This window comes from Agreia sp. PsM10 (genome assembly GCF_030433855.1).
Lineage (GTDB): Bacteria > Actinomycetota > Actinomycetes > Actinomycetales > Microbacteriaceae > Agreia.
Genome location: NZ_JARUXC010000007.1, coordinates 54,471 through 109,095, shown reverse-complemented (window position 1 = coordinate 109,095; position 54,625 = coordinate 54,471). Strand labels below are relative to the sequence as shown.

Annotated in this window: 57 protein-coding genes (2 of these 57 only partly in view); 33 read left to right on the top strand and 24 right to left on the bottom strand. The window is 68.9% G+C overall.

What is annotated here, in order from left to right; all coding sequences use genetic code 11:
• A protein-coding gene (locus QCD70_RS10930) for a dihydrolipoamide acetyltransferase family protein (RefSeq protein WP_301216086.1) crosses the window boundary here: on the top strand, positions 1-1,327 show its 3' portion. Its footprint begins 155 nt before the window's first position; 1,327 of the gene's 1,482 nt are visible here — the last part of the coding sequence; its start codon lies off the left edge, out of view; its stop codon occupies positions 1,325-1,327.
• 130 nt (positions 1,328-1,457) lie between these two features.
• Here the strand turns inward: QCD70_RS10930 and QCD70_RS10925 are convergent, their stop codons facing one another.
• Positions 1,458-1,748: a 2Fe-2S iron-sulfur cluster-binding protein gene (locus QCD70_RS10925; RefSeq protein WP_301216084.1), complete on the bottom strand. Its 291-nt coding sequence runs from the start codon at positions 1,746-1,748 to the stop codon at positions 1,458-1,460.
• Between the two features lie 207 nt (positions 1,749-1,955).
• Here QCD70_RS10925 and QCD70_RS10920 point away from each other — a divergent pair, with 207 nt between their 5' ends.
• On the top strand, positions 1,956-3,170 hold the full coding sequence (locus QCD70_RS10920; protein WP_301216082.1) for an MFS transporter: 1,215 nt from the start codon (positions 1,956-1,958) through the stop codon (positions 3,168-3,170).
• A gap of 186 nt (positions 3,171-3,356) precedes the next feature.
• On the opposite strand, the gene QCD70_RS10915 is transcribed toward QCD70_RS10920, so the two are convergent.
• A complete protein-coding gene (locus tag QCD70_RS10915; protein ID WP_301216080.1) occupies positions 3,357-4,046 on the bottom strand; it encodes a small multidrug efflux protein in 690 nt (229 codons plus the stop codon).
• 81 nt (positions 4,047-4,127) lie between these two features.
• On the opposite strand from QCD70_RS10915, the gene QCD70_RS10910 reads away from it, so the two are divergent.
• On the top strand, positions 4,128-4,802 hold the full coding sequence (locus tag QCD70_RS10910; protein ID WP_301216078.1) for a stage II sporulation protein M: 675 nt from the start codon (positions 4,128-4,130) through the stop codon (positions 4,800-4,802).
• 111 nt (positions 4,803-4,913) lie between these two features.
• Positions 4,914-5,648 (top strand): helix-turn-helix domain-containing protein, encoded by a 735-nt coding sequence (locus QCD70_RS10905; protein ID WP_301216076.1) that lies wholly within the window; start codon positions 4,914-4,916, stop codon positions 5,646-5,648.
• A gap of 159 nt (positions 5,649-5,807) precedes the next feature.
• Here QCD70_RS10905 and QCD70_RS10900 read toward each other — a convergent pair whose 3' ends face one another.
• The 5 genes from QCD70_RS10900 to QCD70_RS10880 form a co-directional block, all read right to left on the bottom strand.
• Entirely contained in the window at positions 5,808-7,241 is a 1,434-nt protein-coding gene (locus QCD70_RS10900; RefSeq protein WP_301216074.1) for a hypothetical protein, read from the bottom strand.
• Positions 7,242-7,298: 57 nt separating this feature from the next.
• Positions 7,299-7,622 (bottom strand): biopolymer transporter Tol, encoded by a 324-nt coding sequence (locus QCD70_RS10895; protein ID WP_301216072.1) that lies wholly within the window; start codon positions 7,620-7,622, stop codon positions 7,299-7,301.
• A gap of 19 nt (positions 7,623-7,641) precedes the next feature.
• Complete coding sequence (locus tag QCD70_RS10890) at positions 7,642-7,776, bottom strand: hypothetical protein (RefSeq protein ID WP_255354454.1); 135 nt, start codon at positions 7,774-7,776, stop codon at positions 7,642-7,644.
• Positions 7,769-7,891 (bottom strand): hypothetical protein, encoded by a 123-nt coding sequence (locus QCD70_RS10885; RefSeq protein ID WP_301216068.1) that lies wholly within the window; start codon positions 7,889-7,891, stop codon positions 7,769-7,771. Before QCD70_RS10885 ends, QCD70_RS10890 begins: the two co-directional genes overlap by 8 nt.
• A 126-nt stretch (positions 7,892-8,017) precedes the next feature.
• Entirely contained in the window at positions 8,018-9,217 is a 1,200-nt protein-coding gene (locus QCD70_RS10880) for an EAL domain-containing protein (protein WP_301216066.1), read from the bottom strand.
• 136 nt (positions 9,218-9,353) lie between these two features.
• Between QCD70_RS10880 and QCD70_RS10875 the strand changes: the two genes are divergently transcribed.
• On the top strand, positions 9,354-10,064 hold the full coding sequence (locus QCD70_RS10875; protein ID WP_301216064.1) for an alpha/beta hydrolase: 711 nt from the start codon (positions 9,354-9,356) through the stop codon (positions 10,062-10,064).
• A gap of 84 nt (positions 10,065-10,148) precedes the next feature.
• Here QCD70_RS10875 and QCD70_RS10870 read toward each other — a convergent pair whose 3' ends face one another.
• Entirely contained in the window at positions 10,149-10,565 is a 417-nt protein-coding gene (locus QCD70_RS10870) for a DUF4259 domain-containing protein (protein WP_301216062.1), read from the bottom strand.
• 17 nt (positions 10,566-10,582) lie between these two features.
• Here QCD70_RS10870 and QCD70_RS10865 point away from each other — a divergent pair, with 17 nt between their 5' ends.
• Positions 10,583-10,966 carry a cupin domain-containing protein gene (locus tag QCD70_RS10865; protein WP_301216060.1) on the top strand — a complete coding sequence of 128 codons (384 nt, stop codon included), beginning with the start codon at positions 10,583-10,585 and terminating at the stop codon, positions 10,964-10,966.
• 85 nt (positions 10,967-11,051) lie between these two features.
• Positions 11,052-11,945: a helix-turn-helix transcriptional regulator gene (locus QCD70_RS10860; protein WP_301216058.1), complete on the top strand. Its 894-nt coding sequence runs from the start codon at positions 11,052-11,054 to the stop codon at positions 11,943-11,945.
• A 28-nt stretch (positions 11,946-11,973) separates the two neighbouring features.
• On the opposite strand, the gene QCD70_RS10855 is transcribed toward QCD70_RS10860, so the two are convergent.
• Both QCD70_RS10855 and QCD70_RS10850 read right to left on the bottom strand, forming a co-directional pair.
• Entirely contained in the window at positions 11,974-12,963 is a 990-nt protein-coding gene (locus tag QCD70_RS10855) for an amidohydrolase family protein (protein WP_301216055.1), read from the bottom strand.
• Positions 12,964-13,151: 188 nt separating this feature from the next.
• Positions 13,152-14,201: an alcohol dehydrogenase catalytic domain-containing protein gene (locus QCD70_RS10850; RefSeq protein ID WP_301216053.1), complete on the bottom strand. Its 1,050-nt coding sequence runs from the start codon at positions 14,199-14,201 to the stop codon at positions 13,152-13,154.
• Positions 14,202-14,348: 147 nt separating this feature from the next.
• Between QCD70_RS10850 and QCD70_RS10845 the strand changes: the two genes are divergently transcribed.
• Positions 14,349-14,759: a (R)-mandelonitrile lyase gene (locus tag QCD70_RS10845; RefSeq protein WP_301216051.1), complete on the top strand. Its 411-nt coding sequence runs from the start codon at positions 14,349-14,351 to the stop codon at positions 14,757-14,759.
• A 47-nt stretch (positions 14,760-14,806) separates the two neighbouring features.
• Here QCD70_RS10845 and QCD70_RS10840 read toward each other — a convergent pair whose 3' ends face one another.
• Entirely contained in the window at positions 14,807-15,835 is a 1,029-nt protein-coding gene (locus QCD70_RS10840; RefSeq protein WP_301216049.1) for a methionine synthase, read from the bottom strand.
• A gap of 20 nt (positions 15,836-15,855) precedes the next feature.
• Positions 15,856-16,848, bottom strand: coding sequence for a DUF1852 domain-containing protein (locus QCD70_RS10835; RefSeq protein WP_301216280.1), 993 nt, complete (start codon positions 16,846-16,848; stop codon positions 15,856-15,858).
• A 123-nt stretch (positions 16,849-16,971) separates the two neighbouring features.
• Between QCD70_RS10835 and QCD70_RS10830 the strand changes: the two genes are divergently transcribed.
• Positions 16,972-17,913: a LysR family transcriptional regulator gene (locus tag QCD70_RS10830; RefSeq protein WP_301216047.1), complete on the top strand. Its 942-nt coding sequence runs from the start codon at positions 16,972-16,974 to the stop codon at positions 17,911-17,913.
• An 81-nt stretch (positions 17,914-17,994) separates the two neighbouring features.
• On the opposite strand, the gene QCD70_RS10825 is transcribed toward QCD70_RS10830, so the two are convergent.
• Positions 17,995-18,618, bottom strand: a complete 624-nt coding sequence (locus QCD70_RS10825; RefSeq protein ID WP_301216045.1) for a GyrI-like domain-containing protein — start codon at positions 18,616-18,618, stop codon at positions 17,995-17,997.
• A 211-nt stretch (positions 18,619-18,829) separates the two neighbouring features.
• Here QCD70_RS10825 and QCD70_RS19230 point away from each other — a divergent pair, with 211 nt between their 5' ends.
• The 4 genes from QCD70_RS19230 to QCD70_RS10810 are packed head-to-tail and all read left to right on the top strand — an operon-like array spanning position 18,830 to position 22,828.
• Positions 18,830-19,138 (top strand): ATP-binding cassette domain-containing protein, encoded by a 309-nt coding sequence (locus tag QCD70_RS19230; RefSeq protein ID WP_367316715.1) that lies wholly within the window; start codon positions 18,830-18,832, stop codon positions 19,136-19,138.
• Positions 19,135-19,689 (top strand): ABC transporter ATP-binding protein, encoded by a 555-nt coding sequence (locus QCD70_RS19225; RefSeq protein ID WP_367316713.1) that lies wholly within the window; start codon positions 19,135-19,137, stop codon positions 19,687-19,689. Before QCD70_RS19230 ends, QCD70_RS19225 begins: the two co-directional genes overlap by 4 nt.
• Positions 19,686-20,747 (top strand): iron-siderophore ABC transporter substrate-binding protein, encoded by a 1,062-nt coding sequence (locus QCD70_RS10815; RefSeq protein WP_301216043.1) that lies wholly within the window; start codon positions 19,686-19,688, stop codon positions 20,745-20,747. Before QCD70_RS19225 ends, QCD70_RS10815 begins: the two co-directional genes overlap by 4 nt.
• A complete protein-coding gene (locus tag QCD70_RS10810; protein WP_301216041.1) occupies positions 20,744-22,828 on the top strand; it encodes an iron ABC transporter permease in 2,085 nt (694 codons plus the stop codon). Before QCD70_RS10815 ends, QCD70_RS10810 begins: the two co-directional genes overlap by 4 nt.
• A 31-nt stretch (positions 22,829-22,859) precedes the next feature.
• Here QCD70_RS10810 and QCD70_RS10805 read toward each other — a convergent pair whose 3' ends face one another.
• Both QCD70_RS10805 and QCD70_RS10800 read right to left on the bottom strand, forming a co-directional pair.
• Positions 22,860-24,059, bottom strand: coding sequence for an MFS transporter (locus QCD70_RS10805; RefSeq protein WP_301216040.1), 1,200 nt, complete (start codon positions 24,057-24,059; stop codon positions 22,860-22,862).
• Positions 24,056-24,604, bottom strand: coding sequence for a cyclophilin-like fold protein (locus QCD70_RS10800; protein ID WP_301216038.1), 549 nt, complete (start codon positions 24,602-24,604; stop codon positions 24,056-24,058). Before QCD70_RS10800 ends, QCD70_RS10805 begins: the two co-directional genes overlap by 4 nt.
• Before the next feature lie 139 nt (positions 24,605-24,743).
• On the opposite strand from QCD70_RS10800, the gene QCD70_RS10795 reads away from it, so the two are divergent.
• On the top strand, positions 24,744-25,646 hold the full coding sequence (locus QCD70_RS10795) for a helix-turn-helix transcriptional regulator (RefSeq protein WP_301216036.1): 903 nt from the start codon (positions 24,744-24,746) through the stop codon (positions 25,644-25,646).
• Positions 25,647-25,649: 3 nt separating this feature from the next.
• Here QCD70_RS10795 and QCD70_RS10790 read toward each other — a convergent pair whose 3' ends face one another.
• On the bottom strand, positions 25,650-26,429 hold the full coding sequence (locus QCD70_RS10790) for an alpha/beta fold hydrolase (protein WP_301216034.1): 780 nt from the start codon (positions 26,427-26,429) through the stop codon (positions 25,650-25,652).
• 31 nt (positions 26,430-26,460) lie between these two features.
• Here QCD70_RS10790 and QCD70_RS10785 point away from each other — a divergent pair, with 31 nt between their 5' ends.
• Positions 26,461-26,961, top strand: coding sequence for a GNAT family N-acetyltransferase (locus QCD70_RS10785; RefSeq protein ID WP_301216032.1), 501 nt, complete (start codon positions 26,461-26,463; stop codon positions 26,959-26,961).
• 80 nt (positions 26,962-27,041) lie between these two features.
• Positions 27,042-27,887 carry a CPBP family intramembrane glutamic endopeptidase gene (locus QCD70_RS10780; protein ID WP_301216030.1) on the top strand — a complete coding sequence of 282 codons (846 nt, stop codon included), beginning with the start codon at positions 27,042-27,044 and terminating at the stop codon, positions 27,885-27,887.
• A 12-nt stretch (positions 27,888-27,899) separates the two neighbouring features.
• On the opposite strand, the gene QCD70_RS10775 is transcribed toward QCD70_RS10780, so the two are convergent.
• The 5 genes from QCD70_RS10775 to solA are packed head-to-tail and all read right to left on the bottom strand — an operon-like array spanning position 27,900 to position 31,522.
• Positions 27,900-28,571 (bottom strand): cation diffusion facilitator family transporter, encoded by a 672-nt coding sequence (locus tag QCD70_RS10775; protein WP_301216028.1) that lies wholly within the window; start codon positions 28,569-28,571, stop codon positions 27,900-27,902.
• Positions 28,568-28,906: an ArsR/SmtB family transcription factor gene (locus tag QCD70_RS10770; protein WP_301216026.1), complete on the bottom strand. Its 339-nt coding sequence runs from the start codon at positions 28,904-28,906 to the stop codon at positions 28,568-28,570. The genes QCD70_RS10775 and QCD70_RS10770 overlap by 4 nt, the downstream gene beginning before the upstream one ends.
• Positions 28,907-28,951: 45 nt before the next feature.
• Positions 28,952-29,977, bottom strand: coding sequence for an ornithine cyclodeaminase (locus QCD70_RS10765; RefSeq protein WP_301216024.1), 1,026 nt, complete (start codon positions 29,975-29,977; stop codon positions 28,952-28,954).
• Positions 29,978-29,979: 2 nt separating this feature from the next.
• Complete coding sequence (locus QCD70_RS10760) at positions 29,980-30,378, bottom strand: cupin domain-containing protein (protein WP_301216022.1); 399 nt, start codon at positions 30,376-30,378, stop codon at positions 29,980-29,982.
• A gap of 10 nt (positions 30,379-30,388) precedes the next feature.
• A complete protein-coding gene (gene solA, locus QCD70_RS10755) occupies positions 30,389-31,522 on the bottom strand; it encodes an N-methyl-L-tryptophan oxidase (RefSeq protein WP_301216020.1) in 1,134 nt (377 codons plus the stop codon).
• A 143-nt stretch (positions 31,523-31,665) separates the two neighbouring features.
• Between solA and QCD70_RS10750 the strand changes: the two genes are divergently transcribed.
• A complete protein-coding gene (locus QCD70_RS10750; protein ID WP_301216018.1) occupies positions 31,666-33,120 on the top strand; it encodes an IclR family transcriptional regulator domain-containing protein in 1,455 nt (484 codons plus the stop codon).
• A gap of 95 nt (positions 33,121-33,215) precedes the next feature.
• Here QCD70_RS10750 and QCD70_RS10745 read toward each other — a convergent pair whose 3' ends face one another.
• Positions 33,216-34,703 carry a PucR family transcriptional regulator gene (locus QCD70_RS10745; RefSeq protein ID WP_301216016.1) on the bottom strand — a complete coding sequence of 496 codons (1,488 nt, stop codon included), beginning with the start codon at positions 34,701-34,703 and terminating at the stop codon, positions 33,216-33,218.
• Between the two features lie 73 nt (positions 34,704-34,776).
• Here QCD70_RS10745 and QCD70_RS10740 point away from each other — a divergent pair, with 73 nt between their 5' ends.
• The 12 genes from QCD70_RS10740 to QCD70_RS10685 are packed head-to-tail and all read left to right on the top strand — an operon-like array spanning position 34,777 to position 48,504.
• Positions 34,777-35,913: a DUF917 domain-containing protein gene (locus tag QCD70_RS10740; protein WP_301216014.1), complete on the top strand. Its 1,137-nt coding sequence runs from the start codon at positions 34,777-34,779 to the stop codon at positions 35,911-35,913.
• A complete protein-coding gene (locus QCD70_RS10735; protein ID WP_301216012.1) occupies positions 35,910-37,535 on the top strand; it encodes a hydantoinase/oxoprolinase family protein in 1,626 nt (541 codons plus the stop codon). The genes QCD70_RS10740 and QCD70_RS10735 overlap by 4 nt, the downstream gene beginning before the upstream one ends.
• Complete coding sequence (locus tag QCD70_RS10730; protein ID WP_301216010.1) at positions 37,532-39,124, top strand: ABC transporter substrate-binding protein; 1,593 nt, start codon at positions 37,532-37,534, stop codon at positions 39,122-39,124. The genes QCD70_RS10735 and QCD70_RS10730 overlap by 4 nt, the downstream gene beginning before the upstream one ends.
• 4 nt (positions 39,125-39,128) lie before the next feature.
• Positions 39,129-40,172, top strand: coding sequence for an ABC transporter permease (locus QCD70_RS10725; RefSeq protein ID WP_301216008.1), 1,044 nt, complete (start codon positions 39,129-39,131; stop codon positions 40,170-40,172).
• Between the two features lie 4 nt (positions 40,173-40,176).
• A complete protein-coding gene (locus tag QCD70_RS10720) occupies positions 40,177-41,919 on the top strand; it encodes a dipeptide/oligopeptide/nickel ABC transporter permease/ATP-binding protein (RefSeq protein WP_301216006.1) in 1,743 nt (580 codons plus the stop codon).
• Complete coding sequence (locus QCD70_RS10715) at positions 41,916-42,704, top strand: ABC transporter ATP-binding protein (RefSeq protein WP_301216004.1); 789 nt, start codon at positions 41,916-41,918, stop codon at positions 42,702-42,704. Before QCD70_RS10720 ends, QCD70_RS10715 begins: the two co-directional genes overlap by 4 nt.
• Entirely contained in the window at positions 42,701-44,185 is a 1,485-nt protein-coding gene (locus tag QCD70_RS10710; protein WP_301216002.1) for an amidohydrolase, read from the top strand. Before QCD70_RS10715 ends, QCD70_RS10710 begins: the two co-directional genes overlap by 4 nt.
• A 34-nt stretch (positions 44,186-44,219) precedes the next feature.
• On the top strand, positions 44,220-45,101 hold the full coding sequence (locus QCD70_RS10705; RefSeq protein ID WP_301216000.1) for an alpha/beta fold hydrolase: 882 nt from the start codon (positions 44,220-44,222) through the stop codon (positions 45,099-45,101).
• Positions 45,094-45,717, top strand: coding sequence for an FMN-binding negative transcriptional regulator (locus tag QCD70_RS10700; RefSeq protein ID WP_301215998.1), 624 nt, complete (start codon positions 45,094-45,096; stop codon positions 45,715-45,717). The genes QCD70_RS10705 and QCD70_RS10700 overlap by 8 nt, the downstream gene beginning before the upstream one ends.
• Positions 45,714-46,940, top strand: coding sequence for a M20 metallopeptidase family protein (locus tag QCD70_RS10695; protein ID WP_301215996.1), 1,227 nt, complete (start codon positions 45,714-45,716; stop codon positions 46,938-46,940). Before QCD70_RS10700 ends, QCD70_RS10695 begins: the two co-directional genes overlap by 4 nt.
• Positions 46,940-47,563, top strand: coding sequence for an MSMEG_1061 family FMN-dependent PPOX-type flavoprotein (locus QCD70_RS10690; protein ID WP_301215994.1), 624 nt, complete (start codon positions 46,940-46,942; stop codon positions 47,561-47,563). The genes QCD70_RS10695 and QCD70_RS10690 overlap by 1 nt, the downstream gene beginning before the upstream one ends.
• On the top strand, positions 47,563-48,504 hold the full coding sequence (locus QCD70_RS10685) for a PDR/VanB family oxidoreductase (protein ID WP_301215992.1): 942 nt from the start codon (positions 47,563-47,565) through the stop codon (positions 48,502-48,504). Before QCD70_RS10690 ends, QCD70_RS10685 begins: the two co-directional genes overlap by 1 nt.
• A 31-nt stretch (positions 48,505-48,535) precedes the next feature.
• Here QCD70_RS10685 and QCD70_RS10680 read toward each other — a convergent pair whose 3' ends face one another.
• A complete protein-coding gene (locus tag QCD70_RS10680; RefSeq protein ID WP_301215990.1) occupies positions 48,536-49,261 on the bottom strand; it encodes an SDR family oxidoreductase in 726 nt (241 codons plus the stop codon).
• Between the two features lie 133 nt (positions 49,262-49,394).
• On the opposite strand from QCD70_RS10680, the gene QCD70_RS10675 reads away from it, so the two are divergent.
• A complete protein-coding gene (locus tag QCD70_RS10675) occupies positions 49,395-49,763 on the top strand; it encodes a MerR family transcriptional regulator (RefSeq protein ID WP_301215988.1) in 369 nt (122 codons plus the stop codon).
• Positions 49,764-50,154: 391 nt separating this feature from the next.
• Here QCD70_RS10675 and QCD70_RS10670 read toward each other — a convergent pair whose 3' ends face one another.
• The gene (locus QCD70_RS10670; protein ID WP_301215986.1) at positions 50,155-51,495 is read right to left on the bottom strand and encodes an HNH endonuclease signature motif containing protein; all 1,341 of its coding nucleotides are present in this window, start codon (positions 51,493-51,495) and stop codon (positions 50,155-50,157) included.
• A gap of 417 nt (positions 51,496-51,912) precedes the next feature.
• Here QCD70_RS10670 and QCD70_RS10665 point away from each other — a divergent pair, with 417 nt between their 5' ends.
• The 3 genes from QCD70_RS10665 to QCD70_RS10655 all read left to right on the top strand — a co-directional run.
• Complete coding sequence (locus QCD70_RS10665; RefSeq protein ID WP_301215984.1) at positions 51,913-52,806, top strand: DUF808 domain-containing protein; 894 nt, start codon at positions 51,913-51,915, stop codon at positions 52,804-52,806.
• Positions 52,807-52,854: 48 nt separating this feature from the next.
• On the top strand, positions 52,855-53,259 hold the full coding sequence (locus QCD70_RS10660) for a DUF6855 family protein (protein WP_301215982.1): 405 nt from the start codon (positions 52,855-52,857) through the stop codon (positions 53,257-53,259).
• Positions 53,260-53,336: 77 nt separating this feature from the next.
• A protein-coding gene (locus QCD70_RS10655) for a low temperature requirement protein A (protein WP_301215980.1) crosses the window boundary here: on the top strand, positions 53,337-54,625 show its 5' portion. Its footprint extends 37 nt past the window's final position; the window shows 1,289 of its 1,326 coding nt (coding positions 1-1,289); the start codon lies at positions 53,337-53,339; its stop codon lies beyond the right edge, outside the window.

Sequence of the window (54,625 nt, the reverse complement as noted above, 5' to 3'; positions counted from 1 at the left end):
GTTCGAGGGCGTCGTCGAAGGACTGCTCGTCGCCGAGGGCGACACCGTCGACGTGGGAACGCCGATCATCACCGTCACCTCCTCCGGCGGCACGTCCGCGTCCGCTCCCGTTCCCGGGTTCGAGACGCCCATCACCGCGGCTGCCGCGGCTCCCGTGCGCGAGCCCGCCCCGGCCCCCACGGCCGCACACCACGTCGCCCCCGCGGTCGCGTCGTCGCCCGCGGTCGTCGAGGCCGAGCAGGTGCGAGCGGATGCCGCCGCCTCGGTCTCGCAGGAATCCGACAGCTCGTCGGGCGCGGTTCTGGTCGGGTACGGCATCAAGGGTCACGTCGCCAGCCGCCGGCCCGCTCGCTCCGGCGCGGGCGCCGCGGCACCCAAGCCAAACGCAGCGTCGACCGGGCCCGCATCGAGCGGCCAGCCGCAGGCATCCGGTGCCCGCGCGGCACGCGTGCCCGTTCTCACGGGCCTGCCGATCATCGCCAAGCCGCCCATTCGCAAGCTCGCCAAAGACCTGGGCGTGAACCTCGCCGAGGTGCAGCCCACCGGGCCCATCGGCGACATCACCCGCGACGACGTCGTGCGCCACGCGGAGCAGGCGAAGGTGTTCCACAACATCGAGACGCCGCAGTGGGCCGACACGCGTGAAGAGATCATTCCCGTGAAGGGCGTGCGCAAGCAGATCGCGAAGGCCATGACGCACTCCGCGTTCTCGGCGCCGCACGTGAGCCTGTTCGTCGACGTCGACGCGACTCGCACCATGGAGTTCGTGAAGCGACTGAAGACGTCGACCGACTTCACCGGCGTGAAGGTATCGCCGCTGCTGATCATGGCGCGGGCCATGATCTGGGCCGTGCGCCGCAACCCGATGGTGAACTCGGCGTGGACCGACAAGGAGATCATCGTTCGCAACTACGTGAACCTCGGCATCGCGGCGGCGACCCCGCGCGGGCTGATCGTTCCGAACGTGAAGGATGCGCAGGACATGTCGCTGCTCGAGCTCGCCACGGCGCTGGAGCAGCTCACGCTGACCGCGCGCGAGGGGCGCACCTCGCCGGCGGACCAAGCCAACGGGACGATCACGATCACGAACATCGGGGTGTTCGGCATGGACACGGGCACGCCGATTCTGAACCCGGGCGAGGTCGCGATCGTCGCCCTGGGAACGATCAAGCAGAAGCCGTGGGTCGTGGATGGGGAAGTACGTCCGCGGTTTGTGACGACCGTCGGGGCGAGCTTCGATCACCGTGTTGTCGACGGCGATGTGGCGAGCCGGTTCCTGGCCGACGTCGCGAGCATCATGGAAGAGCCGGCGCTGCTGCTCGACTAGCTTCCTTGCGCCGGTCGAGTAGCCAGAGGCCGCCTGCGGCCGAAGCGTATCGAGACCACCGGTGGTGATCTCGATACTCGGGTTCGTTCCTCACCCGCTACTCGATCAGCGCAGAGCAGTGCGGCGGCGCTCAGTCGTAGATGACCGTGATGGGTTCGTCACCGTCGGGCACGGCCTGGCAGCCGAGAATCAAGTCGTTCGAGAGGTCGTCCTCGTCGAGGATCTCGTTGATGGCCATGGTCACGCTGCCGCTGGTCAGACGCGCGATGCACGCGCCGCAGAAGCCCTCTCCGCACGCATATGGCACCTTGATGCCACGTGATTTCAAGAAGTCGGCGAGCGGCACAGCCGGCGGCCACAGCAGCTCGTGCCGTTCGCCGTCGAACTCCACGACGAGTGGATGGTCGGTGTCGCTCTCCATGCCTACTCCCGGAAGTAATCGATCGGTACGGCGATGACGCCCGAGCGAACGGCGTCGCCGATTGCCGCGTTGAGAACTGAACTGGGCAGCCCGACGCGAGTGCACGCTCGCGCTGCGTCGAAGCCTCGAGAAGCGTAACTCAGTGCAGACCTTGGAGTCACTGCACGGCCGTCTTCGACCGAAGCGCATCGAGACCAGACTGGACCTATGACACGCACGCCCTTCCCCGTCGTCTCCGTTCTGCGGAGCCGGCACACCGCGTACCTGCTCCTCACCTCGCTGCTGGGCCGTCTGCCCGGAGCGATGGCGGCACTCGCGATCGTTCAGCTCGTGCGGTCGACCAGCGGAGACTTCGGCTTCGCCGGGCTCATCACCGCGGTCTACGTGGTCGCCGGAGCCGTCGGACAGCCGCTTCTCGGCAGACTCATCGACCGCTTCGGGCAGGTCGCCATTCTCGCCCTGAGCGGCATCCTGAGCTTTCTCGCCTTCACCGGCATGGCGCTGACCCTCGAACCGTTGCCGGGCCTCGCCGTGGCCCTCGCGGCGGCCGCCGGCGTGTTCACGCCGCCGCTCGAGCCCGCCCTTCGCGCCCTCTGGCCGCGTCTGGTGAACCCCGGCCCGCAGCTCAAGGCCGCCTTCAGTCTGGATGCCGGTGCCCAGGAGATCATCTTCATCGTCGGTCCGCTGCTCACCGTCGTCGGAATCGCCGTCTTCGGCCCGGTCGGCAACCTCCTGTTCGCGGCCGGGCTCGGACTCGTCGGCGCGCTCGCCTTCATCGTCAACCCGGCACCCCGCGCCGCCTCGGCCCACCGACGGGCCGGGGGCGCCGCCCACCCGGGCATCCGGTCGCCTATTCTTATGCCGGCCGTCGCCCGGGTCGCCGTGTTCACCTTCGGCATCGGCGTTCCGGTCGGGGCGCTGACCATCGTGGCGACCGCCTCCGAAGCTGCCCGGGCCAGCGACGGACTCGCCGGATGGATCCTCGCGGTGAACGCCGCGGGTGCCCTCGTCGGCGCGACCGTCGTCGGCATCCGGCCCCTCGGTTCGACCCCGGCACGACTGCTCACGGTGTGCGGGCTTCTGCTGGCGGTCGGGTACCTGCCCCTCGTGGCGACAGGGCTGCCGACCTGGGTGTACGTGGTCGTCGCAGGTGTCTCGGGGCTGATGCTTCCTCCGACACTGGGCCAGGTGTTCGAGCGCATCGCGCAGCTCAGCCCTGCCGCCGCGCTCACCGAGGCGAACGGGTGGGTGGTCAGCGCGATGACGCTCGGGATCGGCGCGGGAACTCTCGTGGCGGGAGCGGTCGTGGGTGCGGCGGGGACATCTGTTGTGGCGTGGGTGGTGCTCGGGGCGTCGGCGATCACGGCGCTGCTGTCGCTGATCGCGCTGCCGAGCTGGAGGTCGAGCACGCCGGTCGAATAGTGCTGCTTCTGCGTCGGTCGAGTGGCCCGAGGCCGCCGGGGGTGATCTCGATCCGCGGGCTCCTTTGTCGCGCCGCTGCTCGATCGGCGCAGTGGGGTCCGCCAGTAGTGCCCCTCGCGGACAGTAGTGCCCGGTGCGCCGGCAACTACTGTCCGCAGCGGGGAGTTCTAGGGGCAGCGCGCAGCGTCAGGCGCCGGTCGCGACGCGCAGGGCGAGCCAGACCGAGGTCGTGCCCACGGTCGTCCAGAAGACGATCGCGACGGCCTGCCAGAGAAGAACCCATGCCCGCGGGGTGCCTCCGGCGACCAGGATGGCCGACGTGATCTGAGTGGGGATCGCCAGTGGCCCGAGGATGCTCGCCCCCGGAACGCCGAAGCGCACGAGCCACTTATTGAAGCGCAGGCGGCCCTTCGATAGGGGCTTTGTGGGCTTCGCCTCGGCGGCGTGCGAGTCCGCGTCGACCTCGGCGACGTCGACCGTGGCGATGCTCGTGGTCGGAACACCCGCCGTCGACGAGCCGACCCCGTCGTGGCCCGCGCGCATCCGCTTCGCCGAAGCCGAAGCCGAAGCCGAAGCCGAAGCCGAAGCCGAAGCCGAAGCCCAAGACGAAGCCCGAGCGGCCCGACGGTCGACGACCGCGGTGCGTGCCCGCGAGCTCAGCAGCACCACGAGCAGCACGCACAGAAAGTTGCCCGTGGCGCCGGCGATGGCGGCGGCGATCGGATTGACTCCGCCGATCACGCCGATGATGGCTGAGAGCTCGCCCTCGACGAAGGGAACGGCTCCGGCGAGCACGAGGATGAGTGGTTGGAGGAACTCGGGCACCTGGGCGACGAGGTCTTGAAAATTGCTGACGAGCTGTTCGATGGGGTTCATACGTGTCAGTAGAGACCGTGTTCCCGCCACAGGGTCAAGCGCTCTTGACCCTGTGGTGGGAACAGGGTGTCTGCTGTCGTCATGACACAGAAGACGTACGAACCCGAGGCAGCCGCCTCGGACACCCGGCGGCCCCGCATGTTGCGCCGCCCCTTCGAGATCCTCGGCGCGAACAAACGGGCCTACCTCGCCATCAACCTGATGGCCTACGGCCTGGTGGTCGCGGGCTTCGTCGTGGGAATGGTGTTCCCCGACCTCAGCCGCGCCCGGCTGCAGACGCAGCAGACCGACGGCACGTCGGAGCTGGTCGGTTCGCTGCTCAGCAGCCCGTGGCTCTTCGCGGTGGTCATCTTCGCCATCAACGTCGGAAAGCTCAGCGCACTTACCATCGTGCTGCCCTCGCTGGTCGTGCCCTTCGTGGGCCTGCCCCTGTTCGCCTGGTGGTCGTTCACGACCGGCATCACCATCGCCCCGACGACCGACATCGGCTGGGTGGCCCTCAGCCCGCATTCCCTGACGGTCGTGATCGAGCTGCAGGCATACATCCTGCTTCTGCTCGGCGCCTATCTGCTCGGCCGGTCGTGGCTGTGGCCCCGCACCGCCGCCGTGACCACCCACCGCCAGGGCTATCTGCGCGGCCTGCAGCAGCTGGGCTGGCTTGCCCTGCCCGCACTGGTCCTGCTCGTGATCGGCGCGCTCTACGAATCGTTCTCGCTGCTCTACCTCGTGCACCCGCTGTCGCTGTGGCTGCTGTGAACCCGAGAGATGCCGTGACGGCGGCGCCGATGTTTGACAGTGTGGGGTGCACAGGCATCTCGATCGCTGCGCACCCCACCGCGACACCGAGAACCGAAGGGAGCATGCGACATGCCGTGGAGCACCCGTGAAGTGGCCGACCTCGCCGGAACGACCGTGAACACCGTGCGGCACTACCACCGCGCCGGCCTGCTCGGCGAGCCGGTGCGCATGTCGAACGGCTACAAGCAATATCAGGTCGCCCACCTCGTGCGGCTGCTGCAGATCAGGCGGCTGCGCGACCTCGGCGTTCCACTCGACCAGATCGAGCAGGTGGGCTTCGGTAAAGACTCGCCGGCGGATGCCCTCCGCGCGATAGACGCGGACCTCGCGTCGAGCATCGAGCGGCTCCAACGCGCCCGCGCGGAGGTGCGCGCCATCCTCGACGGCTCCTCCGTCACGGGCGTGCCGGCCGGGTTCGAGAACGTCGCCGCGAACCTCACGAAGCCCGAGCAGTCCCTGATGCTGATCTACAACCAGCTCTACGACGACACGGCCATGGCCGATCTGCGGCAGATGGCCGAGGTCGGTTCGGATGCCGTCGATGAGGAATTCGAGAACCTCGCGCCGGATGCGGACGAGCCCACGCGCATCCGATTGGCGGAGCATTTCGGCCCGGTGTTCGCCAAGCTCTTCGACGAGTACCCCTGGCTGGTGACGCCCGGAGCGCACCTGACCAAAGGTTCCCACGTCGTTCGCGAAACGATCGATGAGTCGGTGCGGGTGACCTACAACGCCGCCCAGCTCGAGGTGATGGCCCGTGCGGGCGTCATCGCCCTCGAACTCGCCAGGGAACACAACGACTGACCGCGCACTTCGCTGTCACCCGTTCAACAGGACGTTTCGATGGAGGCTCGGCGTTTCTGCGTAGCCGGAGCGGCGTGTCCGATTGTTTGTCCTGTAATACGGATCGCGCCCTCTGCAGAGGGAAGACCTAGCCGGCGCAGAGTACGGCCCGCTCCTCGGTCAGCGCAGGTCGTCCGTCAGCAGGCGGGCGCCTCCGAGGTAGACCATCTCCTCGGCCTCGGCGCGGCGCCTGCGGGTCACCGACATGAACATGGCGACCCCGATGCCCACGAGCGCCAGCCCGCTCACCAGGATTCCGATGTTCGTGAGCAGCGGCAGCTCGCTGTCGACGAGCGCGACGATGCCGATGATGATCATGACCGCTCCGACCACGCTCCAGATACCCGCCCCCGCGGAGCGCAGCCTCCACGCCTGCTCTGTCCACGCCAGCAGAAACGGTGTCGGCATGCCGCGCTCGCGGTCGTCGCCGTCGCGCAGCGCCATCCACCGGCGGGCGAGAGCTCGTCGGCTCCGCACGTCGGCATCGGCCGCCGCGCACCAGCCCAGAATGAGCGGGATCGACAGCAGGATGGCGCTCACGACCACCAGCAGCACCACGTCTTCGCCGGTCGCGTCGAGGATTCTCGAGCTGATCGCGTCGAGCACGATCGACACCGCGACCACCCCGACGCCGACAACGATGCAGCCGATGAGCAGCCGCAGCAGCAATCGGCGCAGACGACCGGTGCGGGCCAGGTGCGATGCGAGAAGGTCGGTGGCCTCCGCGTCGTCATCTTCCCGCGCGCGCTCGAGGCGGTCGGCCTTGACCAGGGCGATCAGGGCCCGGATGCCGCCGCGCGGCCGCCGGGTCGCCGGTGCGGCGGGCTCCCGCGACCCCGTGGTTCCGTCGGCACCTGGCGGGTACGGGGAGTCCGCTGCCTCGGCTGTGTCGATCAGGCCCTGCAGTTCGATCAGCAGGGTCTCGCGGCCCACGCGAGACTTGCCGCCGCCCTCGGTGAGTGACACCGCCGCGGCGCGCTGCCGCTCGGTGAGCGCGGGAGTGCCGGCCGTCTCGCGGCCGTCACCGATGCGCGCCGGCCGGGCCGCGGCATCCGGAACCTCGAGCGGAAGGCCGCCGACGAACGCGGCCAGACTGCGCAGGCCCTGCGCATCCAGGCCCGTCATCGGGCGGCCCCGAACGAGCACGCGGGAGGTCGCGCCGTCGGTCGAGGTGAAGCGGTAGACGATGTAGTCGGTGCCGTTGGGGGCGGAAGAGACCGAGCGCCAGGCCTCGGTGATCGTGTCGAGCGGCACGGTGCGGCGGCGGAACGAGAACGTGCCGCGGCGCATCGAGGCGGTGCGTTCGTGCGGGCTGAATTCGATCACGTCGTAGGCGAGGGTGACTCCGATGGCGATGCCGCCTCCGAAGACGAGCCAGACGGCGAGGATCCCGAGGGGCCAGCTCCAATCGCCGGCGCCGAGGGAGGAGAAGAGGAGTGACGCGGGCGCCCCGAGGGCGGCGGCCAGGCCGAGAGAGGCCTCCGCGATGAGGCGCAGGTTCTGGATGCCCGGGTGCCGTCCGAGGCGCGCGGTGTCGTCGGAGGGCGCGGGCATGGGTCAACGCTCGCAGAAACTTCTGCGCTACTCAATCAGCGCCGGGTGAGACGGGGTCTACTCGTCGAGGGCGTCGAGTTGTCTCAGGGCCTCGTTCGCCCGGGCGATCCTGTCTTTCTCGGGGGAGTCCCACCAGAGGGGACCGCGCTCGCCGAGGCCGTGCTTCGCCAGGCCGACCCGCGTTCGCGCTGCGGCGACGGCCGCAGCAACGGCGGCTTCGTCGCCCGCCGACTTCGCCGCGCGCACCCCGGAGCGGCCGCGCCCGAGGTGCGACTTAAGTCGAGACACCAGCGTCTCACTGAGAACGGGGTCTGTGCGACGCCACTTGCGGCCATTGATGACCAACCAGCGGTCGTCGTCGACAGACCCCGTCTCAGACATGCGCGTGAGAAGTGTGGCGCTAGGCCGCGATCAGCTCGGGCCGACCGGCCCACGATCCCGACGGGTTCTCCACGGGAGTCCCGTCCGGCTCGGTTCCGGTCTCGGGGTCGATCTCGTCGGGCTTCGGGGTGTGCTCGGGGCGAGGGTCACTCATCGTTTGCTCCTCCGCCCGATGCCGTGTCGGCACCATCCTGGGGCTCGCTGCCGTCTGATCCCGAGCCATCGGGAATCTCGTCGGCATCCGATTTCTTGGATTCGTTCGTCGTCATTCGTGCTCCTTTCCACACGCGACGTTACGCCTGCGCGCCGACTCGGCGTCAGGGGTTGACGCTGTGGGCGCGAATCCGGCGTACGGCCGCGCGCGTGAACCGACGTCGTCAGCGCGACAGCAGAGTTCAGCGCGACAGCAGCGCCCTCGCGCAGCGCCTCACGAGCGCGCGATCGGTCGTCAGCGAGAACTCGTAGAACCCCTCGCGATGGCGGGTGCGGTCGATCTCGCGAGCGGTGAGGGCCGCGGCGTAGTCGGCGGTCAGCAGAACGACATCCCATTCGGCGGCGAGCGGGTCGTCGTCGGCGACGACCACACTGCGGGCCGGATGCGGAAGACCCGCAGACGCGCCCGTCGAGTACGCCGTCAACAGACATCCGGAACCGACCAGGGCCTCGTAACGGGTTCGCGTAGCGGGCGTGATGTTGTCTTCGGCCTGGAAGGTCGCGAGCAGCACGGCGGAATCGCCGCCGGCGCCGGCCCTCTCCTCGAGGAACGCGCTGACCTGCAGGAGCAGGGCGCGGTCGCCCAGCTTGACCGGCGCCGCCCGCGACACCACGTCGAACGGGGTGGTGCCTCTCGGCTCGTCACTGACGTCGAGGGCATGGCGGCCGCGCTTCGGGCGGAGGCGGGCGATTCCGGGAGTCTCATCGGTCGTCGCGGTCGCCTTGCCGTAGTGCCAGCCCTGGGCGAGGGATGCGCCGAAAGCACGCGCGCGGGTGATGTGGGCGGGCGTCTCGATGCCCTCGGCCAGAATGATCGCGCCGCTCCTCTCGGCGTAGCCCGCGATCGCGGTCATCGTCATCGCGGCCGTGCGATCGGGCTGCCGACGGATGAGGTTCATGTCGAGCTTCACGATTTCAGGCGCGAGCAGCGGAAGAAGCGCGAGAGACGCGGGCTCGGCGCCCAGGTCGTCGATCGCGATGAGGTGGCCTGCGGCCCGCAGCGCCGCGGCGGCGGTGAGCAGGGACCCCGGGTCATGAGTGAGCGCGCGCTCGGTGATCTCGACGACGAGCGGCGGAGCACCGATGAGCTCCGGTGGTACGCGTCCGTGGGCCAGGCTGGCCGGCTCCACGTTCACGAAGACGGAGTGCGGGGTGTCGAGGCTCTGGGTGTCGATGGCGCGCAGCGCGGAATCGAGGAAGGCGGAGTCGAGCTGTGCCGCCAGGTCGTCTCGATACGCGTCACGCAGCAATCGATCGGGGGGCACCGGAGAGCCGTCGGAGAACGCGCGGCTCAGGGCTTCATAGGCCACGACCATCCCCGAATCGATGTCGATCACCGGTTGGAAGTTCGTCACGAGACGGTCGAAACCGAGAGTCTGCATGTGCCTATTAACGCAGTACTCGGGCGAAACCGGTTACTACGGCGGTCTGGAGTCGCGCTGTGAGCGAATACCGCCGCGCTCGCGGGGTGCCCGGTCGTACAGTCTGAGACACCGCTCGGCTGTGAAAGGACACACCATGCAACTCCTCTTCGTGCACGGCGCCCTCGTTCGCGACGGAGCCTGGTGGTGGCAGCCCGCAGCCGACCTGCTCGAGCGGCGCACGGGCATCCGGAGCCGCGCCGTGGCGCTGCCGTCGTGCGGCGAAGGCACGGCCGACGGCCTTTCGGATGCCGCCGGCGGGCTCGTCGGTGACGCCGCCGCGCTGCGCCGTGAGCTCGACGCCGTCGACGAGGCGATCGTGGTGGGGCACTCCTACGGCGGAACCGTCATCGCCGAGGCCGGCGCCCACCCCGCGATTCGCCACCTGCTCTACATCTCGTCATACCTGCCCGACAGCGGCCAGGCGCAGGGCGCGATCATGAGCGGCGAGCCCGATCCCGTGTCGATCGGCGACAACGGCGACGGCACGCTCAGCGTCACGGGCTACGACGCGACGTCGTTCGGCGCCCGGTTCCTGCAGGATGCCGCTGAAGAGACCCAGCGCGAGGCCTGGTCGCGCGTCACGGCCCAGGACGCGACGGCGTTCATGACTCCGACGACGGCGGCCGGATGGCGGGGAGTCGATTCGACGTACATCGTGTGCGGCGAGGATCGCAGCACCTCGCTCGAGCTGCAGCGCTTCCATGCGGCACGGGCCACCCGCTCGGTGGAGCTGCCGACGGGCCATCACCCGTTCATCACGCGCCCCGACCTCATGGTCGAGCAGCTGGCCGCGCTTATCGAGTAGGCCGCCTTCCTCTTTCCAAACGGGAGGAACCACGCGCATCTGCCCCCCCGCCGAAGTCGATGCCGCTTCAGACGGGCCGTACGTTCAGGCAAGCCCGGGCGACCCGGCATCCAGAGCGTTCTTCAGTGCCTCATTCGCATCGAGCCACTCGGCGGAGTCTTCGTCGGCCCACAGCTCGCTCAATTCGCTCTCGGGCGACGTGGATGCGGCGAGCGCCTCGAGGGCGATGGCCACGAGGGCCGCGTCGGGGGGCCCGACCCGCTGAACGAAAACGCCCACCGATTCGGTGTAGGCGTCGGACTGGGTCGGACGGCCGAGGCCGTGGGCGACCACCTCTGCCGCAGCGATCGCAACGACCGCGTCGTCGGCGTCGACCTCGGTCTGCCCGATAACGCGGGTCAGGGCATCACGCACAAAACCCCAGCCGGCCGCGTCGTCGAGGTCCCAGGCCCAGTCGCCGGCCGAGTCGCTTCCGAATGGTTGTCCGCTCCATGTCCCCATGGTTCCAAGATAGATGCATGACGAACATTCTCGGGATCGATGTCGCCGCCGAACTGCAGCAGGTCGAGAAGCACTGGACTCCTCGGGTCGTCGGCCGCGTCAACGACCAGTACATCAAGGTCGCGAAGCTGCTCGGCGAGCTGATGTGGCACGCGCACGACCAGGAGGACGAGATGTTTCTCGTGGTCTCGGGGCGGCTTCGCATCCAATTGGAGGGCGACGAGGAGGTCGTGCTCGACCCGGGCCAGTTCTACGTCGTTCCGCGCGGAGTGCGGCATAACCCCGTGGCCGAGGAGGAGGTCGAGATCATGCTCATCGAGACGGTGACCACCGCGCACACGGGCGACGTGGTCTCGGAGAGGTCGGTTCCGATCGACCAGCAGCTGGGCTCGTTCAGCTGAGGCCGGCTGCTCGACCGGCGCAGCGCGTGAGGCGGGTACTCGCAGTGCCTCCCGCAGCACAGCGCAGCGGGGTTAGCGTGGAGTCATGACCGACGCCCGAGACGAAGTGCGCGAGTTCCTCAGCTCACGCCGCGCGCGCATCACGCCCGAGCAGGCGGGCCTCCCCGTCTACGGCGGCAACCGCCGGGTCAGCGGCCTGCGCCGTGAAGAGGTCGCCATGCTCACCGGTGTCTCGGTCGATTACTACGTGCGCCTCGAGCGCGGGAACCTCGCCGGGGCATCCGAGAGCGTTCTCGACTCGCTGGCCCGCACGTTGCAGCTCGACGACGCCGAGCGCGACCATCTGTTCGACCTGGCCCGCAACGCGGGCCCGTCTCGCAAGCCCCGCGCGGTGCCGGCCGAGGTACGGCCCGCGGTGCGGCAGGTGCTCGACGCGATGGCGGATGCGCCGGCCTGGGTGCGCAACGGACGTCACGACATCCTGGCCGCCAACCGCATGGGCCGCGCGCTCTACGCGCCGGTGTTCGACGACCCTCATCGGCCGGTGAACACCACGCGCTTCACCTACCTCAACCCGGCGGCGAAGGAGTTCTGGCGCGACTACGACAAGATCACCTTCGATGCCGCCGCGATGCTGCGCCTCGAAGCAGGGCGCGCTCCGCACGATGAGGCGCTCATCCGCCTGATCGGCGAACTGTCGATGCAGAGCGAACTGTTCCGGCAGCGCTGGGCCTCCCGCGACGTCATGTACCACCGAAGCGGGGTGAAGCGCCTGCACCACCCGATCGTCGGCGACCTCGACCTGAACTTCGAGTCGATGGAGCTGCCGAGCGAACCCGGCCTGGTCATGAACGTCTACACGGCCCCGGCCGGCTCGCCGACCGCCGAGCGCCTCACGCTGCTCGCGTCGTGGGCGGCGACGCAGGATGCGACGGACGCGGCGACTGTCGACGCCCCGCCGGCGGCGGCGCCCCGCTAGTCGGATCCCGTTCGTCAGAGCGGGTGCTCTACTCGGTCGACTCCGCGATACCGAACAGTGAGCGTGCGTTGCCTGACGTGAACTTCTCCCGGGCCTCATCCGTCGGGAAGGCCGTAAGGAATTCGGCGATGTCGCTGCGGCTCGGGCGTTGAAACGGGTAGTCCGTGGAGAAGAGGAGTCTGTCGGGAGTCGTGACGTCGAGAGCGTGGCGCAGGAGTGTCGGGTTCAGCATTCCCGAACTCGTGATGTGCACGTCGGAGCGGATGTAGTCGGATACTCTCCGGTCGAGGCCTGCGACGAGGGAGAGGCTGTCGGTGCGGTCGCTCCAGAACGCGAGCAGTTCACCCCAGTGGCCGAGTATGAGCTGCAGGTCGGGGTGGCGGTCGAGGCTCCCGCGCACGATCAGGCGAAGTGCGGAGAGGGCCGCCTCGAGGTGCCAGCCCCAGCCGAACGTCGCAAGGCCGAGGTCGGTGATGGCGTCGAAGCCGCTGTAGGCAGCCTCGCGCACGTCGCGCTGCGGAATCTGCGGATGAATGAAGACGGGCAGCTTCCGGGCCGCGGCGACAGCGAGCAGGTCGTCGTAGCGGGGATCGTCGAGCGGCGTCGTGCCTGTTCTGCCGTAGACCATCACTCCGACGAAGCCGAGGTCGGCTGCGCGTTCGAGCTCGATTCCGGCGGCAACCGGGTCCGCCATCGGCAACGTCGCGAAAGCCCGGAAGCGTGAGGGGTGGCGGTTCACCGCCTCCACGGCGAGGTCGTTCGCGAGCATGCTGAGACGCACCGCGTCGGCGGCGTCGAGAGGCTGGGCTCCGGGAGGGGCGAGAGAGAGGATCTGGAGGTCGACACCCTGCTCGTCCATCAGGGCGACCCGCGCGTCGCCGATATCGTCGAGGCGCTCGAGGTTGTCGCCCATCTCGTCGAAGGCGATGCTGGCGTCCGCACGATCCGCAGGCAGCGCCTTGACGGCCGAGGTCAGCTCGGGCAGGTTCCAGTGCTCTTCGATCGCTATCAGTGTCAAGCGGGTCTCCATTCACGACGGTCAGGGTCACCTCGGAGCGCGGGCACACGCTGCTCCGTCAGCGTACGTCGGGTGTTGCCACTTCGGGTCGACCGAACCGGCAACACCCGGCGCGCAGGTGGCGCGAATTGGCAACTCGCGAGGCGAGCAGGCTGCGCGACGTCACTCCTTGCGCGAAATGGTTGTCGTCAGAACGTCACCATGACCTTCAGCGCCTCACGGGCATCCATCGCGGCGTAGCCGGCGGGCACCTCGTCGATCGCGACCCGGCGGTCGAAGACGCGGCCCGGGTCGATCTCGCCGTTCAGAACCTGCTGGATGGCGGGCTCGAGGTAGGCGCGAACGGGGGCGGGGCCGCCCGTGAGGGTGGCGTTCTTGCCGAACAGCGAGCCGAAGCCCACGGGCGCATCCTCGTACTGCGGAACGCCGACGCGCGAGATGACTCCGCCGGGGCGCACGATTCCGTAGGCCTGCTCGTAGGCGGGCATGTGGCCCACGGCCTCGAGCACGATGTGGCTGCCCTCGCCGTTCGTGAGGTCCATGACCTTCGCGATGCCCTCGTCGCCGCGCTCGGCGACGACGTCGGTGGCTCCGAACTCGATGCCGAGGTCGGTACGCGAGGTGTGCCGACCCATGAGGATGATGCGCTCGGCGCCGAGCTGCCGAGAGGCGAGAACGGCCGAGAGCCCGACGGCGCCGTCACCGATCACGGTCACGGTCTTGCCCGCCTCGACGCGGCCCATGTGGGCGGCGTGGAATCCGGTGAGGTAGACGTCGGAGAGGGAGAGCAGCGAGGCAAGCAGGGCCTCGTCGGCGGTCGACGCATCCGCCCCGGCCACCTTCACGAGGCTGCCGTCGGCCTGCGGAACCCGGGCCAGCTCGGCCTGCAGTCCGGCCGTCTCGGCCGTGGCGTAGAAGCCGCCGTGAACGCACGAGGTCTGCACGCCGTCGCGGCAGAACGCGCAGGTGTTGTCCTGGAAGGCGAAGGGCGCGATGACGAAGTCGCCGACCTTGACGAGTGCGACGGCCGATCCGACCTCCTCGACGATGCCGATCATCTCGTGGCCCATCGACTGGCCCTTCTCGGAGGCGGGCATGGAGTGATACGGGTGCAGGTCGGACCCGCAGATGCAGGCGCGCACGACGCGGACGATGGCATCAGTGGGCTGCTGGATGACGGGACCGGCGACGGTCTCGATGCGGACGTCGCCCGCTCCGTACATGAATGTGGCCTTCATGGGGCTCCTTCTGATCGGGGTCTGTGGAGGCCCGGCGTCGGGCCCGAACACAGTCAACTCCTCCCTGTCCCGTGCGCGGGAGGGTCTGGTGAAACGGGTAATGGCAGACCCTCCCGCACCGCATCCGGTCGGCGTAGCGTCGCCGACATGCAGATCGAACCCCGGAAGCCCAGTGTCAAGAACCCGCCCGAGCAGTTCGCCGGAGACGTGTGGCTCGACGTCGTCGCGGCACCGCACACCGACGACCAGCGGATGACCGTGGCGATCGTGAAGTTCGCCCCCGGTGCGCGAACGGCGTGGCATTCGCATGCCCGCGGGCAGTACCTGCGCGTCACCCAGGGAATCGCACGTTTCGGCGACCGCGCCGGGAACATCCATGAGGTGCACCCCGGGCAGACGATCTACACGCCGCCGGGCGAGGAGCATTTCCACGCGGCGTCGGGCGACACGTTCATGGAGCACATCGCGATGCTCGAGGCTGGCGACGACCCGGCGACCACGACGACCTGGCTCGAGCACATCACCGACGAGGACTACGGGCCTGCGGTGATCGAGTAGGGGCGCCCTTCGACAGGCTCAGGGAACGACAGGCTCAGGGAACGGTCCTATGAGGTGAGCTCTGCGCGGAGGATGTCGGCGCCCGCCGCGAGCGCACTCATCTTGCCCAGAGCCACATCCCTCGCCAGCGGCGCCATTCCGCAGTTCGTGCTGGGAATGAGGTTGTCGGCATCGACGAACGCGAGCGCCTTCCGCAGAGTGTCTGCGACCTCTTCTGGCGTCTCGACCTCCGAGCTCGCCACGTCGATCGCTCCGAGCATGACCTTCTTGCCGCGGATGAGTTCGATGAGGTCCATCGGCACATGCGAGTGCTGGCATTCCAGCGAGACGATGTCGATCGACGACTGCTCCAGCAGAGGGAACGACTTCTCGTACTGGCGCCATTCGGCGCCGAGGGTCGCTTTCCAGTCGTTGTTCGCCTTGATGCCGTAGCCGTAACAGATGTGCACGGCTGTCTGGGCGCGCAGCCCTTCCGCAGCTCGCTCGAGCGTAGCCACGCCCCAGTCCTGCACCTCGTCATGGAAGACGTTGAAGGCGGGTTCGTCGAACTGGATGATGTCGACTCCTGCAGCCTCGAGTTCTTTCGCCTCCTGGTTGAGGATCGTCGCGAACTCCCACGCCAGCTTCTCCCGACTCTTGTAGTGGCGGTCGTAGAGCGTGTCGATCATCGTCATGGGGCCCGGGAGCGCCCACTTGATCGGCTGGTCGGTCTGCTGTCGGAGGAACCGGGCGTCGTCGACGAACACAGGCTTCTCGCGGCTCACCGCCCCGACGACGGTGGGCACGCTGGCGTCGTAGCGATCGCGGATCCGCACGGTCTCGCGCTGGGAGAAGTCGACACCGCTCAGGTGCTCGATGAACGTGGTGACGAAGTGCTGGCGGGTCTGCTCGCCGTCGCTGACGATGTCGATGCCGCGCCGGCGCTGCTCGTGGAGTGCGACGTTCAGCGCATCCTGTTTGCCCTCGACCAGGCGGTCACCCTGCAGCGTCCAGGGAGACCAGAGGGTCTCCGGCTCCGCGAGCCAGGACGGTTTGGGGAGGCTGCCGGCGATGGTCGTGGGGAGAAGGCTGTTCATGGTCGTCGATTCGTCGTGGGTCATCGGGCGGGAACGGGGTAGTTGGCGGCCCAGTGCTGCAGCACGCGCCCGTGCGGCTTCACGAAGTGCTCTTCGGTGAACCGGCCCTGCGTGACCGCAAGCCGACTGCGCTCCTCGCGGTCGTAGTCGATCTCGGTGCGGGAGTAGTCCTGCTGATCGAGGGTCGGCCGGTAGATGCTCGGCGCGGAGGAGTTCGCGTTGTAGATCTCGGGTCGATAGATCTTCTGGAACGTCTCCATCGTGCTGATGGTGCCGATGAGCTGCAGATTCGAGTAGTCGCCCAGCAGGTCGCCGCGGAAGTAGAACGCGAGCGGCGCCACGCTGCCCGGCGGCATGAAGTAGCGAACCGTCAGGCCCATTCGACCGAAGTAGTCGTCGGTCAGCGAGTAGTCGCTTTGCTCGTACTCGACGCCGAGGATCGGGTGGTGATTCTCGAGCCGACGATACGTCTTGCTCGTCGAGACGCTGATGCAGATGACCGGCGGCTTCGGGAAGCGTTCCTTGTACGCAGCAGAGTCGAGAAAGTGCTGGAACAGCTTGCCGTGCAGGGCGCCGAAGTCGTCGGGCACGGTGAACTCCGTGGCGCCCTCGTTGGCCGCCGGCAGGAGCACGCTGAAGTCGAAGTCGCGCAGGTACGACGAGAAGTTGTTGCCGACGATGCCCTGGTGACGAATGCCGGTCTGCTGGTCGTTGACGTGGATGTCGAGCACCTCGAGCAGGGGGAACTCCCGGTCCTCGCCTCCGTCGGTGAACTGCAATTCGACGGTCACGATCTCGAGCTCGACGACATAACGGTCTGCGGTGGGGTTGTCCCAGTGCGCGAGGGCGTTGAATCGGCGGTTGATCATGGTGAGGGCGTTGCGCAGGTTCTGCTGGCGGTGCTCGCCTCGAGCCAGATTGGCGAAGTTGGTCGTGGCCCGGGACTCCTCCGACGGCGTGTAGTCCTCGTCGAAGGGGGTGGTGGTGATGCTGAACGTGAACTCGTTCGCCATGAGTGGCCAATCCGATGGATGATCGGCCGGGTCGGCCGTGTGGAAGTCGATGTGTTCATCGTGCACGCGTCCACGGGCTATCGGGTAATTCGAGAGTTTTATGCGGCCATATAGGCTCTTCCTATGGCACGTCAGACCAGCGGCGTCACGCTGCAGCAGCTCTACTACTTCATCGAGGTCGCCGCGGAGGGATCGATCACCGCGGCAGCCGAGATCCTGTTCGTCGCCCAGCCGACCATGTCGGCGGCGATGAAAGACCTCGAGACCAGGGTGGGTCGCTCGCTGCTCCTCCGTTCCGCCCGCGGAGTCTCTCTCACCACCGACGGCGTGGAGTTCCTCGGATACGCCCGCCAGGTCGTCGAGCAGGTAGCGCTGCTCGAGCAGCGCTACCTCGGCCGGCCGCCCCTGCGACGACTGCTCGGAGTGTCGACGCAGCACTACTCGTTCGCGGTCGACGCGTTCGTGCGCATGGTCAGAGGCACCGAGGCGTCTGAGTACGAGTTCTCCCTGCGCGAGACGCGTACCTGGGACATCATCGAAGACGTGAGGACCCTCCGCAGCGAGCTGGGCATCCTGTACCGCAACGACTTCAACCGCAACGTCATCGACAAGCTTCTGCGAGATTCCGGGCTGATCTTCCGCCCCCTCTTCCTCGCCGAACCGCACATCTTCATCTCCCGCAAGAATCCCCTCGCCAAGAAGGATCGCGCGACCCTCGCCGATCTCGCCAACCTGCCGCGGCTCACCTTCGATCAGGGCAACAACAACTCCTTCTACTTCGCGGAGGAGATCCTCTCGACCCTGTCGAGCAAACGGGAGATCCGGGTCTCCGACCGCGCCACGATCTTCAACCTCATGATCGGACTCAACGGTTACACGATCTCGACGGGCATCATCAGCGATGACCTCGACCCGGAGATCGTCGCCGTGCCGCTCAACGTCGACGAGGAGATCGAGATCGGCTGGATCGGCCATTCCGCGATCCCCCTCACCGAGCAGGGGCAGCGCTACCTCTCCGAGGTGCGGGCCGTCGTCGCCGACTTCGGCGTGGAACTGGTCGGCTAGCCGAAGCGCCGAGCTCGAGGCGTGATTGAAGTGCGGAGAATGGCCGCTTCGCCCGCGCCCGAAGCGGCCATTCTCCGCCCCTCAATGCGGTGAGCTGGTTGTGCGCACCGGCTGGCGCAGTACCGTCTTGAGCTTCTCGGGTGCGGTTCGTCGGGCGTCGTTCAGGTAGATCTCGTGGTGCGGCCCGGCGAACGTCAGCCCATTCTGCGGCATGTACTCGTCGTGCAGCCGCGCCAGCGTCGGCCCCTCGTCGTCGTACGACCCGACGTGCAGAATCTGGATGCTGCGCCCCTCGTCGAGCGTGATCAGTCGCGTCAGCGGCAGGGCCGGGTTGGGCTTCTTCGCCGCCGCGGCCTCGAGGGCCGCGGCCACGTCGTCGCCGGTGATCCACTCGGGCTGGTTGATCAGCGCGGTCCACTGCCATGAGGTCTTGTCGCGCGAAACGAATGCGCTCGGATCGTCGGCGGTCCAGAGGGCTTCGAGCGGGGCGACGACGTAGTCGCGGCCACGGGCCTTGCTCCCGAACTTCAGCGTGTAGGAGGTGGAGAACAGCGCCTCGATGGCGGCCGCGTAGGCCGGAGCCGTGTTCGGGTCGCCGGCGCCCTCGACGGCGAGGTACTGCAGGGGCGGCACGACCACGTCGCTGAATGTCTTCGACGAGGGGGAGTAGAGCGCGGGGTGCTCCTTCTTCACGTCGTGCTTCATATCTCGGAGGGTAGTCGCGGGGCGGTGATCTCGATACGCCGGCTCCTTCGTCGCGCGGCTACTCGATCGGCGCGGCAGGGGTATCTGCGCGGCTCCCCGATCAGCGCAGGGCGACAGATGTCGGCCAAAAAGGTTAGGGTTGGTGAGGTAAGGCGTTCCTAACTTCGCCCGCACCCCTCCACTCTCACACTCCACACCGCATAGGTTCTCGATGCCCACCACACGCGCCCTCAGCGGCGAACAACTGGTGCTGCGCTACGGCAACGACGCGGTGGTCGACGGTGTCTCGATGACGCTCGAACCGGGCCGAGTGACGGCGCTCGTCGGGCCAAACGGGAGCGGCAAGTCGACCCTCCTGCGCTCGCTTGCCCGGCTGCACCCGATCGGCGAGGGCGACGTGACCCTGGGAGCCCGCGACGGGCATCCGGAACGTGCCGTCTCGATGCTGAGCGCGCGCCAGTTCGCCCGCGAGGTGACCTGTTCTCGCAGTCGCGGCCAGCTCCGCAGGGGCTCTCGGTGAGCGAGGTCGTGGCCTTCGGCCGCCATCCGTACCGCCGCGGATTCGCCGGGCTCTCGGCCGCCGACCGCACGGCCATCGACCGCGCACTGCGCGCCACGGGCGTGCTCGATATGAAGGACCGCTCGGTCGGCGAGCTCTCGGGCGGCGAGGTGCAGCGCGTCTGGCTCGCGGCCTGCATCGCGCAGGAGACCGGAGTCGTGCTGCTCGACGAACCCACCAACCACCTCGACCTGCGCTACCAGATCGAGACCCTCGACCTCGTGCGCGACCTCGTCGACGACCACGGCGTGGCCGTGGGCGTCGTGCTGCACGACCTCGATCACGCGGCCCGCATCGCCGACACCCTGCTGCTTCTGTCGGCCGGGCGCATCCACGCCGCAGGCGACCCGCGCGAGGTGCTGACCACGCAGAACATCAGCGAGGTCTACGAGATCGCCGTCGAGGTCACCCTCGACGAACGCACGAACAGGCTGCGCATCGATCCCGTCGGCCGACACGCGGCGCGCACATCCGACCCAGCCCCGACCACCACCCGAGAGGACCATTCATGATCCGCCCCCGTTCCATCGCGACCGCAGCCGCAACGCTCGCCATCGCCGCCCTCGCCCTCACCGGCTGCGGCACGACCACCGTCGACGACATCGGCGCCCCCGTCGCCGAGGCCACCTCCGACGCCTGCGCATCCGACACCACGACCACGTCGACCGGGCCGGTCTCGCTGACCGACGGCGTCGGCCGCACGGTCGAGCTCGACAAGCCCGCCGAGCGCGTCGCCGTTCTCGAATGGCAGCAGATCGAGGATGCCCTCACCCTGTGCGTCGCGCCCGTCGCGGTCTCCGATTCGGCCGGGTGCGCCACCTACGTGAGCGCTGAGACGCTGCCCGAGGGCGTCGTCGACCTGGGCACGCGCGGAGAGCCCGACCTCGACGCGCTGTACGCCACGAACCCCGACCTGATCATCGTCGAGGCGTTCAGCGCCGATGACGAGCTGATCGGCACGCTCGAGGAGCGCGGCGTTCCCGTGCTCGCCACCATCGGAGCCGACGGGGCCGACCCGATCGGCAACATGAAGACCGTGTTCTCGATGATCGCCGAGGCCACCGGTCGCGAAGATCGCGCGGAGCAGGTGCTCGACGAGTTCGACGCGCACCTCGCCGACGCCAAGACCGAGGTCTCGTCCGTCGCCCTGCCGACCACCGACTTCCTCTTCTTCGACGGCTGGGTCGAGGGCGGCAACGTCGTCATCCGCCCCTACGGACAGGGCGCCCTGTTCACCGCGCTCGGCGAGCAGCTCGGCCTGACCTCGGCCTGGACCGACGAGATCGACGAGGCCTACGGCAGCGGAGGAGTCGACCCGGCCTACGGCCTCGGCCAGACCGACATCGAGGGCCTCACCGCCGTCGGCAACGCGAACCTCTTCTACTCGGCCGACGAGGGCGCAGACGGCTACGTCTCCGAGTTCGAGAAGAGCCCGATCTGGAGCTCGCTGCCCGCCGTTCAGGAGGGCCGCGCCCACGCGTTCCCGTCGGGCGTCTGGGGTGCCGGCGGCCCGCTGTCGAACCAGCAGGCCATCGACGCCTACGTAGACATCATCACGCAGCAGGGTTGAGAACCGCCGTCCGGGCAGCTCGCGCGACACCCGTCGGCCTGCGCGGCGCTGCGAGCGGGGCGGCCACGCTGGCCGCCCTGCTGCTCGCCGTCGTCGTGGTCGGACTCTGGCATGTGACGCAGGGAACCTCCGGCGTCGACATGTGGGGTCTCGTGCGACTGCTCGGCGGCGCGCAGGAGACCGTGGGCGGTGTGCCGGTCGGCGACGTGCTGACCGGCTCCCGCCTGCCGCGCCTCTTCGCCGGTGTCGCGGTGGGCTTCGCCCTCGGTGCGGCCGGCGTGCTGCTGCAGTCGATCAGCCGCAACGCGCTCGCCTCGCCCGACACCCTCGCGGTCACGGCGGGCTCCTACTTCGCGCTCACCGCGGTGGCCGCGTTCGGACTCTCCGTTCCCCTGTGGGCATCGAGCGGGGTCGCCTTCATCGGGGGCCTGCTCGCCGCAGCCGTCGTGCTCGGCCTCGCCGGAACATCCGCCGGCACCGGCACTACCCGGCTGATCCTCGCCGGCTCGGCCATCGCCCTGGCCCTCGACGCGGCGACCGCCATGCTGCTCATTCTCTTCAAAGAGAACACGACAGGCCTCTACGCCTGGGGCAGCGGCTCGCTAGCGCAGCTCAACATCGACGCGTCGGTGCGCGCCGCCCCCGTGATCATCGTGGCGCTCGCGGCCGCGCTGCTGCTCTCGCGGCGCCTCGACGTGCTCGGCCTGGGCGATGACGCCGCGTCGTCGCTGGGCGTGCCCATCCGGTCGACCCGCGTCGTCGCGGTGCTCTGCGCCGTCGTTCTCACCGCCATCTCGGTGACCCTCGCCGGCCCGATCGCCTTCGTGGGCCTCGGCGCCCCGGTGCTGGCCCGCCTGCTGGCCTCGCGCATCCGGGTGCTGAACCGTCACCTCTTTCTCATTCCCGCCACGGGTCTAGTCGGCGCGCTGCTGATCCTGCTGGCGGATGCGACGCTTCGCGCGATCCTCGGTGCCGAGGGCGCCGCGGCGATTCCGACCGGCGTGCCCACCGCCCTGCTCGGAGCCGTCGTGATCGTGGTGCTCGCCCGCCGCCTGCGCGACTCCGGGCCGATCCGCCTGCCCCCGCAGGCCAGGGCCGGGCTGCGCTCGCACCGCCGCTATGTCGTCGCGCTCGTCGTGGTCGCGGTTCTGCTCGCGATCGCCATCGTCGTCGGCCTGCTCGCCGGCAGCCTGTGGCTGCGCACCGGCGACATCGGACTCTGGCTGCAGGGTGCCGCCCCCGATCTCGTGGGCAGGGCGCTGGATGAGCGGCTTCCGCGCGTGGCCGCGGCGGTTCTGGCCGGTGCGGCCCTCGGGCTGGCCGGATGCGTGGTGCAGAGCACCGTGCGCAACCCGCTCGCCGAGCCGGGCATTTTGGGCATCACCGCCGGTGCCGGCCTCGGAGCCGTGATCGTGGTCACGTCTCTGGGCGGAAGCCGCCCCCTGCTCGTCGTGATGGCGGTCGTGCTCGGCCTGGCGACCTTCGCCCTGATCACGGCCCTCGCCTGGCGCGGTGGCCTGCTGCCCGATCGCTTCGTGCTGATCGGCATCGGCTGCGGCTACGGAATCAGCGCCCTCACGACGTTCCTGCTGCTTCGAGCCGACCCCTACAACACCCCGCGCATCCTGACCTGGCTGTCGGGAACGACCTACGGCCGCACCCTGCCCGACGTCGCGCCCGTGGCTGTGGCGCTCGTCATCGCGATTCCCCTGCTGCTCGGCATGCGGCGCCAGCTCGACCTGCTCGCCATCGACGAGGACACCCCGCGCATCCTCGGCGTGCGACTCGAGCGCACGCGGCTCGGAGTGCTCGCGCTCGCGGCGGTGCTCGCGGCGGTCAGTGTCGTCGCGATCGGGGCTGTCGGATTCGTCGGCTTGGTCGCGCCGCACCTCGCCCGGGCGCTCGTCGGGTCGCGACACGGCCGGGTGATTCCGGTCTCGATGGTGCTCGGTGCCGTGCTCGTGTGCGTCGCCGACCTGCTCGGGCGCACGCTGATCGCTCCGGCGCAGGTTCCGGCCGGGCTCATGATCGCTCTGATCGGGGCGCCCTACTTCGTGTGGCTGCTGCGGCGCTCGCGCTGACCGCTCGGTCTGGGCCTGGGGTCACGTGTGATCAGCGTCGAGCAGCGAAGGCGGTGCGCCGACCGTACAGCGTGAGCGCGAGCGCGAACACGCCGAGCACGGTCATGGCGGCCGGCAGAATCAGTCCGTCGCCGACCGTCAGCAGCAGCGCCCCCAGGATGCCGGCGCCGAAGATGGCGAGGTTGAACGCCACCGGCAGGAACGAGTTGGCGATGTCTGCGTTGTCGCCGCCCGCGTGGGTCAAGGCGTTCTGCAGCTGCGGTGCGGTGCCGCCGAAGCTGATTCCCCACAGCACCGCCGCGACGAGGATCGCGGGCGTCGACGCGTGTCCGAGGAGCAGCACGGCGCCTGCTGCGGCGAAGGTCGCCGCCGAGAGGTGCAGCAGCGCGCGGGGATGACGATCGAGGAACACACCCACGAGCGCGACTCCGCCGAGGGATGCGACGCCGTAGACGAGCAGCATCAGGTCGGGCGTGATGCCCGTGCCCGTCGCCCGCAGGTACGGGGCGACGTAGGTGTAGATCGTGCTGTGGGCGAGCATCCACACCACGATCACGATGAGCACGATCGGCACGCCGCGCAGGGTGATGACCCTGCGGAGCGGCAACCGTGTGGCGGCAGGCAGCCCCGGAGCATCCGGCACGCAGCCGAGAATGACGACACCCACGATCAGGCCCAGCAGGCTGAGGCCGGCGAACGACCAGCGCCAGTCGGTGAGGCCCCCGATGAAGGCGCCGAGGGGCGTGCCGAACGCGAATCCGAGGGGTGCGCCGATCGACATGATCGACAGCGCGAGCCCGGAGCGGGACGGCGGGCTGATGCGAATTGCGTAGGCCGCGAGCATCCCCCAGATGATGCCCGAGAACGAGCCGGCCGCGAACCGCGAGGCCAGCGAGAGGGCGACGTCGGGCGAGATCGCGGTGACGGCGTTCGCCACGACCAGCCCGGCGACGCTGATCAGGAGCAGTGGCTTACGGCGGAACCGTCGCGTGAGCGAGATGGCGGGAACGGTGACGATCACCGTGCCGAGCGCGTAGGCGCTCACGAACAGGCCCACGCTGCCCTCGCTGATCGCCATGCCCTCCGCGATGTCGGGAAGCAGTCCGGCCGGCATCGTCTCCATCGCGAGAAGGATGAAGCCGATCAACGCGAGCGAGAGCAGGGCCAGCAGGGGCAGTCGCTTCTCTGCGGATGCCTCGGTCACCGGGGTGCTCGCCGTGACGGCGCTCATTCGGCGCCGCCCGCGGTGACTGCGCCGACGAAGGCGGGTGCGTTCTGAACGGTTGCGACATCGTCGAAGGTGCCGAGCGGGATGATGCCGTCGTAGTAGCCGACCGAGTCGTAGTAGAGCACGAGAGCCTGGTCGGGCGCGTAGTAGCCGATCGTTCCGGGTTCGGCGCTGCCGCCCGAGGGCATCCCGTCGAGCACCAGGGGTGCCGGGAGTCCAGCGATCTTCTCCTGTCCGCCATAGTCGACGAACGACAGCTCCAGCGGCAACTGCGCCAGCAGCGACGCCGTAGCCGCGTTGCTCTGAAGCACTCCCGTGACGGTCGTGCCGTTCACGCTGATGGCGATGGTCGTTTCAGTGGGCACGGGGCGCTCCGGGGTCTCGGTGGCAGGGGGTTCGGTCGTCGGCATGGCAGTGGTGGGTGGGGGTGAGGTCGGGCCTGCGGTGAACGGAGTGTTCGACGGGGATTGAGGGCCGGAGGCGCAGGCGGCAAGACTCATCACGGTCACGATGGCCAGTGCGGCCGCGCGGAATCGTGATTCGGTCATGGTTCGATGTCCTCGCTGTGCTGGTGCGGTCGGGTGTGTGTTCAGTCAACGCGCCCTCAGCAGGGGTAGCGAGGGTACTGGCTAAACGGGTTGCGGCAGAACCTCCCTCCGGTGCGGTCGGGACACCTAGCGTGGAGCCATGGACAACCGCAGTGAAGTACGCGAGTTTCTGGTCTCGCGCCGGGCGCGGATCAGCCCGGAGCAGGCCGGGGTGGAACCGTCGGGAGGCAGAAGACGGGTTCCCGGGCTGCGCCGCGACGAGGTCGCTCGGCTTGCCGGACTGAGCGTCGACTACTACACCCGCGTCGAGCGCGGCAATCTGACGGGCGTCTCAGACAGTGTGCTCGATGCCGTCGCGCGCGCTCTCGATCTGGATCATGCCGAACGGGATCACCTGCACGATCTCGCCCGCACCGCGAACCTCGGCAGTCGTCCCCGCGCACCGAAGCCTCCGGCGCACAGCCTGCGGTCGGCGACGCAGCATCTCCTCGATTCGATCACCGGCGCCCCGGCATTCGTGGGCAACAACCGCATGGACCTCGTCGCCGCGAACGAGCTCGGCTTCGCGCTGTATTCGGAGATGTTCCGCACGAGCGCCCGCCCGGCGAACCATTCCCGGTTCATCTTTCTCGACCCCCGGGCCCGTGACCTATACCCCGATTGGGACCGCGCCGCGAACGTCAACGTGCAGATCCTTCGCCGCGACGCCGGTCGAAGCCCGTTCGACAAGGAGCTCAGCGACCTCGTCGGCGAACTCTCGGTGCGAAGCGAAGAATTCAGAACTCTCTGGGGAGCACACGACGTGCGTCGCCACTACTCGGGAGCCAAGCAGTTCCAGCACCCCGTCGTCGGCGCACTCGAGCTGACCTATCACGTCATGGAACTCGAAGACGATCCCGGACACACCCTCACGGTGTACACCGCCGCCCCCGGAAGCCCGTCCGAAGATGCGTTGCGTCTTCTCTCGACGTGGGCCGCAACCGAGCACATCGCCGAGATCGCCCGCGATCCGAGGGCTCGCCAGCAGGTGACGGAGGGCTAGCCCCTACGGCAGAAAGTCGCCGATCACCCGGCTGATCAGCTCGGGCTGCTCGGCCAGCAGGCCGTGGGATGCCCCGGGCACGATGCAGAGGCGGGCGCCGGGAATCGAGGCGGCCATGAGCAGGCTGTGGTCGGGCCTGATCGAGTCGCGGTCGCCGGCCACGATGAGCGTCGGCGCCGCGATGCTCGCGAGTCGGGCGGGGTCGATGTTCGGCTCGCTCGTCCAGAGGCGGAAAAGCTTGTCGAGCACGACGTCGGCGTGCTGCGGGCCGTCGGGCGAGAGCCGCTCGTAGTGCCGGCGCTCGAGGTCGGGCTTGGGCTGATCTTCGGATGCGTCGGGCCCGGTCGTCGCCGCCGGCTCGGCCGACAGCAGCAGGCGTTCGTGCTCGCCGGTGCGGTCGAACGCCGAGGGATCGAGGTTGCCGCTGATCGAGACGGCCGAGCGCACCCGCTCCGGATGGTCGAGTGCGAGCAGCAGGGCGAGGATCGCGCCGTCGCTGTAGCCGATGACGTGGACACTCTCGAGCCGCTGCTTGTCGAGGTACGCGACCGTGTCGGCGAGCCCGCGGTCGTAGCTGTACTCCTCGTCGATGTCGGCGGACCGCCCATGGCCCGGGCGCTCGAACGCGTGCACCTCGTAGCGAGGCACGAGCGCATCCGATTGGGCCCGCAGTGATTCGAGCGAGCAGAAGCCGCCATGCAACAGCAGCACGGGCTCGCCCTCGCCATCCACTTCGATGTACAGCTCGACGCCGTTGATGGTCAGGTAGGTGGTCTGCTGCATCGAATCACAGTAGCTCTGTACGCTTCTCGGCATGATCCAGTTGCCCGCAGCACCCGCGTTGACCGTGCCATCGGCGGCCGTGAAGACCTCCTATCTCGTCGGCGAACAGGCCGACATGAGACACCGGGCATCGGACACGCAGTGGTTGAGCGCCGCGAGCCTCGACTTCGATTCGTACGTGGCCGAGCGAACGGGTGTGCGTGAACGCTGGGGTGTTCCGTCCGAACTCTTCTGGTTCACCTCGGGCGAGTACTACATCGGCTCACTCGTCATCAGGCACGAGCTCACCGACGACGAGGGCGGCGGCCACATCGGATACCACGTGGTGTACCCGTGGCAGAACCAGGGCCACGCGACCCGGATGCTGGGGGACGCGTTGGTGCGATGCGCCGCGTTGGGCATCGACCGGGCCCTGTTGACCGTCGCTCCTGACAACGCCGCATCGATCGCGGTCGTGCGGCGCAACGGCGGCGTGGAGGAAGGCGGCCTGAACAGCGAGGGCGAACTGCGCTTCTGGATCGACACCCCCTGACCCGGGTGGCTCCGTCCGATACGCTTTTCTGAACCGGGGGGTGGCACATCGAGCGACTCTCGCTGTCTGAGAGGGCTCCGATGCACGAGCACAACACCCCATCGCCATGGAAGAGCTTCTGGGAGCGGGGCGGGTGGTGGAAGGCCCTCGTGCTCGTGCTCGTCTACTACGGCGTCTACCAGCTGGGCGGCGTGCTGCTCAACCTCATCTTCCGCGGTGCCGGCATCGAGGCGGACAGTGCGCCAGGCATCTTCGTGAACGTCGGTCTGCCTATCGTGCTCGGCAGCATCCTGCTGGTGATTCTCGCGTGGTCGGTCGGATGGCTGAAGGAGCTCTTCGGTCGCCAGGCCATCCGCGGTCGCGGCTGGATGTGGATCGCCGTCGCGGTCGTGCTGCTCACGAACATCTTTCGGTTCATCGCCCTCGACTACGAGAAGACGGGCGCGGCGCTCCTCTTCTCCTGGCTGCTGACGGGACTGTTCATCGGATTCGCCGAAGAAGTGCTCACCCGCGGATTCGTCGTGCAGCTCATGCGCAAGGCGGGCCACCCCGAGATCGCCGTGGCGCTCGTGTCGGCGGCGCTGTTCGCGATGCTGCACGCGGGCAATCTCTTCGGCGGGCAGGGCGCACTGGCGACGGTCGTGCAGGTGGGCTACACCTTCTTCTTCGGCCTGCTGATGTACCTGGCCTACCGGGTGACCGGTCGACTGATCGTGCCGATTCTGCTGCACGCCAGCACAGACCCGAGCATCTTCCTCTTCTCGACCAATCCGTCCGCCGCCAGTCCACTCGCGCCGCTGGCGGGTCCGGGCAACATCATCGTGATCCTCTTCGGTCTCGTCCTGCTGATCGTGCTGATCTTCAGTGGTGGCAAGGATCGGGCGTTCGCGCGAACGGAGCTGTCGGGCGGACCCGTCGGCGCGTGATCCGCAACGGGCTCAGTGGCCGTCGTGGTCGTGGTCGACTTCGTCGTCGAGCAGCATTCCCACCGACGTCGCGCAGGTGTCTCCGCGCCACGCCTCGATGCCCTCGCGAACGGCGAATCCCGCGATGACGAGGCCCGCGATCGCGTCGGCCCACCACCAGCCGAGCAGGCTGTTCAGCACGAGGCCGACGAGGACGGCGGCCGACAGGTAGGTGCAGATCAGGGTCTGCTTGGAGTCGGCGACCGCGGTGGCCGATCCCAGTTCGCGGCCGGCGCGGCGCTCGGCGAGCGAAAGGAACGGCATGATCACGACGCTGAGCGCCGTGATGACGATGCCGAGGGTGGAATGCCGCACCTGCTCCTGACCCGCCAGAGCGACGACGGAGGACACCGTGACGTACGCGGCCAGAGCGAAGAACGCCACCGCGATGACCCTGAGCGTTCCCTTCTCCCAGCGCTCCGGATCGCGCCTCGTGAACTGCCAGGCGACCGCGGCCGCGGAGAGCACCTCGATCACCGAGTCGAGTCCGAATCCGATGAGCGCGGCCGACGACGCGATGGAGCCCGCGGTAATCGCCACGACGGCCTCGACCACGTTGTAGGCGATCGTCGCTCCGACGATCAACCGGATGCGGTGCTGAAGGAGCTGTCGTCTCTCGGGGGCCGGAGCCTGCGTCGCGGTCATGCGCACGAGCATCCGTCGCCGTCGCAGCAGTCGGGTTCGACACGGAGCGTCACCCGCAGCAGCTCGTCGAGAGCGGCCGCGAGGTGTTCGTCGGCGAGCCGGTAGCCGGTGCGGCGGCCTTCGGGTATCGCCTCGACGAGACCGCACCCGCGAAGGCAGGCGAGCTGGTTCGACATGACCTGCCGCGAGACTCCCAGGTCGTCGGCGAGGTCGGACGGGTAGGCCGGTGCCTCGCGCAGTGCGAGCAGGACGCCCGCCCGCGTCGGATCGCCGAGGGCGTGGCCGAGGCGGGAGAGTGCGGCGGTATGCGAGAGCGTTGCGGTTGCGGCGGGCATGCCTCGACAGTACAGCAAAGCGTGTACTGCTGACATGAATACCGGTCACACCACCGGCACCGGCGACCCGACCATGCCGAACAGGTTCTTCGGGTCGTCGGGTTCGGCGATCAGGTCGATCTGCTCGCTGAAGCGGGTGCCGCTCGTCGCGTCGCGCGCGAAGCGCAGCGCCGTGAAGTCCTCGATGGCGAAGCCCACCGAGTCGAACACCGTGACCTCCTCGGCGCTCACCCGGCCGGGGGCCCGGCCGTCGATCACGGTCCAGAGCTCGGTCACGGGCGAATCGGCGGGCAGCTTCTGGATCTCGCCCTCGATGCGTGTCTGCGGTTCGTGCTCGATGAAGACCCTGTTGTCGCGCACGAGGGCGATGTCGAGTTCGGTCTTGCCCGGGCAGTCGCCGCCGATCGCGTTGATGTGGGTTCCGGGCCGCACCTCGTCGGCGCGCAGCACGACGGCGTTCGACTTGTCCGCCGTGCAGGTGGTGATGACGTCGGCGTCGCGGGCGGCATCCGCGGCCGACGCCTCGACGGTCACATCGAAGCCGAGCGGGCGCAGGTTGCGCGCCGTGGCCTCCGCCGCGCCGGCGTCAGTGTCGAACAGGCGCAGCTTCGTGATTCCGAGCTGCGACCGAATGGCCAACGCCTGGAACTCGGCTTGCGATCCTGCGCCGATCATCGCCATCCGGTCGCTGTCGGGGCGCGCGAGAACCCGCGCGGCGAGGCCCGACGTGGCCGCCGTTCGCAAGGCGGTGAGCAGGGTCATCTCCGACAGGAACAGCGGATAGCCGGTGAGCACGTCGGCCAGCACACCGAACGCCGTGACGGTCTGAAAACCCTGGGCCGGGTTGTCGGGGTGGCCGTTCACGTACTTGAAGGCGTAGAGCTCGCCGTCGCTGGTCGGCATCAGCTCGATCACCCCGATGGGCGAGTGGCTGGCGATGCGCGGTTCGCGCTCGAAGCGCTCCCAGCGGGCGAAGTCCACGGCGAGGGCGTCGACGAGCCCCGCGATGATGGTCTCCGGCCCGGTCTCGCGGATCCAGCCGGACATGTTGCGGACACTGATGAAGCGCATGGTTACTCCTTGATGAGACGTGGCAATGCCGGGTCGGGCGCACCGAAGATCAGGATGACGTCGGCCGGCAGGTCGGATTCGTTGGCGACCCCGTGCCTCGAGCCCGACGGGGCGTAGAGGGCGTCGCCGGCGCGGAGCACGGAGCGTTCGCCGTCGACGGTCATGACGACCTCGCCGACGACCACGACGTAGAGCTCGTCGGAGTTCTTCACCGAACAGCTCTCGGGATCGCCCTCGAGGTGCAGGTGCTCTCCTTCTTCGGCCCCGGGTTCGAGGTGGTACCGCACGACCGAGGTCGGCAGCGCCGTGCGCTCGCGGAAGTACCACTCGACGTCGACCTTGCCGGCGCCTCCATAGAGCTCCCACTCGAGGGCGTTGTCTCCGAGCCGTTGTACAAGCATCCGGCGCCCCTTACAGGTGAACGGGCACGGTCGGCCGCACGCCGAAGGCGGAGATGTCCTCTGTCGAGGTTCCGTCGACGGCGAGCTCGGCGAGGATGCGTCCGAAGGTGGGCGTGAATTTGAACGCGTGGCCCGCGCCGAGGCCCACGATGATGTTCGGATGCTCCTCGAGCGGGCTGATGATGAAACGGCGATCGAGCGTGATCGCGTACTGGCAGGTCACCGTGCGCAGAACCTGGCCGCTGCCGGGAATCGTGTCGCCCATGAACGTCGTCAGCTGTTCGAGCAGCTCGGGGGAGGGAACGAAGGTGCGCTCCTGCGGCGTCATGAAGTTGTTCGACACGTCACGCGCCGCCTTGATCGACGGCTCTCCGTAGGTGGGGAAGCCGTAGTAGCAGTACTCGTCCTCCCAGATCCACACCGGAAAACGGTCGCGGTCGAACGCGGCATCGTCGGCCGGCTTGAAGTAGCTCACCTGCTCCTGCATCGTGATCAGCGGAATCTCGGCGCCGAGCGGGGCGAGCAGCTCGTTGGTCCAGGCATCCGCCGCCACGATGACCTTGCCGGCCCGCACCTCGCCGTGGGCGGTGTGGATGACGACACCATCGGCATCCGGAACCAGCCGTTCGACGGGCGTTCGGTCTCGGATGACGGCGCCGTGTGCGCGGGCCTGCATCTGCAGGGCCGCCACCGATCGCGACGCGTGCACGATGCCCGAGTCGGCGGTGTAGATCGCCTTCGCCCCCTCGGGCAGCGAGAACTGCGGCCACCGGGCCGAGACCTCGGCGGGGGTCAGCAGTTCGTAGGGAACACCGGTCTCGTCGAGGCTCGACCGGAAGTCGTCGGCCGAATACGGCCCGCCCTCGGGAAAGAACACGAGGCCGCCCGTGACGGTCACGAAGGTCTCGCCTGTGACGCTCTCGAGCTCGGCCCAGTCGCGGTAGGCGGACTGCGCGAGCCGCACGTACTCGGGCGCGCCGTACGACGTGCGGATGATGCGCGACGTGTCGTGCGAGGCCCCGCGAACGTGGCCGAGTTCGAACTGCTCGAACGCCACGACGTTCACGCCGCGGCGGGCGAGCTGGTAGGCGGCGGCGCTGCCGAGCGCGCCCATTCCGATGACGGCGACGTCGAAGGTCTTCATGGGGTTCTTCTCTTCTCTCTGCGCTGTTCGAGTGCCATCAATGTAGGAAGCGGCGGGAATCGGCTGTGTTACAGTGCGCAGCAGGCGCAAAGCTGCCGCGTCTGAATTGCGGTTTCTGCGGGCAGCGGGGATGGCGCGGGCGGATGACTTCTCGGGTGACGGCGGCGCTCATGGTCGTGCGGTTCGTCGCCGAGCGGCTCGATCCCTCCGACCCGATCGCGGTGGGCGCGATCGCCTCCGAGCTCGGCATGTCGCTCTCAAGCGCCTCTCGTCTCTGCTCCGAGCTCGAGGGCGAGGGCATGCTCGAACGGGGTGGCGCCTACGGCAGCTACCGCCTCGGGCGTTACGCCATCCGGTTGTCGGGAATGGCCGCCGCGCCCTACGCCAGGATGCTGCGCTTCGTGACGACGTTCGCGGCCCAGCAGACCGGCGAGACGGTGTGCCTCGTCGCTCCCTCGCGCTCGGGCATGACCGTGGTGCAGTCGGTGATGTCGACCTGGACCCTGCACTCGCCCGCTAGGGTGGGCGAGATCGTCGCTGACGAGCGCAGTGCGATCGTCATCGCCGGTCGGCTGCTCGACTCCGAGGCGGAGGCGGAGGAAGGTGCTCGGCAATCGGTCATCGAGTCGATCATCGGAAAGAGCGTCGAGATCGCGACCCCGGTGCGCAGTCCATCCGGTGAATGTGTCGCCGTGCTGGCCATCCGGCTTCCGCTGAACCGGATCGAGCAGAACGGTGCGCGTGCCCGTCGCGCCGTGCTTGTCGCCCGCCGCCACGTCGAGACGCTGCTGGCCGACGAGCTCAGTGCACCGCGTCTGCCACCGGATGCGCAGAGCCAGGTGACGGGCGCGATGGGCGCGGCGCCGAACGTGGTCGCCGGATCGCCGTCGGCCGTCTCGGCGGCCCTGCGCATCCTGAGTCACCTCGCCGCGGGACCGGACTCGATCGCCGGCACGGCGCGGGCGACCGGTCTGCGCCATGACCGGGTGTCGCGGCTGGTGAAATCGTGCGTCGGGTGGGGCTTCGTCTCGGCCGTCGCCGACGGCGGCAGGTACCAGCTCGCCTGGATGATCCATGGCTGGCATCGCAGCGTCGCGGCTCCCCTTCTGGTGGCGCAGGGCAAGCCGCTGGTGGCCGAGACGGCGAACCGATCGCGAACCTGCGCGTTCATCACGGTGCTCGCCGGCATGCGCAGCCTCACGCTGGTCGAAGAGCTCGAAATGGCGGGAGAGGGGCTCGAGATGATCTCGTGGCTGGGGCGCGCGCATCCGATCGTGGGGTCGGATGGCGGGCCGACCCTGCTGATGGATCTCGACGACGGCGAATTGAGGCAGCTGTTTCCGGCGCGCTACACCGCGCACGAGCTGGCCACGTTTGCCCGGAGTGTGCGCACGGTCGCCGCTCACGGGGTGCTGTCGATGCAGGCGTTCGAAGACGCGGGACTGATCTCGATCTCTGCGCCGATACGCGATTCGAGCGGCGCCGTGGCGGCGGCGGTCTGCCTGGTCGGGACGACGGACTACATGCAGGCGAACAGGCGCGAGTTCGAGCGCGAGACCCGCGAGCTTGCAGGCAGGGTGTCGGCGCTGCTCTGCTGAGTTGCCATTTCGGGTCGACAGATGTGGCATCGCGAGCGGTCTATTGCACCGATAGTGTCACCTCGTCGACAGCGTCACCTCGTCGACAGTGCCGGCTATCGGGCGGCGCCCATCAGGCGCAGGCGGCACGCCAGCTCGAGGGCGAAGCGCGAGTCCGGGTCCTCCAGGTTGAGGTTCAGCGACTGCTCGATGCGCCGCACCCGGTAGTTCACCGCGTTCGGGTGCAGCATCAGAGCCTCTCCGGCGCGCGCGAGCGAATTGCGGTTGCTGAGGTACGCGAGCAGGGTGCGCACCGAGATGGCCGACCGCTCGGGGCCGAGCGCATCCAGTGGCGCGAGCACGTCGTCGAGCAGAGTGCGGCTCAGCGGCGACGCGTAGAAGTCGAGCAGCACGCGGCGCAGGCCGGTGACGTCGGTCACCTCGATGGCGCCGAGGCGGCCGGATGCGACGGCGGTCTCGGCCGTGATGCGCGCCTCGGTCGCCGACTGCCGGAGCCCCGAGGCGCCCGACTGCGGAGTGCCGAGCCCGACGGTGAACGTCCATTCGTCGCCCGCGACCGCGCGGCAGAAAGCGGTCAGCTCCTCGGTGACATCGCGCAGTCGCCGCTGGTGGTCGGGAGCTCCCGACTCCTCGGACGTGACCATCAGCAGGTCGTCGTGGAAGGCCGCAAGGTGCCAGACCTCGGAGCGGTTGTCGATCAGCTGGAAGGCCCGAAGCTCGATGGCGGCCGTGATGGATGCCGGGAGCCGGTGCGCCGGATCGTCGCGATGGGTGGGCGCGATCCACGCGACCGCGTGGGTGAGCTGCACGGGCAGGCCCGCCCGGGCTGCGTCGACCGCCAGCGCGTCGATGCGCGACGACTCGGCCAGAAGCAGCTCGACGATGAGGTCGGCGCGCGAGCGTGCCGGACCGAAGCGCTCCTGGGACTCGCGCTGCAGGGCACGAGACAGGATGGCGGCGACCACGGGCAGCGCGATGGACACGGCCGCGTCGGGCTCTTCGCCCACGAGTCGGCCCACCGGCACCTCGCCGATGCAGACCGCGTCGAAGTCCGTCCACTTCACGAGCGGGTCGTCGACGAGCACGAGTCCGACGCCGAGCGCTGCCGCCGCCGCGTCGAGGATGGCGGTGCGCGCATCGAGCGGGGCGGAGTCGGCGGCCGCGCCGACGGCCGCGACGGCATGCTCCGCGCGCACGATCGCCTCGGCGGCACCGCCCCGCACGAGACGGTCGATGAAGACGGCGAGCTCGGAGGGCGGAGCGTTCGCGGTGAGCACGGGCAGCGCGCCGCGGTCGGCGAGCGAGCGCGACGTCTCGGCGAGCGACACGCCCCCGACGAGCAGAAGGGCGGCGGCCTCGGCGGCGATGGCGCGTCTGATCGCGATGTCGATCTGGTAGGCGCGGGGCTGCTCGGCGGAGTTGGGCAGAACGATCACGAGGTTGCCGGCAGACGAGAGGCCGACGTCTTCGAGCGCCAGCATCTCGACGCCTGTGATGGCCACGCCCTCCATATCGCCGGCCCGGCAGATCATGCCGAACTGGTCGCACTGGTCGATCACGCGGGCCAGCGTTGTTTGTGCCATGAGCCCAATATGCCGCATTTCCTCGTTGCCCCGGCACATTCCGCCCGAAACATTCGCTCATTACAGTCAAGATATGAGCTCCACGTCGCCCCAGGCATCCCCTCCCATCCGTCTCGTCACCTCCGACGACGTCGCCGCGCTGGCCGCCGGCTGCGCCATCTTCGGAACCGGCGGTGGCGGCTCGGTGCACGGGGCCCAGCTCTCGGTGGCGAACGCGATCGAGGCCAACGGACCCGTTCGCCTGGTGGGCGTCGACGACCTCGGTCCCGACGACGCCGTCATCATCATGTCGGGCATGGGCGCTCCCTCGGTGGGAATCGAGATGCTCGGCTCGACGAGCCAGGCCCACACCCTGCTGCGCGAGGTCGAGCGACTCGTCGGCCGTCCCATCACCACGGTCATGGCCGCGGAGATCGGCGGCAGCAACGGCGTCGCCCCGGTCGGATGGGCTGCCGAGCTCGGCCTCGCCGTTCTGGATGCCGACGGCATGGGTCGCGCTTTCCCCAAGGCCACCATGATCTCGATGAACGTCGCCGGGCTGCCGAGCGAGTTCGCCGTGATGAGCGATGTGGTCGGAAACGTGTCGGTGCTCACCACCGTCGACATCGCGTGGCTCGAGCGCCACGCCCGCGCATTCACAGTGGCCGCCGGCGGCATCGCCCTCGGCGCCCACTATCTGCTCACCCACGAGACGGCTCCGGGCGCCGTGATCGAGGGAACGGTCAGCCGCGCGATTCAGGTCGGCCGCCGCCTGCTCTCCTCCCGCGAGCCGATCGTCGACATCGCCGAAGAACTCGGAGCGGCCGTGCTGCTCGGCGGCAAGGTGATCGACATCGACCGCAACACCGTCGGGGGATTCACCCGAGGCTCCGTCACGATCGAGGGCATCGGCGACGACCGCGGCCGAATGGTGCGCGTCGAGATCCAGAACGAGAACCTCGTCGTGATCGAAGACGGCGCGGTCGTGGTCAGCGTTCCCGACCTCGTCTCGATCCTCGACTCCGAGACGGGCGAGGCGATCTCGACCGAGATGCTGCGGTTCGGACAGAGGGTGAGCGTGCTCGCCTGGGCCTGCGATCCGCTCTGGCGAACGCCGAGGGGCATCGAGCTCGCCGGACCGGCGGCGTTCGACTTCGATTTCGACTACGTGCCCTTCGACGGCCCCGCTGCGCTGCAGGCCGTCGCCGAGACCGAGGCGGTCGCCCGATGAGCGCGGTGGTCGGCGAGCTGATGGTCCGTGACCTCTCTGTGGGCATCGACGTCGGAGGAACGAACACCGACGCCGTCGTGCTCGACGCCGACGGCCACGTGATCGCCTGGACGAAGAAGGCGACGACCGAGGACGTGACCGGCGGCATCCGGGCCGCACTGTCTGCCGTGCTCGCCGAGCTCGGCGACGCCCGCGACCGCGTGTCGCGCGTGATGCTCGGCACGACCCACGCGACGAACGCGATCGTGCGTCGTCGCGGCCTCGGCCGGGTCGCCGTGATCCGCCTGGGCGCGCCGGCGAGCACGGAGTTCCCGTCGCTGTCGGACTGGCCGGCCGACCTGCGCGGGGTCGTGCTCGCGGGGGCACTCCTCGCCGGCGGCGGCCACATGATCGACGGTTACCCGATCTCGCCGCTCGACATCGACGGCATCCGACGCTTTCTCGACGGCCTCGAGGGACGATTCGACGCCGTGGCGGTCTGCGGCATCTTCAGCCCGTCATTCCCCGAGCAGGAGCTCGAGGTCGCGTCGATCGTCGGCGACCACGTCGGTGTCGACGTGCCCGTCTCGCTGAGTCACGAGATCGGAGCGCTCGGACTGCTCGAGCGTGAGAACGCGACCGTGCTCAACGCGGCGCTTCACGGCATCGCCCGCGACGTGACCCAGGGCCTCCTCACCGTGGTGCAGGAGGAGAAGCTCGACGCCGCCACCTTCTTCGCCCAGAACGACGGCACCCTGATGGCCGTCGAGTACGCGGCCCGCTATCCGGTTCTCACCATCGGGTCGGGTCCTGCCAACTCGATCCGCGGCGCCGCGTTCCTCTCGGGAGCCGACAACGCCATCATCATCGACGTGGGCGGCACCACGAGCGACCTCGGCGTTCTCGTCGACCGGTTCCCCCGTGAATCGACCCTGCCGCGCGAGATCGGCGGGGTGCGCACCAACTTCCGCATGCCCGACATCCTGAGCGTGGGAATCGGCGGCGGCACGATCGTCGACATCGCCGCCGGCGCCCCGAAGCACGATTCGCTGGGCTATCTGCTCACCGAGCAGGCCCTGCTGTTCGGCGGTGACACCCCGACGCTCACCGATGCGGCAGCGATGCTCACCCCCGGACTGATCGACGGTCGGGCCCTGCCCGCCCTCGACCGGGCGACCCGCGCCGGGCTCGGGAACGCCCTCGCCGTGGCGCACGACCGCATCGAGTCGGCCGTCGAACGGATGTCGCTGGGTCGCCTCGGCCTGCCGCTGGTCGTCGTGGGCGGTGGCGGGTTCCTCGTGCCCGACCGCGTTCTCGGGGCGAGCGACGTGCTGCACCCAGACCGCGGCAATGTGGCCAACGCCGTGGGAGCCGCCATCGCCCTCGCGGGCGGGCGGGCCGACCAGATGTGCGACTACGTCGACCGCGCGGGCGCGATCGAGGCGGCCGGGCGCATAGCCATCGAACGCGCCATCCAGGCCGGGGCCGACCCCCGCCTCGTCGAGATCGTCGACGTGCTCGAGACACCGCTCTCGTACTCGACGAGCGCGACGCTCAAAGTCTCCGTGAAGGCCGCGGGCCCACTGGCCCTGATCGGGAATCCTGCACCACTCGCATCCCACACCCCGAAGGACGCATCATGAAAAGACAGCACCACGCAGTAGCCGTTGCGGCGGTCACCGTCGCCGCCGCGATGCTGCTCACCTCCTGCAGCAGCGGCTCGAGCGATTCGGACTCATCCTCCGAAGTCGTCTCGGGCGGCACCTTCTCGATCGCGATCAACGACGACCCGGGCAGCCTCTCGCCGCTCACCGGAGTCTCGCTCGTGCAGCGCGCCCTCGTGACGTTCGGCTACGACTCGCTCGCCTACACGAGCGCCGACGGCGAGATCAGCCCCTTCCTCGCCGAGAGCTGGGAGGTCACGGGCACCTCGATCGCCTACACGCTGAAAGACGGCATCACCTGCGCCGACGGCACGCCCTTCACGGCCGAGACCGCGGCCGCGAACATCAACTACCAGGCCGACGAGGCCAACGGAACGTTCTGGTTCGGCTCGAGCATCACCGCCGACATGAGCGCGGCCGCCGAGGGCAACGTGGTCACGATCACGTCGGCCACCAACAACCCGTTCCTGCTCGAAGGCACCGGAAGCGTGGAGATGGTGTGCCAGGCCGGCCTCGACGATCCCGACAGCCTCACGGATGCCACGAACGGCACCGCGCTCTACTCGCTGTCGTCGTCGAACCCCGGGTCCGACTACGTCTACACGAAGCGCGACGACTACACCTGGGGACCGGACGACGTCACCAGCGAGACCAAGGGCCTGCCCGACGAGCTCGAGGCGCGCGTGATCACCGATGAGGCGACGGCCGCCAACCTGCTGATCTCGGGAGAGCTGAACGCGGCATCCGTGATCGGGGCCGACCGCCAGCGCCTCGACGGGGCAGGCCTCGAGTCCGAGGGCGTTCTCAACCCGATCGGCGAGATGCTGTTCAATGAGCGCGCCGACCGGCCGACATCCGACGTGCGCGTGCGCCAGGCACTGACCCTGGGCCTCGACCGCGATTCGGTCGGCGAGCTGGTGACCGACGGCAACCCCGTCGACTCCGTCTCGCTCGTCAATCAGATTCCGCTCACCTGCGTCGCGGGCGGACCCGACTGGACCCTGCCCGAGACAGACCTCGACAAGGCGGGAGACCTGCTCGACGAGGCCGGGTACACGCTGGGCTCCGACGGGCTGCGCACCAAGGATGGCGAGCCGCTCACGATCCGCTTCCTCTACGACGCCGGAACGCCGTCGCACGGAGCGGCCGCCGAAGAGGTGCAGCAGGAGTGGAACGAGCTCGGCATCACCACCGATCTCGTGGCGGAGGACTCGGCCGGCTGGTCGACCGACCTCTACCAGAGCTACGACTGGGACACCGGCTTCATCCAGCTCGCACCCTCGAGCCCCGTTGTGCTGAGCCTCTTCTTCCTCGGAGCCACGAGCGAGGACGGCGGCTACAACTTCATGGGTGTCTCGAACCCCGAATACAACGCCCTGGCGACCGAGGCCTTCACCGCCACGACCGCCGACGAGGCGTGCGGGCTGTGGAAGCAGGCCGAGAAGGAACTGATCGACCGCGTCGACATCTTCCCCCTCGCCGAGACCGAGTCGCCGATGTACCTCAACGGCGTCACGCTCGAGCGTCCCGGAACCGTCGCACCCACCACCATCCGGATGCAGGGCTAGAACGATGACGATCCCCTCGACCGTGCTGACGGCAGAACCGACGATCGCGTCGACCGAGCCTTCGCCCGCGCGTCGGGGGGATCGCCTGCTCTCAGCCGTCGGTTCACCACGACTCGCGTTCCTGCTGCGCCGATTCGCCCGCGCCATCATCTCGCTGGCGATCGTGCTGGTCGCCTCGTTCTTCATGGTGCACCTCGTGCCGGGCGACCCCGTGCGGGCCGCCCTCGGCCCGACCGCGCCGCCCGAGACCGTGGAACTGCTGCGCCGCACACTCGGCCTCGACCTGCCGATCGGGGAGCAGTTCGTCAACTACGTCGCCGGACTGTTCCGCGGCGACCTCGGAGTGTCGGTCAGCACCCAGCGGCCGGTCGCGACCACCCTGTCGGAGCGCCTGCCCGCCACGCTGATGCTCTCGGTCGTGTCATTCATCGTGGCCGCACTCGGCGCCTTCCCCATCGGCGTCGCGACGGCGGTCTCGGCCCGCGCCGGGCGGCACCGCGGCCTCGACCTCGGGGTGTCGAGCCTGCTCGGCATCATCATCGCGGTGCCCAACTTCCTGCTCGCCGTCGTGCTGATCTGGCTGTTCAGTATCGTCATTCCGCTCGCTCCGTCGGCGGGCTGGGGCAGCCCGCAGCAGGCCGTGCTGCCCGTGCTCGCACTGGCGATCGGCCCGCTCGCCTACCTCGCGCGCATCGTGCACGTCGAGATGGTGCGGGTTCTGGATGCCCCGTACATCACGACCGCGCGCAGCAAGCGACTGCCCGCACATCTGCTCTACCTGCGGCATGCCCTGCCCAACATCGTGACCGCGACGCTGACCGCCGGAGGCGTCGTGCTGACCGGACTCGTGGCGGGAACGGTGCTGATCGAGACCGTCTTCGTGATTCCGGGCATCGGATCGACGATCGTCTCCTCGATCACGACAAAGGACTATCCACTCATCCAGGGGGTCGTGCTGGCGTACGCGGTGCTCGTGCTCGCCGCCAACCTCGTGATCGATCTGCTGCTCGCCGCCCTCGATCCGCGCTCAGCGATTGCCGAGGTGTGACGACATGACCAACCCGACACGCACGCACCGTCTGCCCGCCGCCCTCCGCACTCCGCAGGGGATCGCGGCATCCATCGGCCTCGTGCTGGTGATACTCGTGACCGTCTTCGGCCCGATCCTCTTCGGAGACCTGGCGACCGAGCGCTCCATCCCCGACCGGCAGCTGGGCGTGAGCCTCGCGCACCCGTTCGGCACCGACGACCTCGGTCGCGATCTCTTCGCCCGCGTCATCGTGGCGGCCAGGGTATCGGTGCTGCTCACGCTCGGGGCGACCGGCATCTCGGTGATCGGCGGCATCCTGCTGGGCGTGACCGCGGTGCTGCTGCCGCGATTCCTGCAACGGCTCGTCGCCGGGCTCATCGACATCCTCCTGTCGTTCCCGTGGCTGCTGCTGGCCCTGTTCTTCTCGGTGATCTGGGGCACCACCGCGGTGGGCGCCATGCTCGCCGTCGGCTTCGCCGGCATCCCGGTGTTCGCCCGACTCACGAGCACCCTCTCGGCCTCCGTCGCCTCGAGCGACTACGTGCGTGCGGCCGGCATGCTCGGAAGCGGCGCGCTGCGCACGACCGTTCGTCACGTGGTGCCGAACATCCTGCCTCCGCTGCTCGTGAACACGGCCGCGCACGCCTCGGTCACGCTGCTGTCGTTCGCCGCCCTGTCGTTCCTCGGCCTCGGCGTGCAGGCACCCGAATACGACTGGGGCCGCCTGCTCAACGAGGGCGCCAAGCGCATCTACGTCGACCCGATGGCCGCGATCGGCCCGGGTATCGCGATCGTTCTCGTCGGCGTGGTCTTCGCGCTGCTCGGAGAGGTCTTCAGCGAATCGTCGTCGAAGAAGCTGCCCCCCAAGGCCGTGCGCCGTCGCCGCTCGACGGACTACGTCGCGCCGGTCACCGACGCCACCCCGGTGGTCGAGATGGCCGACCTGCGCGTCGCCTTCCCCGGCCGCGACGGCGAGATGGTCGAGCGCGTGCACGGCGTGACACTCACGATCGCCTCCGGCGAGACCGTCGGCATCGTGGGCGAATCCGGATCGGGCAAGTCGGTCACGGCCTCGGCCGTCGCCGGCCTGCTCGGCCCCGAGGCCCTCGTCACCAGCACGCAGCTGATGTTCCGCGAGATCGACATGACCGCGGTGCCGAATATGGCCGAACGCCGCCGCCTCGGCGTGGAGCAGGCCATGATCTTCCAGGACCCGCTCACGTCGCTGAATCCGGCCCTGACGATCGGTCGGCAGCTGCGCGAGGCCAGCGAGGTGCACGCCAAGATGAGCCGTGCCGATTCGCTGCGCCGGGCCGTCGACAAGCTGAACCTCGTGCGCATCCCGAACGCCGAACAGCGCCTCGGCCAGTTGCCGCACGAATTCTCGGGCGGAATGCGGCAGCGCGCCATGATCGCGATGGGCCTCATGGGCACACCGCGCCTCATCATCGCCGACGAGCCGACGACCGCACTCGACGTGACGGTGCAGCGCCAGGTCATGCAGACGCTGCGCGACGCCCAGAACGCCACGGGTGCGGCGATCCTGTTCATCTCGCACGACATCGCCCTCGTCAGCGGATTCTGCGACCGCATCATCGTGATGCGCGACGGCAGGGTGGTCGAGGAGATCGCGGCCGACAGGCTCGACGAGGCCACGCATCCGTACACCCGCGGCCTCATCGCGTGCGTGCCCGACATGACCACCGACCGCACGACGGCCCTGCCCGTCATCGCGGCGGCCGACGAGGAGACGATCCCCGCATGAGCGAATTCCGTTTCGAGTCGGTGACCGTGCGTTTCGGCCACGGACGCACCGCGAACACGGCCGTGAACGCCGTAGACCTCACGGTGAGGCCGGGCACCACGCACGGCCTCGTGGGCGAGTCCGGCTCCGGCAAATCGACCGTCGCCCGTGTCGCCGTGGGCCTCTCGCCGGTCAGCGCCGGGCGCATCCTGCTCGACGGCGTCGACATCACCAGCCGCGAGCCGTCGGCGCGCGCCGCACGACGGCGGGTGCAGATGGTGTTCCAGGACCCGCTGTCGGCACTCGACCCGCGGATGTCGGTGGGCGCGTCGATCGCCGAGGGCCTGCTGGCCACCGGTCGCCGCCACGGCGCCGCCCAGCGCGACGCCCGCGTTCGCGAACTGCTCGACCTGGTGCACATCGACCCGGCGCGCGCCGATGATCGCCCCACCGCCTTCTCGGGCGGACAGCGCCAGCGCATCACCATCGCCCGCGCGCTCGCCGCCGAACCCGAGGTGCTGATCGCCGACGAGATCACCTCGGCCCTCGACGTGTCGGTGCAGGGCGTGGTGCTGAACCTGCTGCGCGAGCTGCAGCAGCGGCTCGACCTCACCATGCTGTTCATCTCGCACAACCTCGCCGTGGTGCGCTACGTGAGCGACGAGGTCACCGTGCTGCGCGGCGGCCGGGTGATCGAGAACGGTCCGACCGACGCCGTGCTCACCGACCCCGAAGACCCCTATACCCGTGAACTGCTGCGCGCCGTGCCCGTGATGGGCCGGCCGCTCGACCTGGAGGATTCGTGAACGACCTGATCGTGCAGAACGCCCGCATCGCCGGCTGGAACGGCCCGACCGACCTGATCGTGCGCGACGGGGCTGTCGCCTCCATCGTGCCGTCGGGCGCGGACACCGGGGCGTCATCGTCGGCGACGTCGCCCGCCGCGTCGCTCGACGCCGGCGGACGCTGGGTCATGCCCGGGCTGTGGGATGCGCACGTGCACTTCTCGCAGTGGGTCGTGCGGCGGCAGCGGGTCGACCTCGCACCGGCCGAGAGCGCGGCGCACGCCGTGGCGATCATGCGCGACGCGCTCGCGGCTCGCAGCGACGACGTGCTGATCGGCTACGGGTTCCGCGACGGTCTGTGGCCGGATGCTCCCACCCGGGCAGCGCTCGACGAGATCGCGCCCGAACGCCCCGTCATCCTCATCAGCGGCGACCTGCACTGCGGATGGCTCAACACGGCCGCCGCGGCCCGGCTCGGCGTGCACGCGCTGCCCGACGACGGCATGCTGCGCGAGACCGAATGGATCGGCACGCTCGACCGCCTCGACGCCGACCACCAGCCCTCGCTCGAGGCGTATCGCGAGACCGCTGCGGCGGCCGCGGCCCGCGGCGTCGTGGGTATCGTCGAGTTCGAGAATGCCGACAATGCCAGCTTGTGGCCCGCCCGCGTCGACGCCGGAGTGACCTCTCTGCGGGTCGAGACCTCGGTGTGGCCCGACCGGCTCGACGAGGTCATCGCCCGCGGTCTGCGCACGGGAGACCGGCTCGAGGCATCCGGAATCATCACGATGGGGCGGCTGAAGATCGTCGTCGACGGATCGCTGAACACTCGCACGGCCTACTGCTGGGATCCGTATCCCGGCGTGGCGGCCACGAGCGCCCACCCGTGCGGCATGCTCAGCGTCGCGCCCGAGGAGGTCGAGGAGCTTCTGGTGCGCGCCCGCGCCGCGGGAATCGCCCCCGCCGTGCACGCCATCGGCGACCGCGCCAACACCGCCGTTCTCGACGCGTTCGAACGCCTCGGCATCGCCGGAACGATCGAGCACGCGCAGCTCGTGTCGCGGGGCGACTTCGAGCGGTTCGGTCGACTGGGCCTCACCGCCAGCGTGCAGCCCGAGCACGCGATGGACGATCGCGATGTCGCCGACCGTTACTGGGAGGGGCGCACCGACCGGGCCTTCGCGTTCCAGTCGCTGCACGCGGCCGGGGCCACGCTCGCCCTCGGCTCCGACGCGCCCGTGGCTCCGCTCGACCCCTGGCTCGCCATCTCCGCCGCGGTCAGCCGCCGGCGCGACGGACGCGAGGCGTGGCATCCGGCCGAGCGTCTCGGCGCCGACGTCGCGGTCGCCGCGAGCACCCGCGGCGCATCCGTGTCGCCCGGAGCCGTGGCCGATCTCGTGATCGTCGACGCCGATCCCACGACGGTGGATGCCGACGGCCTGCGCGACATGCCCGTCGCGGCGACGCTCCTCGGCGGCACGCCCACGTGGAACACTCTGTGACCCGTTCGACCTTCGACCGACAGGACCACCCGCAATGCCCCTGATCACCTCCGCGGCCGGAATCGCCGTGTACTACGAGACTCTCGGTGACCCTGCAGGGCGCCCGCTCGTGCTGCTGCACGGCGGCGGGGCGCAGCTCATCGGCTGGGACGAACGGTTCTGCACGATGCTCGCCGAGGCCGGATTCTTCGTCATCCGTGTCGACAACCGCGACATCGGGCTGAGCCAGGCCACGGGCGGGCCGAACGATGTGGAGGCCACGTACGACCTGGCCGACATGGCGCTCGACGTGGTCGCCGTGCTCGACGACCTCGACATCGAGCGGGCGCACGTGACCGGCATGTCGATGGGCGGTTACATCGCCCAGCTGCTCGCCATCGGGCATCCGTCTCGTGTGGCATCGCTCGGGCTGATGTCGACGTCGTTGTCGTCGGCACCGGAGTTCCTGGTCGGCGAGCACTCGGCCGAGCCCGTCACCGAGGTTCCGCCCGTGCTCGACCGCGACGCCTACATCGAGATGTTCATCGGCGGGCAGCGGCACTATCAGTCGCCCGGATTCCCCTTCGACGAGGCCGCCTCGGCCGAGCTCGCGGGCCGGTACTACGACCGCGCCTACACGCCCACCGGGTTGTTCCGGCAGTGGAACGCGCTGCTGCGTGGGCCGCTCGAACGGCGTGACGACATGAGCCGCGTGACCGTGCCCACCGTGGTGATCCACGGCCGCGGCGACCAGAGCCTGCACTGGAGCGCCGCGCTCGAGACCGCCCGGGTCATGCCGCACGCCGAGGTGCACATCTACGAGGAGATGGGTCACGACATCCCTATCGAGCTGTGGCCGGAGTTCGTGGCGGCGCTGGCGCGGACGGCTGCGCGGGCGGAGCGTGCCGAAGCCGGGGAGCGTGCCCTCGATGCGTGAGAATCCCGACTACGCGATGACCGACCTCGCCGACGTGCGCGCCCTCATCGAGTCCTACCCGTGGGCGACCATGGTGAGCGCCACCGGGAACGGCGTCGTCATCTCGCACTATCCGTTCCTGCTCGAGGAGTCCGATGACGATTCCCTCGTTCTGGTCAGCCATGTCGGCCGGCCCGACGAGCGCGCCCACGGGCTCGGCGCATCCGAGATCGCGGTCGTGTTCTACGGCCCGAGCGGCTACGTGTCGCCCAGTTGGTACGGAGTCGACCGCGCCGTTCCCACGTGGAACTTCGCGACCGTGCACGCCTACGGCGTTCCCGAGATCCTCTCCGACGCCGAGAATCTCGCCGTTCTGGGGCGCCTCGTCGAGCATTTCGAGAACCCGCTGCCGAATCCGTTCACGCTGAGCATCTCGGCGGAGAATACGGCGTACGCCGAGCGCATCCTGCACGGAACCGTGGGGTTCCGCATGCGCATCACCCGCTTCGAGGCCAAGGAGAAGATGAGCCAGGACAAGCCCGTCGACATAGTCGAGCGCATCACCACGGCTCTGGATGCGCCGGGCCCGTACCTCAACCCGGCCCTCGCAGAGCGCATGCGGCGGGTGCGGGCGTGACCTTCGATGGCGCGGCTTCCGCCCTGCTCGACGACCTCGTCGACCTGCGCCGCAGACTGCACGCCGACCCGGAGATCGGGCTCGACCTTCCCCGCACGCAGTCCGCGCTGCTGGCGGAGCTCGCTCCACTCGAGGCCCTCGGTCTCGAGCTCTCGACCGGCACCGGGCTCAGCTCGATCACCGCCGTGCTGCGCGGGGCGCTGCCCGGCCCGGTCGTGCTGCTGCGCGCCGACATGGATGCACTGCCCGTCGTCGAGACGACGGGCCTCGACTTCGCGTCGAGCAATGGAGCGATGCACGCCTGCGGCCACGATCTGCACATGGCGGGGCTCGTGGGAGCGGCTCGACTGCTCGCCGCGCGGCGAGCCGGGCTCGCCGGAACGATCGTCCTCATGTTCCAGCCGGGGGAGGAGGGTTTCGCCGGCGGGCGGCTCATGATCGAAGAGGGTGTGCTCGACGCGGCGGGCGAGCGCCCCGTTGCAGCCTTCGCCATGCACGTGGACTGCTCGACCGACAACGGTCTCTTCGTCTCTCGCCCCGGCCCGATGATGGCGAGCGCCAGCGGCCTGCGCATCGTCGTCTCTGGCACGGGCGGGCACGCGGCCTTCCCGCATCTCGCGACCGACCCCATTCCGGCCTCGGCCGCCATCGTGCAGGCGCTGCAGACCTTCGTCGCCCGCCGGGTGCCGGCCGCCGACCCGGCCATCGTCTCGGTGACGAGCATCGTCAGCGACAGGGGAGCCCCCAACGTCCTGGCCTCGCGCGTCGAGCTGCTCGTGAACATCCGCACGCTCTCGCGCGAGACCTTCGCGCTCGTGAGGTCGTCGATCGGAGAGCTGGTGACCGGCATCGCCGAGGCGCACGGCTGCACGATCGAGACGGAGTTCATCGACTCCTACCCGGTGACCCACAACGACCCGACCGAGACGAACCGGGTGCTCGACAGGCTCGTGAGCCTGCACGGCGACGACCGGGTGCTGCGGCTGGCCGCCCCGTCGATGGCGTCGGAGGACTTCGCCTATGTGCTCGACGAGGTTCCGGGAACCCTGCTGTTCCTCGGCACCCGGCCCCGTGACATCCCGGCCGCCGGCGCACCCTCGATGCACTCGGAGCTCGCCGTCTTCGACGATTCGCTGCTCGGCCTGCACGCCGAGACGCTCGCCGACCTGGCCTGGCGGGCGCTGGAGCGGCACGGGCCGGACCGGGCGGGAGAGGCCGCGTGATGGCATCCCGGTTCGCGGCCCTCACCGAGGCCGAGGTGCGGGCCAGCCTCGGCGAGATCGAGAAGCCCACGACCGACAAGATCCTCGACCATCTCGACCGCAGCTGCCTCACCTTTCTGGCGCATTCCCCGTTCTGCTGCCTGTCGACCAGCGACTCGGCCGGCAACTGCGACTGCTCGCCACGGGGCGACTACCCGGGATTCGTGCGTGCGCTCGACGACCGCACGCTCGTGCTGCCCGACCGGCTCGGCAACAGGCTCGCCGACTCGTTCACGAACATCCTCGACAACGGGCACGTCGGACTGCTCTGCTTCGTGCCCGGCATGATCGAGACGCTGCGCATCAACGGGTCGGCGTACGTCACGAACGATCCGTCGCTCATGGCGATGCTCGAACAGGACCACGTGGTGCCGCAGCTGGCGACCGTCATCGAGGTGGAGCAGGCGTATCTGCACTGCGGCCGGGCGCTGCTGCGCTCGCGGCTGTGGGACGACGAGATGCACGACCTGGCCACCGAGGTGCCGAGCGCCGGAACCATGTGGGCCGAGGCATCCGGTCTCGACGCCGACGTGGCGCGCGCCATCGACGAGGCGTCGGTCGCGGGCTACAAGACGCTCTACTGATGGCTCGCGATCGGGGGATGCTGAGGCTCGTCGTCACGCGCATGTCGCGCGAGAGCGCGGGCATCGTGAGCATCGAATTGGCGGATGCGACCGGTCGGCCGCTTCCCGCGTGGGAGCCGGGGGCTCACATCGACGTGCAGCTGATCACGCGGATGCAGCGGCAGTACTCGCTGTGCGGGGACCCGGCCGACCTGCGCTCGTATCGCATCGCCGTTCTTCGGGAGGACTTCTCGCGGGGTGTCTCGATGTACGTGCACGACTTCTTGCACGTGGGCAGCGTGGTGCACGTGCGGCCCCCGCGCAACCTGTTCCCTGTCCTGCCGGCATCGGAGTATCTGCTGCTCGCTGCGGGAATCGGCATCACGCCCCTGCTGCCGATGGCGCGTTCTTTGAGCCGTGCGCGCGCCCCGTGGGCGATGAACTACGCGGTGCGCGACGAGGCGAATCTGCCGTTCGCCTCCGAACTGGAGTCGCTCGGGCCGGCCGTCACCATCAACGCGCCCGGCCGGGCCGGGCGGCTCGACCTCGCCGCGCTGCTGGCGGCGCCGCATCCGGGGCTCGGCGTGTACGCGTGCGGCCCGGCCCGGTTCATCGACGGGGTCGTGGATGCGATGGGTCACTGGCCGAGCGGATCGCTTCACCTCGAGAGGTTCGAACCGAAGCCGGTTGTGGCGCTGCCCAACGCCCCGTTCACGGTTCACTGCGCGCGCTCGAACCTCGACGTGGAGGTGCCCGCGGAGCGCACGATGCTGCAGGCGATCACCGACGTCGACCTTCCGGTGACGGGGTCGTGCCTGCGCGGAGTCTGCGGGTCGTGCGCGGTGCGCGTTCTCGACGGCGAGGTCGAACATCGCGACTCGTTGACCACGGATCCCGACTCGCGCGTGATGTACCCGTGCGTGTCGAGGGCGAGAGCGGCCCGCCTGACGATCGACGTCTGAGGCGGGCCGCTCTCGTCGGCTCAATCGGTGCTCAGTCGGTGCCGAGGATCTGGGTCATCTGCTCGTAGAAGACGGCCGGGTCTCCCGCGAGCGAGGCCTTCACCATCGCGGCCCAGTCGTCGACGATCACTTCGATCTTTCCTGCAGTCAGTCCGTCGAGCGAGGAGCGAGCGACGTCGCGCGGGTCGATCTTGGGCCCGTCGTACCCCGCCATGATGTCGGTGTCGGCCGCGCCGAGATGGACGCCCTGCACGAGGGTGCCCTGGGCTGCGAGTTCGAGCCGCACCCCGTTGGTCATGTTCCACTCGGCCGCTTTGGCTGCCGCATAGCCGCCACTGCCGGGGGCCGCGAACCAGGACAGCGCCGAGAGCACGTTCACGATGGCGCCGCCGCTCTGGGCGGCGAGCGTCGGAGCGAACTCGCGGATCATGTCGAGGGTGCCCCAGAAGTGCGTGTCGAGTTCGCGGTGGAGCTCGCTCAGCTCGCCGATCACGAGTGGCGCACCGGTCGAGATGCCGGCGTTGTTGACGAGGAGGGTGACGTCGGTCGCGGCGGCGGCCGCCTCGACCACCGACTCGTGGTCGAGCAGGTCGAGCCGCAGGGGAACAACGCGCGAGTCATCGAAATCGATCGTTTCGGGGCGCCGAGCGGTGGCGTAGACCTTCGCGGCCCCGCGGTCGAGCAGTTCGAGAACGAACTGGCGGCCGATCCCGCGGTTGGCTCCGGTGACGAGGGCGACCTGGTCGGTGATGTTCATGCTGTGCCGTGCTTTCTGCTGATGAGTGTCTTTCGCCATGCGTTCGCGAGGCGACATCGGCTACGCTAAACGTTGACGTTGACGTCAAGGGCAAGTCAGAAGACGAATTCACAATTCTGGGAGGCAGGGCATCATGCGCATAGGCGACGTCGCGCAACGCGCAGGAGTCAGCACCCGGGCACTCCGCTACTACGAAGAACAGGGTCTGCTGGGGTCCGAGCGCACATCGACGGGCCAGCGCACCTATACGGAGTCTGCAATCGAGCGCGTGCAGCTCATTCAGCAGTTCTTCACCGCCGGCCTGCCGAGCCGCACCATCCTCCAGCTGCTTCCGTGCGTCGAGAGCGGACACGCTTCTCCCGAGGTCTTCGAGGTGCTCGAAGAGGAGCGCAGGCGAATCACCGCGGCCATGGCCGATCTCGCCGCAGCTCGCGACGCCCTTGATCGCATGATCGACATCACCCGCAACCCCACGCCGGAGCACTGCCCCTCACTTCGATGAGGCATGGGCCTGTATCCGCTCTTCGCGCCGGATCTTGCGCTGGTCTCCGATAGGCGTCGGGGCGCGCGAAAGCGCGGAGCGCGCTCGTGCGGGCGGTCCGAGAGAGAGTTCCGGGGTGATCTCGATACGCGGTGCTCGTTCCTCGCGCCACCACTCGATCGGCTCAGGGGTGGTGGTGGGTATCGGGCGCGCTGGATTATCGGCGCTGTGCGGAGGCGCTCTCGTCTCCCTGGAGCCGGCCGAGCAGTCCGCCCCTTCGACGAGCTCGGGGAACGCCCCGGCCTCACCCCCTGGAGCCGGTCGGGTAGGCCGCTGGCCGCCGTATCGAGACCCGGCACCTTTCTGCGTTGATCGGGTAGGCCGCTTGCGGCCGTATCGAGCCCGGTGGTGGTTAGAAGGGGCAGCCGGCGAGCTCCTCCTCGACGGTGATCGTCGTCGCCGCGGCTGCGGCCGCGGCTGCGGCCGCGGCTGCTGCTGTTGCCGCTGTGGCCTTGATGAGGGCTTGTGGTGCGGGCCGCATCCGGCCTTCCGGCCGGGCCGTGTAAACGTGACCGGCGGGCGACGTGGCCGTGAGGGTGTCGTCTCCGTTCTGGATGAACTGCCACCTCGTGTGGTGCTTCACCCGGTGGTGTCCCGTGCTCAGTGGTGCCAGGTTCTCGGGGATGGTGCCGCCACCGTAGGCGTGGTCTTCGGTGTGGTCCATGTCCGCCTGCTCCGACGGAACCGTGCACCCCGGGAACACACACTCCGGATGCACGAGCCGGGCGTGATCGATCATCGCCGCGGTCGGCCGGTAGTCGCGCGGGTCGGTGGCAAGGATCCGTCCCGTGATCGGGTCGGTCAGGATGCGCCGCCAGGACGTCGCGTCGGCGGTGAGCTGGGCGGCGGTGGCCGGGTCGATGGGCCCGTACCCGCGGAGAATCGCCGCCTCCTCACCCACCCCGAGGAGCGTCATCGCGGGAACCATCACATGCACCCGACCCCGAATACCGCGGGTGGCTCCGGGGATCGAGGGTTCCCCGTTGAGAAGCAGGTCGGTCAGAACGTCGACTTTCAGGTGCCCCATGCTCCGGGGGTCACCACCTGTTTTCAGTCCGGCCGCCAATCTGACGGCGCGGTCTGCGATGGCATGGATCTCCGGTGCCGGGGCGAACAAGGTGAGGCAGGCCATGCCGTCCGCTGCCGGGTCGACATAGATGCGCCGGGTGCCGGCGGCTTTCTCCGCTCGTTTCACGGCGGTGGTGGGTTGGGCGAGCTCCACCTCGTGGCGGGCTTTCTTCTCGAGCTGTCGAGGGTTCACCTCACCCGCGAGCACCGCCAAGCGAGCGTCGTACGTGGCCAGGGCGTCGCCGTCGAGTCCGTCGGCGTGTTTCGCGATGACTTCGGCGTGCTCCCACGACACGACACCAGCAGCGACCGCGGCCAGGGTGGCGGGGAGCCGATCGACGAGGGCGGTGCTGGTGTCGACGAGGGTGGCGGTGCGGTACTCGGTTCGTCGGGTCAGCAGGGCGAGCTCGGTGACGAGTTCGACCCGTTCGACCCGGGCGGTGGACCAGACCGGTCCTGCGGTGGACGTGTCGACCGGCGCCTGCCGGTGCAGGTGGTTTCTGGCCGCGGTGACGCGTCTGGCCCTGACCGCGGATAGCCGGGCTATCTGCGTGTCGAGGGCGGCGACCTCATCGAGCGCGACCACGTACGGGTCAGGCTCGAGGGGTGGGGTTTCGAATGTCATGGGGAAAGTCAAACAGTGACCACCGACACTGGGTCGATGCGAGCATTCGATGCTTGATCAGGGGAAACGACTGTGGATAAGTGCCGCTAATGGTGGGTTGTGGAGGAGGGGACGCGGACTGGATGGGTGCCCTTCGACAAGCTCAGGGAACGGGTCTCGATATGGCCGCGAGCGGCCTACTCGACCGGCGCGGGGGCTGTGCGGGCGACCTGCTCGACCCGCGCAGAGGTGGTGCGGGTAGACCGGTCGGGCCCTTCGACGGGCTCAGGGGACAGGGGTCTCGATACGGCTGCGATCGGCCTACTCGACCGGCGCCGGAGCGGAGCAAGGCGGCCTGCCCGACCCGTGCAGGATACTGTGGGAGCCAGACCAGCTGCATCGGCAGCACGAAGACGCCCCCAATCCAAGGAGACGCCCATGTCGGTCGGCCTGCTCGCCGTCGTCGATGACATTCTGACCGCCGCCCTCAAGGCGAGCGCCAAGACCGCCGGCGTCGTGATCGACGATGCCGCCGTCACGCCGCAGTACGTGCAGGGGCTCACACCCGCGCGCGAACTGCCCGTCGTGTGGAAGATCGCGCTCGGAAGCCTCGTCAACAAGTTCGTCATCATCATTCCGATCGCGCTGCTGCTCACCGCGTTCGCTCCCTGGGTCCTGCCCTTCCTGCTGATCATCGGCGGCACCTACCTCTGCTTCGAGGGCGCGGAGAAGGTCACCGAGTGGTTCGGCGTGCACCACGCGGAGGCGGACGAAGAGCAGAAGACAGAGGGAAAGCTCGTGTTCGGCGCGATCCGCACCGACCTCATCCTGAGCACGGAGATCATGCTCATCGCGCTGGCCAGCCTCGATCCGGACTTCGGAATCTGGCTCACTCTCGGCTCGCTTGTCGTGATCGGTCTGGGTATGACCCTGCTCGTGTACGGCGCGGTGGCCCTGCTGGTGAAGATCGACGATATCGGCCTGCGTCTTATGAAGAACCCGGCCCGAGGCATCCGTCGTACCGGCGCGCGGATCGTGCGGGCGATGCCCGCGGTGTTCCGAGTGATCAGCATCGTGGGAACGGTCGCGATGCTCTGGGTCGGTGGTCACCTGGTGATCACGAACCTCGCCGAGACGTTCTGGCACGGTCCGTACGACCTGGTGCACGTGGTGACGCACGCCGTCGAGGCTGCGGGGCCGGTCGTGGTCTGGATCGCCGACACCGCCGTGTCGTTCGTGTTCGGGCTGGTGCTCGGAATGATCATCGTCGGCATCGTCATGGGCCTGTCGCGACTCCTCAAGCGCGACCAGCCGGCGGCCGTGTCACACTGACTGCCTAATACTGACCGCATCGGCTGGTATGCGCGTATGCTCGCGACCATGTCACAGACAACGGATGCGATCGGCGGCAAGGATGCCCCTGTCGCGTTGACCACGGCGCCCGGCTCCTCCGCCTACACGATTCATCGCGACGGAGAGACCCTCGTCTGCACGGTCGGCTCCACCACCTTGATGTACCGCCTCAGCGCGGTGGACGATCTCCACCACTGGCTGCTCGAGCAGAAGGACTGGGTCGCCCTCGGCGGTGCCGACGAGAACAAGCCGGCAGTGCCCGGCGCCGTCGAGGCCTTCGGGCGAGACGAGTCCAACCCGGTCGGCGGCTGGTACGGACTTCGAAAGGGGTACCGCGGACGCTTCGGCGTGTACCTGCCGCCCCTGCTCGAGCACCTCGGTCTCGTCGAACTCGAGCACGGAGCCCGCAACAACCGCGTGCGCGCGACGTAACCACCGCGGTCCCGTCGACGCCAGATACTTTTCCCCTTCCCTCGTCGATCGATGAAGATACGGGGAAGGAGGTCGGAATGAGCGAGATAGACACGTTCGCATCTCGGCTGCAGGAGGAGCTGCGGCATCGAGTCAGGCTGATGCCCGGGCGCGACCCGCATCAGCGAGGTCGGTCTGCGACCCCGTTGGAGCTGCTCTACGACCTCACCTATGTGGTGGCCTTCGCCGCGGCATCCGACCAGCTCGCCGAATATCTCGGCGAGGGAACGGTCTGGCCGGCACTCGGCGCCTTCGCGTTCGCGGTCTGGGCGGTGAGCTGGGCGTGGCTGAACTACTCCTGGTTCGCCTCGGCGTACGGCAACGACGACCTGCTGCTGCGGGTGGCCACGATCGTTCAGATGATCGGCGTGATCGTGCTGACGTACGGGCTTCCGGTGAGTTTCGAGGCCGCGGCGCACGGCGAGAGCCCCAACAACGCGCTGATGGTGATCGGATACATCGTGATGCGCGTGCCGCAGATCGCGCTGTGGATACGCGCCTCGGTCCATGACCCGCAGCACCGTCGAAACGCGCTGTCGTACGTCGCGATCATCTCGGTCGCCCAGATCGCATGGATAGTGACTGCGGTGCTGCCCCTGCCGGCTGCGGCGACCGTAGCTCTGATCATCGTGGTCGCCACCGCAGAAATGGTTGCACCCGTACTGGCGACGCGGCGCTACGGCTTCTCACCGTGGAACGCAGGGCACCTCGCAGAGCGGTTCGCGCTGCTGACCCTGATCACCATCGGTGAGGTCATCGCGGGAACCACGGCCGCGGTCGGCGCCCTCACCCAGGAGGTGGGGTGGTCTCTGGAGGCCGTGCTGATCGCTGCCTCGGGGCTGCTGATCGCCGCGTCGGTCTGGTGGAGCTATTTCCTCGTCCCCTCACGGCTGGTGCTGGAGCAGCGTCCGGAGCGCACATTCGCCTGGCGCTACGCGCACCTCGCCCTGTTCGGGTCGATCGCGGCCATCGGCGCCGGTTTGCACCTGACCACCATCGCCGTGGAGCACGGAGGGGTGTCTCTGCTGGGCATCGCGCTCGCTCTTGCCGTTCCGCTGGCGACCACGGTCTGCGTGATCTTCCTGATCTGGAGCGTGCTCATGCGCTCGTTCGACCTGACTCATTTGCCGCTGCTGCTGATCACGATGGCCCCGCTCGCCGGGGCCGTGGTGGTGGGTGCTCTCTTCCATCCGCAGCAAGCCCTCGACCTCGAGGAGCCGGGCGCCATGACACTGCTCAGCGTGGTGGTCGGCCTTGTCGCGCTCGGTGCCGTGATCGAGGTCGTGGGGCACGAGATCGTCGGTTACGCGCACACGCTCGCCGCATG

Excerpts from the sequence above, each read along its gene's own strand:
- QCD70_RS10925 (WP_301216084.1), bottom strand. The coding sequence starts at position 1,748 with ATGGAGAGCGACACCGACCATCCACTCGTCGTGGAGTTCGACGGCGAA.
- QCD70_RS10920 (WP_301216082.1), top strand. The coding sequence starts at position 1,956 with ATGACACGCACGCCCTTCCCCGTCGTCTCCGTTCTGCGGAGCCGGCAC.
- QCD70_RS10915 (WP_301216080.1), bottom strand. The coding sequence starts at position 4,046 with ATGAACCCCATCGAACAGCTCGTCAGCAATTTTCAAGACCTCGTCGCC.
- QCD70_RS10910 (WP_301216078.1), top strand. The coding sequence starts at position 4,128 with ATGACACAGAAGACGTACGAACCCGAGGCAGCCGCCTCGGACACCCGG.
- QCD70_RS10905 (WP_301216076.1), top strand. The coding sequence starts at position 4,914 with ATGCCGTGGAGCACCCGTGAAGTGGCCGACCTCGCCGGAACGACCGTG.
- QCD70_RS10900 (WP_301216074.1), bottom strand. The coding sequence starts at position 7,241 with ATGCCCGCGCCCTCCGACGACACCGCGCGCCTCGGACGGCACCCGGGC.
- QCD70_RS10895 (WP_301216072.1), bottom strand. The coding sequence starts at position 7,622 with ATGTCTGAGACGGGGTCTGTCGACGACGACCGCTGGTTGGTCATCAAT.
- QCD70_RS10890 (WP_255354454.1), bottom strand. The coding sequence starts at position 7,776 with ATGAGTGACCCTCGCCCCGAGCACACCCCGAAGCCCGACGAGATCGAC.
- QCD70_RS10885 (WP_301216068.1), bottom strand. The coding sequence starts at position 7,891 with ATGACGACGAACGAATCCAAGAAATCGGATGCCGACGAGATTCCCGAT.
- QCD70_RS10880 (WP_301216066.1), bottom strand. The coding sequence starts at position 9,217 with ATGCAGACTCTCGGTTTCGACCGTCTCGTGACGAACTTCCAACCGGTG.
- QCD70_RS10875 (WP_301216064.1), top strand. The coding sequence starts at position 9,354 with ATGCAACTCCTCTTCGTGCACGGCGCCCTCGTTCGCGACGGAGCCTGG.
- QCD70_RS10870 (WP_301216062.1), bottom strand. The coding sequence starts at position 10,565 with ATGGGGACATGGAGCGGACAACCATTCGGAAGCGACTCGGCCGGCGAC.
- QCD70_RS10865 (WP_301216060.1), top strand. The coding sequence starts at position 10,583 with ATGACGAACATTCTCGGGATCGATGTCGCCGCCGAACTGCAGCAGGTC.
- QCD70_RS10860 (WP_301216058.1), top strand. The coding sequence starts at position 11,052 with ATGACCGACGCCCGAGACGAAGTGCGCGAGTTCCTCAGCTCACGCCGC.
- QCD70_RS10850 (WP_301216053.1), bottom strand. The coding sequence starts at position 14,201 with ATGAAGGCCACATTCATGTACGGAGCGGGCGACGTCCGCATCGAGACC.
- QCD70_RS10845 (WP_301216051.1), top strand. The coding sequence starts at position 14,349 with ATGCAGATCGAACCCCGGAAGCCCAGTGTCAAGAACCCGCCCGAGCAG.
- QCD70_RS10840 (WP_301216049.1), bottom strand. The coding sequence starts at position 15,835 with ATGAACAGCCTTCTCCCCACGACCATCGCCGGCAGCCTCCCCAAACCG.
- QCD70_RS10835 (WP_301216280.1), bottom strand. The coding sequence starts at position 16,848 with ATGGCGAACGAGTTCACGTTCAGCATCACCACCACCCCCTTCGACGAG.
- QCD70_RS10830 (WP_301216047.1), top strand. The coding sequence starts at position 16,972 with ATGGCACGTCAGACCAGCGGCGTCACGCTGCAGCAGCTCTACTACTTC.
- QCD70_RS10825 (WP_301216045.1), bottom strand. The coding sequence starts at position 18,618 with ATGAAGCACGACGTGAAGAAGGAGCACCCCGCGCTCTACTCCCCCTCG.
- QCD70_RS19230 (WP_367316715.1), top strand. The coding sequence starts at position 18,830 with ATGCCCACCACACGCGCCCTCAGCGGCGAACAACTGGTGCTGCGCTAC.
- QCD70_RS10815 (WP_301216043.1), top strand. The coding sequence starts at position 19,686 with ATGATCCGCCCCCGTTCCATCGCGACCGCAGCCGCAACGCTCGCCATC.
- QCD70_RS10805 (WP_301216040.1), bottom strand. The coding sequence starts at position 24,059 with ATGAGCGCCGTCACGGCGAGCACCCCGGTGACCGAGGCATCCGCAGAG.
- QCD70_RS10800 (WP_301216038.1), bottom strand. The coding sequence starts at position 24,604 with ATGACCGAATCACGATTCCGCGCGGCCGCACTGGCCATCGTGACCGTG.
- QCD70_RS10795 (WP_301216036.1), top strand. The coding sequence starts at position 24,744 with ATGGACAACCGCAGTGAAGTACGCGAGTTTCTGGTCTCGCGCCGGGCG.
- QCD70_RS10790 (WP_301216034.1), bottom strand. The coding sequence starts at position 26,429 with ATGCAGCAGACCACCTACCTGACCATCAACGGCGTCGAGCTGTACATC.
- QCD70_RS10785 (WP_301216032.1), top strand. The coding sequence starts at position 26,461 with ATGATCCAGTTGCCCGCAGCACCCGCGTTGACCGTGCCATCGGCGGCC.
- QCD70_RS10780 (WP_301216030.1), top strand. The coding sequence starts at position 27,042 with ATGCACGAGCACAACACCCCATCGCCATGGAAGAGCTTCTGGGAGCGG.
- QCD70_RS10775 (WP_301216028.1), bottom strand. The coding sequence starts at position 28,571 with ATGACCGCGACGCAGGCTCCGGCCCCCGAGAGACGACAGCTCCTTCAG.
- QCD70_RS10770 (WP_301216026.1), bottom strand. The coding sequence starts at position 28,906 with ATGCCCGCCGCAACCGCAACGCTCTCGCATACCGCCGCACTCTCCCGC.
- QCD70_RS10765 (WP_301216024.1), bottom strand. The coding sequence starts at position 29,977 with ATGCGCTTCATCAGTGTCCGCAACATGTCCGGCTGGATCCGCGAGACC.
- QCD70_RS10760 (WP_301216022.1), bottom strand. The coding sequence starts at position 30,378 with ATGCTTGTACAACGGCTCGGAGACAACGCCCTCGAGTGGGAGCTCTAT.
- solA (WP_301216020.1), bottom strand. The coding sequence starts at position 31,522 with ATGAAGACCTTCGACGTCGCCGTCATCGGAATGGGCGCGCTCGGCAGC.
- QCD70_RS10750 (WP_301216018.1), top strand. The coding sequence starts at position 31,666 with ATGACTTCTCGGGTGACGGCGGCGCTCATGGTCGTGCGGTTCGTCGCC.
- QCD70_RS10745 (WP_301216016.1), bottom strand. The coding sequence starts at position 34,703 with ATGGCACAAACAACGCTGGCCCGCGTGATCGACCAGTGCGACCAGTTC.
- QCD70_RS10740 (WP_301216014.1), top strand. The coding sequence starts at position 34,777 with ATGAGCTCCACGTCGCCCCAGGCATCCCCTCCCATCCGTCTCGTCACC.
- QCD70_RS10735 (WP_301216012.1), top strand. The coding sequence starts at position 35,910 with ATGAGCGCGGTGGTCGGCGAGCTGATGGTCCGTGACCTCTCTGTGGGC.
- QCD70_RS10730 (WP_301216010.1), top strand. The coding sequence starts at position 37,532 with ATGAAAAGACAGCACCACGCAGTAGCCGTTGCGGCGGTCACCGTCGCC.
- QCD70_RS10725 (WP_301216008.1), top strand. The coding sequence starts at position 39,129 with ATGACGATCCCCTCGACCGTGCTGACGGCAGAACCGACGATCGCGTCG.
- QCD70_RS10720 (WP_301216006.1), top strand. The coding sequence starts at position 40,177 with ATGACCAACCCGACACGCACGCACCGTCTGCCCGCCGCCCTCCGCACT.
- QCD70_RS10715 (WP_301216004.1), top strand. The coding sequence starts at position 41,916 with ATGAGCGAATTCCGTTTCGAGTCGGTGACCGTGCGTTTCGGCCACGGA.
- QCD70_RS10705 (WP_301216000.1), top strand. The coding sequence starts at position 44,220 with ATGCCCCTGATCACCTCCGCGGCCGGAATCGCCGTGTACTACGAGACT.
- QCD70_RS10700 (WP_301215998.1), top strand. The coding sequence starts at position 45,094 with ATGCGTGAGAATCCCGACTACGCGATGACCGACCTCGCCGACGTGCGC.
- QCD70_RS10690 (WP_301215994.1), top strand. The coding sequence starts at position 46,940 with ATGGCATCCCGGTTCGCGGCCCTCACCGAGGCCGAGGTGCGGGCCAGC.
- QCD70_RS10685 (WP_301215992.1), top strand. The coding sequence starts at position 47,563 with ATGGCTCGCGATCGGGGGATGCTGAGGCTCGTCGTCACGCGCATGTCG.
- QCD70_RS10680 (WP_301215990.1), bottom strand. The coding sequence starts at position 49,261 with ATGAACATCACCGACCAGGTCGCCCTCGTCACCGGAGCCAACCGCGGG.
- QCD70_RS10675 (WP_301215988.1), top strand. The coding sequence starts at position 49,395 with ATGCGCATAGGCGACGTCGCGCAACGCGCAGGAGTCAGCACCCGGGCA.
- QCD70_RS10670 (WP_301215986.1), bottom strand. The coding sequence starts at position 51,495 with ATGACATTCGAAACCCCACCCCTCGAGCCTGACCCGTACGTGGTCGCG.
- QCD70_RS10665 (WP_301215984.1), top strand. The coding sequence starts at position 51,913 with ATGTCGGTCGGCCTGCTCGCCGTCGTCGATGACATTCTGACCGCCGCC.
- QCD70_RS10660 (WP_301215982.1), top strand. The coding sequence starts at position 52,855 with ATGTCACAGACAACGGATGCGATCGGCGGCAAGGATGCCCCTGTCGCG.